A 55,520-nucleotide genomic window follows, 5' to 3' on the forward strand; every position below is an offset into this window, starting at 1 on the left:
GCGTAGGAAGTCTTGAGAAGGGCTGTCCCTAGTACGAGAGGACCGGGACGGACGAACCTCTGGTGTGCCAGTTGTTCTGCCAAGGGCATGGCTGGTTGGCTACGTTCGGGAGGGATAACCGCTGAAAGCATCTAAGCGGGAAGCCTGCTTCGAGATGAGGACTCCCACCTCTATAAGAGGGTAAGGCTCCCAGTAGACGACTGGGTTGATAGGCCGGATCTGGAAGCCAGGTAACTGGTGGAGGTGACCGGTACTAATAGGCCGAGGGCTTGTCCTCAGTTGCTCGCGTCCACTGTGTTGGTTCTGAAACCACGAACAGCCCCACGTTTCACAGAGCGTGGTGCGGCTGAACAGTTTCATAGTGTTTCGGTGGTCATAGCGTGAGGGAAACGCCCGGTTACATTCCGAACCCGGAAGCTAAGCCTCACAGCGCCGATGGTACTGCAGGGGGGACCCTGTGGGAGAGTAGGACGCCGCCGAACAAATATTGGGAAAACCCCCGCATCTTCGATGCGGGGGTTTTCTGCGTTCTGGGTTCGGGAGACCTCAGAAGGTCACGTCCGCCGTGGTGGCCGTGCCGCCCTTTCGGCCCGGAGCCTCCTGCCACTCCCAGTAGAGATTCGTGTGGGAGATGACCTGCTGCGGAGCCGGCGCCCCGTACTGCGTGAGGTCCTCCGTGGTGTGGGCGTCGGAGACCAGCGTCGCGTCGTACCCGCGGACGATCGCGCCGTGCAGAGTGGAGCGGATGCAGGCGTCGGTCTGGGCGCCGGTGACCACCAGGCGGCCCACGCCACGCTCGGCCAGCACGGACTCCAGCTCGGTGGCTTCGAAGGAGTCGCCGTAGCGCTTGTGGACGAGCGGCTCGCCGGCGTCCCGGGTCAGCTCGGGGACGTACTGCCAGGGGGCGCTGTCCGGCTTCAGTTCGTCGCTGGAGTGCTGGACCCAGATCACCGGGACCGCCTCGGAACGGGCCTTGGTGATCAGGGTGTTGATGTTCGTGATCACCTCGTCGCGGTTGTGGGAGCTGTCCACCACCCCGTTCTGCACGTCCACGATCAGCAGGGCGGTGTTCGGTCGGTTCGGCAGAGTCGTCATGGCGTCCACCGTAGAGGGGGGCACTGACAACGAGGGCCGGGTGAGCGGCGTAAAGGGGGTGAGCGGGGTGGGACGCGGGGGCTAACGTGGGCCGCATGAGTGTTATGACCAGCGGTGATTACGTCGTCCGTGCGATACGGGCCGAGGAGTGGCAGGCCGTCAAGCAGCTTCGGCTCGTCGCCCTGCGGGACCCGGTGGCCGACATCGCGTTCCTGGAGAGCCACGAGGACGCGGTGGGCCGGCCGGACTCCTTCTACCAGGACCGGGCCGCCCGGTCGGCGGAGGAGCCCAGTGGCGCGCGGCAGTTCATCGCCGAGACGCCGGACGGGGAGTGGGCCGGAACGCTGACCGTGCTCATCGAGGAGGCCGGGACGACGGACTGGGCCGGGCAGCCGGTCGAGCGACGGCAAGGGCACGTCGTGGGGGTGTTCGTCAGGCCCGAGCACCGGGGGAACGGGCTGATCAAGGCGCTGTTCGACGCCGGTGTGGCCTGGGCGCGGGAACAGGGCGCTGAACGGGTGCGGCTGTTGGTGCACGAGAGGAATCCGCGGGCCCAGAGGGCGTACCGCAAGGCGGGCTTCGTACCGAGCGGGGTGCTCGTGCCGTTCGACAAGGACGACACGGAGTCCGAGCTGGAGCTCGTGCTGGAGTGGCCGTCCTAGACCGGCAGTTCCCGGTGCGGCCAGCGGGAACGGGCCTGTTCGTGGGAGCGGAGCAGGGCGAGGGTCGGCAGGCCCTGGTCCGGACCGGTGGTGAGCAGGTCGGGCAGCTGGGGGAGGGGAGCCACGGCCGCCACGTCGTCCAGGACCAGGGTGAGTGGTGGGTCGAGCCGACCGGAGGATGACCGTTCGGCCATGCGCCGGCCCTGCTCGACCACGCTAGAGACGAGGGCCGTCAGGAGGGGCATCGCGCCGGGGTTGGTCCTGGGGTCCTCGATGGATTCGCCGACCACATAAAGCGTGCCCCCTTCGTCCACGAAGGAATCCAAAGCGAGGGCATCGGATCGGTTGGGATTGCAGGCCTCGCGGATGTTGACCGTGAAGAGGGCGGACAGCGCACGCGCCGTCAGTTCCTGGGCGATGTCCCGGCGTTCCGCGTGTGCGGTGAGCGCGGCCTCCAGCTCGCCCGCGGCGCCGGGGGCCGCCTTCGGGTGGGTGCGGAGGGTCCGTACGGCGTCTTGGACGCCCGTGCCCTGCGCCCAGCGGTGGACATGGCGGATCGTGCGGTTCTCCAGGGCGGCGGCGTGCAGGTAGCTGCGGAGCAGGGTCTCCGCCGTGTCCGTGACCGCCTGGTCGATCTTCGCGGTGGGTTTCACTGGGGTGAGCAGGGCCTGGGCGCGCAGGGCGGCGGTCTGCTTGTCCGCGCAGCCGGTCGTGGGGGACCAGTGGAAGCGGGCGGGGGTGTCGCAGAGGTGGTTCGGGTCGTAGAGGAGGGCCGGGCCGAGTTTGGCTCGGGCGTCCTTGGTCTCGGACCAGACGGCGGGGTTCGAGGTGACGACGAGGGCGGGGCCGGCCGCGTCGCGGATGGCCTGGGTCGCGGTCGTCCGGCGGGTTTCGACGGGGGCGAGGTGGATCTTCGCCCAGCTGCCCACCCGTTCACCGTTGATGGAGGAGTGAGCGTCGAGCCCGGCCGAGGCGGAGGCGGGGGCCGAGAGGCCTCCGACAAGGCCCGGAGTGACCTGCTCGGTGGCGGGCGCGGGGACGGCGGGGCCCAGGGGGACCTGCTCAGTGCCTGTCGCCAGGACGGCCGGGCTCGGGGCCTGGACGGGCGCTCGTGTCGGACTCGGGGCCGCGTCGGGCGTCGTCGCCTGCCCGGCTGTCGCCTGCCCGGCTGTCGTCTGCCCGGCTGCCGTCTGTCCGGCTACCGCCTGTCCGGCTGTCGTCCTCCGGCTTCTTCGGGCCGCGCGCCAGCGGGCCACCGTGCCCATCACGAACACGCCGAGAACGAGCAGGATCATCAGCTGGCCGAGGAACAGGCCCCAGAACAGTCCCCACCCGGACAGCCGGGCCGCCGGGGTGTCCGGCCAGGCGCCCGTCACGTCGTGCGGTTCGCCGATGAGGTGGCGCATCGCCGGCGGGGTGTGGGTGAGGGTGACCGTCGACGGCCAGCTGCCGTGGGCGAACCAGGCGGCCAGTCCCGTCGCCGTCCACACCAGCAGGGTGACCCCGAGCAGGAACCCGAGTATGCCGATCAGCAGGCCGTCGGGAACACCGCCACCGCTGCGGTGTTCCCGCTCCTCCCGAGGGTCCGGTCTCACGAACGGCCTCCCTATGCCACCGTCGACTCGGAGTCGCCGAGGTGCTGCTCCACGAAGGCCGCCGCCCGCTGTTCCGCCTCCAGCTCGGCGGCGCGCAGCGCGTCGTCGGCGTCGGTCAGGTCGCTGGAGGACTCGGTCATCGCGCGGTCGGTGAAGACGAGCGGCCGTTCCGTCTCGGTGACCAGGTGTTTGACTACCTGGACGTTGCCGTTGACGTCCCAGACCGCGATGCCGGGGGTGAGGGTCGGGATGATCTCCACCGCCCAGCGGGGCAGGCCGAGGACCCGGCCCGTCGCCCGTGCCTCGTCCGCTTTCTGGGCGTAGATCGTCCGGGTCGACGCCATCTTCAGGATCGCCGCGGCCTCCTTGGCCGCCGCGCCGTCCACGACGTCGGACAGGTGGTGGACCACCGCGACGAAGGAGAGACCCAGGCGCCGGCCGAACTTCAGCAGGCGCTGGAACAGCTGGGCCACGAACGGACTGTTGATGATGTGCCAGGCCTCTTCGACCAGGAAGATGCGCTTCTTGCGGTCCGGGCGGATCCAGGTGTGCTCCAGCCACACGCCGACGATCGCCATCAGGATCGGCATGGCGATGGAGTTGCGGTCGATGTGGGACAGGTCGAAGACGATGAGAGGGGCGTCGAGGTCGATGCCGACCGTGGTGGGGCCGTCGAACATGCCGCGCAGGTCACCGTCGACCAGGCGGTCCAGGACCAGGGCGACGTCCAGGCCCCATGCCCGTACGTCGTCTATGGCGACGTTCATGGCCTCGGCCGACTCGGGTTCGGGGTGCCGTAGCTGCTCGACGATGTCCGTCAGGACGGGCTGGCGGTCGAGGATGGTCTCGTTGACGTAGGAGTGGGCGACCTTCAGGGCGAAGCCGGAGCGCTCGTCGAGGCCGTGGCCCATCGCCACCTCGATGATGGTGCGCAGCAGCGCGAGCTGGCCCGTCGTGGTGATCGAGGGGTCCAGGGGGTTGAGGCGGATGCCGTGGTTGAGGGCCGCCGTCGGGTCGAGCCGGATGGGGGTTATCCCCAGCTCCTCCGCGATGAGGTTCCACTCGCCGACGCCGTCCTCGCCCTGCGCGTCCAGGACGACGACCTGACGGTCGCGGAAGCGCAGCTGCCGTAGGACGTAGGTCTTCTCCAGGGCCGACTTGCCGTTGCCGGACTCGCCGAGGACCAGCCAGTGCGGGGCGGGCAGTTGCTGGCCGTAGAGCTGGAAGGGGTCGTAGATGTAGCCCTTGCCGGAGTACACCTCCCGGCCGATGATCACGCCCGAGTCGCCCAGGCCGGGGGCGGCCGTGGGGAGGTAGACGGCCTGGGCCTGGCCGGTGGAGGTGCGGACCGGGGAGCGGGTCGTCTCGACCTTCCCGAACAGGAAGGACGTGAAGGCTTCGGTGAGGACGGACAGCGGGTCCCTCATCAGCGCATCAGCCTCTACCTTCGGATTCCGGTGGCGAAGGGCAGTGTGTTCACGAAGGCGCGGTGGTGCTCGCGGTCGCACCACTCCAGTTTCAGGTACGACTTTCCGGCGGACGCCCTGATGGTGCGCTTGTCGCGGTTGAGGGCCTCGGGGGAGCGGGAGGACACCGTGATGTAGCCGACCAGGTTGACGCCGGCGGCGCCGCTGGCCAGGTCCTCGCCGCGCTGGTCGAGGCGGTTGTGGGCGGCGATGTCGCGGGGGTCGACGGTCCGGTTCATCTTGGCGGCGCGGGACGCCTCCGCCTCGTCGTTGGTCTTCTCCGTGAGCATGCGCTCGATGGCGACCTCGGTGGGTTCGAGGTCCATGGTCACGGCGACGGTGCGGATGACGTCCGGGGTGTGGACCAGGAGCGGGGCCAGGAAGTTGACGCCGACCGGGGTCATCGGCCACTCCTTCACCCAGGCGGTGGCGTGGCACCAGGGTTCGCGGGTGGCGGACTCGCGGGTCTTCGCCTGGAGGTACGTGGGCTCCATGGCGTCCAGTTCGGCCGGCCAGGCGTTGCGCTTGGTCATCGCCTGGATGTGGTCGATGGGGTGGTCCGGGTCGTACATGGAGTGGATCAGGGAGGCGAGGCGGCCCTGGCCGAGGGGCTGCCGGACGCGGATGTCCGCCTCCTGGAGGCGGGAGCAGATGTCGGTGAGCTCGCGGGCCATGACGACGGCGAGCCCGGAGTCACGGTCCAGCTTGCGGCCGGCCTGGGGGCGGGCTGCGCGGGCCATCGCGTTGGCCTCGGCGGCCAGTTCGCGGGAGTAGTGCATGCAGGCGACGAGGTAGGCGCGGTGCTGCTCGCTGCTGGTGGAGACCATGGACTGCAGCTGGTCGTACGACTGCGCCAGCCAGCCCGGTGCCCGGTCGTCGCCGCGCTGGGCGACGTCCTTGGCGTGTGCGTCGGGGTCGGCAGGGAGGGTGCGGGCGAGCATCTGGAGGCGGGTGACGAAGCCGTCGCCGTTCGCCACGTGCTTGAGGAGGGTGCCGAAGCGGTCGACGAGGGCTTCCTGGTCCTCGGAGTCGCGCAGGCCGACGCCGGGTCCCTCGATCTCGATGGCCGCGGTGACCGTCTTGCGGTCGGCGTGCAGGAGCACGGCGATCTCGTCGGGGCCGAAGGGGGCGGCGAGCCAGCTGATCCGGCCGATGCCGGGCGGCGGGCCGATCTCGACCTCGCGGCCGTCGATGCGGGTGCCGGCCTCGCTGGCGGTGGAGCGGTAGACGGTGCCGGTGCGCAGGGTGCGCTTGTAACTGCGGTTGATCTCGAACCACTTGTAGAACGTCCGGCGCTTGTACGGCACGTAGACCGCGGCCAGCGCGAGCAGCGGGAAGCCCATGAGCAGCACGATGCGCAGGGAGAGGATCGGGACGAGGAGTCCGCACATCATGCCGAGGAACGCGCCGACGATGATCAGGCCGATCTCGCCGGACTCGCGGTTGCGGCCGACGATCGCGTTCGGCCGGGCGCGGCCGATGAGATACGTACGGCGGGGCGTCATCGGATGGGACAGATGGGACTCGGTCGTCAACGCCCCTCACCTCCCGAGCTGTTGTTGCGGGTGTTGCCTGCGTGCGGGGTGTTCACCGGGCTGGGCGCGCGGGGCGCGGGCGCGGCGGAGGGGACGGCTCCGCCGCCACCGGTCGAGGCGCGGGTGCTGTGGGCGGCGACGCCGCCCGAGGCCGGGTTGGACGGGCGGGCGGCGGAGGAGCCGCCGGACGAGCCGCCGCCGCCGTTGTTGTCGGCGCGCGCGCTGTGGGTGCGGATGCCCTGGGCGACCAGGTTGGCGGGGCTGCTGATGACCGCGGCGGCCTTGCCCTCGGCGCCCTGCATGATGCGGTTGTTGCGGCCGTTCGCGATCTCGTCGCCGAAGCCGGGGACGAAGCGGTAGATCATCGCGCTGGCGAAGATGGCGAGCAGGATGATGGCGAGGCCGGAGACGACGGCGGAGAAGGCGTCGGGGCCGCCGTCGGAGGAGAGCGCGCCGGCGAGGCCCAGCACTATCACGATGACCGGCTTCACCAGGATGACGGCGATCATGATGCCGGCCCAGCGGCGGACGTGGCCCCACAGGTTCTTGTCGACGAGGCCGGCGTAGACGACGGTGCCGAGGAGGGCGCCGACGTAGAGGAGGGCGGCCCTGATGACCAGCTCCAGCCAGAGCACGCCGGCGGCGAGGATGCTGACCAGGGAGACGACGATCAGCATGATGGGGCCGCCGCCGATGTCGTCGCCCTTGTTGAGGGCGTCGGAGAAAGTGCCGAAGAAGGTGTCGGTCTGGTTGCCGGTGGTCTTCGCGAGGACGTCGGTGACGCCGTCGGTGGCCGATACGACGGTGTAGAGGATCAGCGGGGTGAAGGCGGAGGCCAGCACGGTCAGCCAGAGGAAGCCGACGGCTTCCGAGATGGCGGTGGTGAGGGGGACGCCGCGGACCGCCCGCTTGGCGACGGCCAGCAGCCACAGCAGCAGGGTGAGGATCGTCGACGCGGCGAAGACGACGGCGTACTGCTGGAGGAACTTCTCGTTGGTGAAGTCGACGTTGGCGGTCTCCTTGACGGCCCCGCTGAGCTTGTCGACGGTCCAGGAAGCAGCCTTGGCACACCCTTGAGCCAACGAGGCGAGCGGATCAAGGGTGGAGGAGAGCGGATCGGTGGAGGAACCGGAGGACCCGCTGCCGCTGCCGCTCTCGCAGAGCTGCTTGGAAGGGCCACTGATTCCGGCGCAGTAATCGCTGCTGGGGGACGGCGAGGCGGTGGGACTGGCCGACGGCGAGGGTGCTGCCACGGCCTGAGTGGCCAGCAGGACGGCGGTTGTCTGTACGGCGGTCAGCACGCCTGCGAGCTTCAGGGCGCGACGCGGGCTACCGGGCATAAGTGAACCCTCCGTACTGCTCGACGGCCTTGCTGATGGCATCGGAGGTAGAGGCCTGGTCGTCACCGGGAACCGGCGCCGGCCCGTCCGTCTGGGTGTCCTTGCTGACCTTCCAGTCGTTGCTGTCCCAGTGGAGGTCGAAGGTCCAGGTTTTCCAGGTGGTGGTGACGGGGTTCGTCGAGGATGCGCCCGACATGCCAAGAAGTCCCACGTACCAGACGGAGACCTTGGCGTCGCTGTCGCTGTACTGCTCGGCCGTGGTGCCCACCGGGACCGTGCGGGACACGAAGGTGCTGCCCTGCGGGGCGTTGCCGTTGGCGTCGAGGCCGAGCTTGCCGAGGAAGCTCGCCGAGTAGGCCGTGTCCATGGCGTTCTGGAGCTTGCCGGCCGCGGTCGCCGTGTAGAGGCCGTTGACGATTCTGTGCCGGCTGTCCTTGTTGAACATCCCTGTCGAACCCAGCGTCACCGCGTAGTTCGCCGCCGCGCTCTGTGCCCCCTGGCTGGTGTGGGCGAAGCCGGTGGGGATGGTGCCGGATTTTGTTTCCACCGGCTTGGTGCCGCTGGCGGCCGTCGAGGACGTGGCCGGCTGGTCGGCGTTGCCGCTTCCGTTGGTCGTCGTGGACGACGACGAGTCGTTGCTGTCGCCGTCGCCTCTGTTCGCGAAGGCGATCGCCGCGATGAGGAGGACGACGACGCCGACGACCGTGACCAGGCTCCGTGAGGAGGAGCGGCCGCCGCGGCGGGCCGCGCCGCCGTACGGGTCGTCGGGCAGCCGGGTGCGGGTGTGGCCGGACTCCGGGTAGCCGGGCTCGTCTCCGAGGCTCATGCCGCGTACTCCCCCTCCACGTCGTACCGGAACGCGTAGCAGTACGACGGTAGCCGTGCTGGTTCCCGCGCGGGCGCGGTGTGGTGACTCGACATCAGGGAAACGCAACCTCGGAGCGGGGAGGGAAGAGGTCCAGGCGCCTAGACGGCCATGCCGTACACGATGGTGAACAGGGTGCCGAGTGAGCCGATGATGAAGACTCCGGTCAGTCCGGCGATGATGAGGCCCTTGCCCTGTTCGGCACTGAAGGTGTCACGGAGCGCCGTGGCGCCGATGCGCTGTTTGGCGGCACCCCAGACGGCGATGCCGAGGCAGATGAGGATGGCCACGGCCATGACCACCTGGATCATCGTCTTCGCCTCGTTGCCCAGGCTGCCGAAAGGCCCCCAGTCCGGAGCGATTCCGCCGATGATGGTGTTGATGTCTCCCTTGTCGGCCGCGTAGAACATGTAAGTCACCGCCCCTGGTGGGTAGTTCTGGCCGCCCCTGCCCGGTGCAGAGGTCACGCTCTATTCTCGCTGACAACGCCGCCGGAGTATGTCGACTTGACGTCATTGATTGGCGGGTTTCGTACGAAGGGCTCGTACGGTCACTCTGTGTATCACGGCAGGTCACGCCGGGCAATGAGGCCTGAGCGGAACCTGTGGTGTGGTTCCGTCGTTGACCCCTTTCACGCCCTGGCACGCTTTTTGACGGCCAGTCGGGTGAACGCCACCGATCCGATGTTCTCATGACGAACGGGCCGCGGCTGGTTGCCGCGACCCGTGGGGGAGACCGTGCGGGGAGAGGGGCCGGTGTTAGTTGGCGAAGGCGCTGACGCCCTCGGGGGTGCCCCAGCCGGTCGGGCCGTCGTAGCCGGTCTCGGCGGTGCAGAAGTACGCGGTGGAGCAGGAGCCGTTGTAGCCGCTCGTCACGTCGTTGAGGGACGAGGTGCCCGCGTAGTCGTAGGGGTACTGGGCCGGGTAGGTGCCGCTGGCCGGGGTGCCCGCGAGGGCGTAGACGCCGGCGATGATCGGGGCGGAGACGCTGGTGCCGCCGAAGGTGTACCAGCCGGCGGTGACGCCGTAGGAGTCGTAGACGGAGACGCCGGTGGCGGGGTCGGCGACCGCGGAGACGTCGGACTCCATGCGCTTGGTGCAGCCGGTGTCGGTCTGCCAGGAGGGCTTGGCGTCGTAGGAGGAGCAGCCGGAGCCGGTGCCCTCGGAGCTGGAGGTGCGCCAGACGGTCTCGGTCCAGCCGCGGGTGGTGGAGGACGTGGAGAGCTTGGTGCCGCCCACGGCCGTCACGTACTGCGAGGTCGCCGGGTACTCGGCGCCGTAGCCGCTGTCGCCGGCGGAGACGGTGATGGCGACGCCCGCGTGCTTGTAGTACGAGGTGTCGTACGACGTCTGGGAGGAGGACTCGGAGCCGCCGTAGCTGTTGGAGACGAACTTGGCGCCGAGGGCGACGGCCTCGTTCTCCGCGGTGCCGAGGTTGGCGTAGCTGGCGCTGGTGGCCTCGACGAGGGTGATGTTGCACAGCGGGCAGATCGCGGAGGCCATGTCGAGGTCGAGGGAGATCTCCTCGGACCAGCCGGCGTCGGAGGAGGGCAGCGAGGTGGTGGAGCCGGTCTGGGAGACCTTCTTGAAGCAGCCGTTGGCCGTGGTGCAGGCGGACAGGCCGTAGTACGAGCGGTAGGTGGCGAGGTCCGCCTCGGCGTTCGGGTCGTTGTAGGCGTCGACGATCGCGATGGTCTCACCGGAGCCGTTGGAGGCGGCGGCGGAGGTCAGGCCGTAGGCCGACCGCAGGTTGGTGGGGCTGTAGCCGGACGGGGTGGAGGCGTCGGCGGCCTTGGGGGTGATGCCGGTCCGCGCGGCTTGCTGCTTCTGGAAGGCGGTGAGGCCGCCGGTGACGCGGTAGGACTTGCAGGTGAGGTCGCCCGTGTGCTTGGGGGTGGCACAGGGGGTGGCGACGTAGGTCACCTTGCCGGCCGCGGTGGGAGTCGCGTCGGCCTGGACGGCGGTTCCGAGGCCGGCGAACAGCAGCGCGGCGGTGGCCGTCGCGGCGGTGCCCAGTCGGCGCCAGCCGCTGTGCAGCGAGGATCTGTTGGGGGGCGTGGAACGCATGCGTGCAGCCTCCTGATGTTCCTGATGGGGTGGAACAGTTCGAACAGGGGCGGTGCGGGTGCGATCTGGTGAGGCGGTCCGCGAAGAGAATCCTTTGTTGAGTACGCGACAACAAGGGGCTTAGGGAATCCTTACTTCCGCATTGCCGAACGCGGCCTTCGTGTGACCCGGTGATGGCCGCCCGTTGTCCTGCGGGTGACGGGTGCTTGACTCGACTCACAGCTGGTTCACGGGAGTTGCCAAGGCGCGAAAACGGCAGGTCGCGAAAGACGGGCCACGGCCGGATGCCGTGGCCCGTCTCTCTTGCGGTGCCGCCGAGGGGACCCCACGTCCCCCTCACGGTGGCGGCTCCCCGTGACCCGACGGGGAGGTCGGTCTCCGAAGGGCTCAGCCGGTGAAGGCGTCGGTCCCCTCGGGGGTGCCCCAGCCGGTCGGACCGTCGTAGCCCGACTCGGCGGTGCAGAAGTACGCGGTCGAGCAGGAGCCGTTGTTGCCGCTCGTCACGTCGTTCAGGGCCGAGGTGCCGGCCGCGTTGTACGGGTACTGGGCCGGGTAGTCGCTGCTGCCCGGGGTGCCGGCCAGGGCGTACACCGAGGCGATGAGCGGCGAGGAGGCGCTGGTGCCGCCGTAGGTGTTCCAGCCCGTGCCGTCGGCGCCGTAGGAGTCGTAGACGGAGACGCCGGTGGCGGGGTCGGCGACCGCGGAGACGTCCGCGATCATGCGCTTCGAGCAGCCGGTGTCGGTCTGCCAGCTGGGCTTGGCGTCGTAGGAGGAGCAGCCCGAGCCGGTGCCCTCGGTGCTCGACGTCTTCCACACCGACTCGGTCCAGCCGCGGCTGTTGGAGGAGGTGGAGAGCTTGGTGCCGCCGACGGCGGTCACGTACCGGGAGGCGGCCGGGTACTCGGCGCCGTACGCCTCGTCACCGGCGCTCGCGGTGATGGCCACGCCCGCGTGCTTGTAGTACGAGGTGTCGTACGACGTGTCCGACGACGACTCGGAGCCGCCGTAGCTGTTGGAGACGAACTTGGCGCCCAGCTTGACGGCCTCGTTCACCGCGGTGCCCAGGTTGGCGTCGGAGGCCGACTTCGCCTCGACCAGCAGGATGTTGCAGTTGGGGCAGGTCGCGCTGACCACGTCGAGGTCGAGGGACTCCTCGCCGGCCCAGCCGCTGTCGGCGGACGGGAGCGAGGTGGTGGAGCCGGTCTGGGAGACCTTCTTGAAGCAGCCGTTGTCGGTGGTGCAGTCCGAAAGGCCGTAGTACGAGCGGTAGGTGGCGAGGTCCGCCTCGGCGTTCGGGTCGTCGTACGCGTCGACGATCGCGACGGTCTCGCCCGAGCCGTCGGAGGCGGCGGCGGAGGTCAGGCCGTAGGCCGACTGGATGTCCGAGGGGCCGTATCCGGTGGGGGAGTCGGACGCGGCGTTCGGCTTGACGGTCCTCGGCGCGATGCCCTTGAGGGCGGCCTGCTTCTCCATGAAGGCGGTGGTGCCGCCGGTGACCCGGAGGGCGTCGCAGGCGGCGAAGCCCTTCTTCGGGGTGGCACCGCAGCCGGCCTTCTCGTACTGGACGTGGGCCTTCGCCACCTGGGCGGCGACGGTCTTGGCGCTCACCCTGTGGGTGACGTCCGCGGTGGCCGCGGTGGCGTGCGCCGCGGTGCCGAGGCCGGCGGCGGCGAGCGCCGCGGTGGCCGCGAGGGCGGTGCCGATCCGGCGCCGTCTACCGCTGGTGTGGGGGGTCTCGGGGGTGGTCGTACGCAACGTACAGCCTCCTGGAAGAGGGGACAGAGGCCTGCGGGCGGGGGGCCACCGGTGTGGTTGCCGGTGGGGGCGGCGGCCCGCGACGAACCATCGCGTTGTTGGGTACGCGACAACAAGATGGGTTTCGGAATCCTGACTTCCGCGTTACTGAAGCGCGGCAAGGGCTTACTGATCATTGGGGGCCGGATGGCCGGAGGTTGGGGTTCGATTGACCTGGCAGCCCGAAGTGGCCGCTGTGCAATGCGCATTGACGGCACATCAGGGGTCGTGTCGATCGGGTGCCGATGGGGTGCGCTCCGCCGCCGGTGGGGTGTGCCCCGGTGTCGGCGGGGAGTGCCCCGGTGTCAGCGGGGCTTGAGGCCGTGCAGCACGAGGTGGATGTAGCCCTCCAGGCCGACCAGGGCCTCGTCCGGGGGGAGTGCGCCGGCGGCGATCAGGCTGGCGAGGCCGTGCACGCCCGCCGCGGCGGCGAGGGTGAGCTGCTCCGGGTCGCCCTCGATGATCTCGCCGCGCTGCTGCGCCTCCGCGGTCAGCCGCACGAAGGACCCCATGGACATGTCGACGGCGTCGGCCAGTCGCGCGTCGATGTCCGGATCGTGCTTGCGGGCGAACATCAGCGCCAGCAGCTCGGGGTTCTCGGTGGCGAAGGTGAGATAGGCCCGGGCGAGCGAGGTGAGGCGTGGTTCCAAGGGGGCCTCGGGCAGGTCCGCGGCGGCCAGCGCGTCGTTCAGGCGGTCGTATCCGGCGAGCGCGAGCGCGTCCAGGAGGGCCTGCTTGTCCTTGAAGTGGCGGCCGGGGGCGGCGTGGCTCACCCCGATGTCGCGGGCCAGTTCGCGCAGGGACAGGGCGCTGGTGCCCTTCTCGCGCAGGGTGCGCTCGGCGCTGGTGAGCAGGGCGGCGCGCAGGTCTCCGTGGTGGTAGGGGCGGCTTTGCGACATGGGCGCCATCGTAGCCCGATGTAGCCGCCGTCAGCTTTGTGGTCACTGTCAGCTTTGTAAGCGCTGTCATCTTTGTTGGCACCGCCATCTTTGTTGTCGTTGACATCATTGTTGTCGACGCCTACATTGACGCCATGGCTGAGAAGAACGACAAGTGGAACGTGAGCGATCTCCCCGACCTCACCGGCCGTACGGCCGTGGTCACCGGCGCCAACAGCGGACTGGGCCTGGCGGCCACGGACGCGCTGGCGCGGGCGGGCGCCCATGTGGTGCTCGCGGTGCGTGATCCGGAACGCGGCCGGGCCGCCGCGGCGAAGGTGCCCGGCAGTACCGAGGTGCGCCGCCTGGACCTGGCGGACCTGTCCTCGGTACGGGAGTTCGCGGCCGGCTGGGACCGCCCGCTGGATCTGCTGATCAACAACGCGGGCGTGATGATGCTGCCGGAGCTGCGCACCGCCGACGGCTTCGAGATGCAGTTCGGCACCAACCACCTGGGCCACTTCGCGCTGACCAACCTGCTGCTGCCGCACGTCACCGACCGGGTGGTGACCGTCTCCTCCGGCCTGCACCGCGGCGGCGACGGCGTGATCCACTTCGACGACGTCAACCTGCGCGCCAACTACAGCCCCACCCGCGCCTACGCCCAGTCCAAGCTGGCGAACCTGCTCTTCACGCTGGAGCTCCAGCGCCGGCTCACCGAGGCGGGCTCCCCGGTGCGCGCCCTGTCCGCGCACCCCGGCTGGGCGGCGACCAACCTCCAGAGCCACCACGCCAACCCGCTCGCCCGCCTGGGTATGACCGTCGGCAACCGGCTCCTCGCCCAGGACGACCGGGCGGGCGCGCTGCCCACGCTGTACGCGGCGACCCGCGACCTGCCGGGCGCGAGCTACGTCGGTCCGGACGGCCTGGGGGAGATGCGGGGCGCGCCCACGCTGGTCGGCCGCAGCCGGGCGGCGAGCGACCCGGAGGCGGCGCGCCGGCTGTGGACGCTGTCGGAGGAGATGACGGGGGTGAGGTGGGCGCTCGGCGCGCGGACCGTGTGAACGTCCGGCCGGAGTGAACGCCCAGGTGGTGGACGGCGGACGGCCCCGCCGCCGGACCTGGATACGGTGAGCCGACACGTTGTGCACGACGGCTCTCCGGGAGGTGGCGGTATGACCGCCGGCGCCGTGGACTTCACCCTCACCGGACGTACGGCCCTGGTGACCGGGTCCGTCCGGGGGCTGGGGCTGGAGATGGCGCGGGGCCTGGCGGGCGCCGGCGCGCGGGTGGTCCTCAACGGGCGGGACACGGCGGCGCTGGACGCGGCGGCGGCCCGGCTGCGTGACGAGGGCCTGGACGTGACCGGTGCGGCCTTCGACGTGACGGACCGGGCGGCGGCCCAGGACGCGGTGAGCGCCGTCGGCACCCTCGACATCCTGGTCAACAACGTGGGCCACCGGGACCGCAGGGGCGTCCACGAGATGACCCCGGACGAGCTGTCAGCGATGCTCGACACCCATCTGACCTCGGCGTACGCGCTCAGTCAGACGGTCGCCCGGAGCCTGGCGGCCCGTGGCACACCGGGGCGCATCATCAACGTCTCCTCCGTGGTCGGCCAGTTGGGCCGCACCGGTGACGTCGCCTACGCCACGGCGAAGGCGGGCCTCGACGGCCTGACCCGGGCGCTGGCGGCCGACCTCGGCCCGAGCGGCACGACGGTCAACTCGGTGGCACCGGGCACGTTCGCCACGGAGGTCAACGCCGGCCTGGCCGAGGACCCGGAATGGGCCACCTGGCTGCGCACCCGGACGGCGCTGGGCCGCTGGGGACGCCCGCCGGAGATCGCGGGCATCGTCGTCTTCCTGGCGAGCGACGCGGCGTCCTTCATCACGGGCCAGACGATCGCGGTGGACGGCGGGATGACGACCACGTTCTGAGCACACGGCCGCCGGAACCCGCCCGGCGGGACGGCCGCAAGGGCGGTTCACAGCGAAAAATCAGGGAAGTCGGGAACCGTTTCTCACCTTCGTGGGACACAGTGGAGCCTGATGAAGCGCACCTCACGCATCTATGTCACCTCGCGCCGCGTCGCGCTCTGTGCCGTGGTCGTCCTGGCCGCCACCTCGGCCTCCGTCGCGGCGGCCGACGAGGCGGCGGGACCGTTCGGGGTGACCGCCGTGGTGGGGACCACCGCCGACAGCGCCCGGGTCGGTGCGCTGTTCAGCGCCGACAAGGCCGGCAGCCTCTCCGGGAACCACTTCTGCACCGCCTCCGTGGTGCACAGCCCGCGGCGGGACCTCATCGTCACCGCCGCGCACTGCGTCGACGCCGACGACGGCGCGGGGCTGGTGTTCGTGCCCGGGTACCGGGACGGGCTGGCGCCGTACGGGGTGTGGAAGGTCGGCCGGCGGTACCTGCCCGACGGCTGGTCGCACGGGCAGGACGAGGACAGCGACGTCGCCTTCGCCGCCGTGCGGGACCGGGCCGGCAAGCGGGTCGAGGACGTCACCGGCGCCAACCGGTTCGTCACCGGTGTCGCCACCGGAGCGACCCCGGTGACCGTCACCGGGTATCCCGACTCCCGTGAGGTGCCGGTCGACTGCACCAACCGGCCCGTCGCCCACAGCGCCACCCAACAGCGGATCGACTGCCCGGAGTTCACCGGGGGCACCAGCGGGAGCCCCTGGGTGAACGGTGACCACGAGGTGGTCGGCGTGCTGGGCGGGCACGAGCAGGGCGGGTCCACGGCCGACATCTCGTACAGCGTGGTGCTCGGCGGCGAGGCCGCCGAGCTGTTCAGGGACGCCACCGCCCGGTGAGACGGCGTCATGTGCGCCTTCCTGCTGTGAAATAGCGCCACTCTCGGCCGAAATGGCGTTGAACAGCCCTGCCATGGGGGAGGGTTGGGGCGTGCGGAAAGTATGGGTGATCGGTGGCGCGGCGGTCGGCCTCGGGCTGAGCTTCGTCATGCTGCTCGTCGTCGGGGTGTACGTCGTCGCCGGGAACCTCCTCAACGGGGTCGAGGGCGCCACCAAGAACCTGGCGAAGGGCTCGGTGCCGGCCGCCTACTCGGCCCTCGTGCAGAAGTGGGGCAACCTCTGCCCCGCGATCAACCCCGCCCTGCTCGCCGCCCAGCTGTACCAGGAGAGCGGCTTCAACCCGAGGGCGCAGAGCGCGGCGGCCGCGCAGGGGATAGCTCAGTTCATCCCGGGGACCTGGGCCACCCACGGCATCGACGGCAACGGCGACGGAGTGCGGGACGTCTGGGACCCGAATGACGCGATTCCGTCGGCCGCCTCCTACGACTGCCAGCTCGCCTCGTACGTCAAGGACGTCCCCGGCGACATCTCCGACAACATGCTCGCCGCGTACAACGCGGGGGCGTACGCGGTCATCAAGTACAAGGGCGTGCCCCCGTACGCGGAGACCCAGAACTACGTCAAGACGATCACCACGCTGGAGGACAGCTTCGCCGCGCCGGTCAGCCGGCTCTCGCCCACCAAGCAGGCCGCCGGGGCCATCACCTACGCCCAGAACAAACTCGGCACCCCCTACCTCTGGGGCGGCAACGGCACAGCTCAGGACGGTGGCCGCTTCGACTGCTCGGGGCTGACGAAGGCGGCGTACGCGAGCGTCGGGATCACCCTGCCGCGGGTCGCCAACGACCAGTACAACGCCGGTCCGCACCCCTCCCGCAACGAACTGCTCCCGGGCGACCTGGTGTTCTTCTCCACCGACCTCTCCAACTCCCGGGCCATCCACCACGTGGGTATCTACGTCGGAGGCGGGTACATGATCGACGCGCCGTACACCGGAGCCGTCATCCGCTTCGACCCCATCGACTCGGCCGACTACTTCGGGGCCACCCGCGTCACCGAAGATGGCGCGAAAGCGCTCCCCACAACGGTGTGAACCGAGCGTGAAACACACCCCTGAGCTGCGACTTTGTGTCTCTCTTCGATAACGTCTGCGTGATCATTCGGTGGAGGGTGGAACGTAGGGGCGTAGGCCGTGCGTTCCTGTTGACGTAGCCGACCACGGGGGTGGCAGCGAGCGACGCACACCAGGTGCGTCCCGGAACGACGACGAAGGGGCCGCAGCACGATGGCTGTACTCGCCGAATCCGGATCCAACCCCGATGTCGACCTGCTCTACGACATCAACGGCCTGGCCAAGGACGCACCGCGCTGGTTCGACCGCGGCATGGAGTTCGTCGGGGAGTACGGGCTGCTGGTCGCGATGGTGCTGCTGGTGGTGTGGTGCTGGTGGTCGGTACGGCGCCGGGGTGACGAGGACGCGCCGTCCACCCTCGCCGCGCTGGTCTGGGCGCCGCTCGCCGCCGCGATCGCCGTGCTCGTGAACGTTCCCATCCGCGGTTTCGTGGAGCGCCCCCGGCCGTTCCGCACCCACCAGGGTCTCGACGTCCTGATCTCCGGCAAGACCGACTACTCGTTCGTGAGCGACCACGCGACGATCACCATGGCGCTGGGCGTCGGCCTGTTCGTCGCCAACCGGCGCTTCGGGCTGGCCGGCATAGGACTGGCGCTGGCCGAGGGCTTCTGCCGGGTCTACATGGGCGTGCACTACCCGACCGACGTGATCGGCGGCTTCGCCCTGGGCACCGCGGTGGTCCTCCTCCTCTCCCCCCTGGCCACGGCCCTGCTGACCCCGGTGATGAAGTCGATCGAGTCGTCCCCGAGGGCGCGCTGGCTGGTACGGCGCCGATCAACGACGGTGGACCTGGTGCCGGGCACACGCACCCCGCTGGAACCGGGCGAGAGAGACCTGGCGGCGTAGGCGAAGACTGAGGCTTGGGGGGTTCACTCGCCCGCGTTGGCGGGGTGCCGCCGCGCCCACCCGTGCCGCCCTGCGGCACGCCTGCCCGCAGCTATGTAGAAACGCGGCTGGGCAGCGCCCCGTAGGGGCGCTGGGGGTACCCCCGGCCGAAGGCTGGGGGAGGAACTGCGCGACCAGCCCCCACGCACCCGCAGCCGAACCGCGAATACCTACAACCCCTGTGGATAAGAGAAGAACCGGTTCGGGTCGTACTGCTGCTTCACCTTGCCGAGCTTTGTCACCGCGTCCCCGTAGTACGCCTTCTTCCAGCCCGTCAGCGTCGGGTCCGTGTAGTTCTGGTACGCCGCGCCGGAGGCGTACGGCTTCATCGCGGTGTGCGCCGCGTTCAGCCACGACTGGCCCGTGCTGCCGGAGGCCCCCGCACCCCACGACACTATGTACTGCGCCAGCATCCGCGACCGCCGGTGCACGAACGCCGTCGCCGTCGGCGAGACCCGGTTCACCGCCCCGCCGAGCGCCGTGAACGCGATGCTCCCCGCACCGCTCCGCACCGAGCCGATCTGGCGCAGCGCCGTCTGGATGCCGGCCGCCGACAGCGAGCGGTCGAAGAAGTCGGAGCGGGCCGCGTACGTCTCGCGGCCGAGCCTGCCCTGGGGCGAGCGGCCCGGCGTGGAACCGGGCAGGTGGCACTGGGGCTCGGTGGCGAAGGAGGAGCAGCCGGCGTAGATCTCCATCACCTCCTCGTAGGCGTGGCGGCGCAGCGACACCGAGGAGGCGTTGGCCCCCGCCCGGTGAGCGAGGGCGTCGACCGCGTTCTGCAGCTCGCCGTACGTTCCCATCGAGAAGCAGGCCACCGAGACGCGCGGGCCGCTGCCCGAGTTCTCCAGGTGGAGGGAGGACCAGATCTCGTCCGGCTGCGACGGACCCCATTCCTGCCAGGCCTTGAAGACCTGCGCCGCCTTCGGCCACGGCCAGGTCAGGTACGCCGTCACGCCCTGCGGGGTCGGGTGGGTCCTGAACTGCAGCTCCGTGACGACGCCGAAGTTGCCGTTGCCCGCGCCGCGCAGCGCCCAGAAGAGGTCCTTGTTGGTGCTCGCGTCGGCGACCACCTGCGTGCCGTCGGCGGTGATCAGCGTCGCCTGGGTCAGGCTGTCGCAGGTCAGGCCGTACGCCCGGGACGCGACCCCGTGGCCGCCGCCGAGCACCAGGCCGGAGACGCCGACCGTGGGGCAGGAGCCCGCCGGGATGGTGACGCCCTTGGCGGCGAGACCCCGGTAGACGTCGATCAGCTTGGAGCCGGCGCCGACGACCGCCGTACCGCCGCCGACGCGGATGCGGTTGAGCTTGGAGACGTCGAGGATCAGCCGGCCGTCGCCGGAGGAGTAGCCCGCGTAGGAGTGGCCGCCGTTACGGACGGCGATCTTCAGGCCGTGGGCCTGGGCGTAGGAGAGGGTCGTGCGGATGTCGTCGGCGTGCGCGACGTACGCGACCGCCGACGGCTTCAGACCGTCGAAGCGGGTGTTGTAGAGCTGGTGCGCGGTCGTCCAGTTCGCCTCGCCGGGGCGCACCAGGGTGCCGTCCAGGGCGTGTGCGAGGGCGGTCCAGTTGGCCGCCGCCGCTGCGCTGGTGGTCTTCAGGGCCGTACGAGAGGATCGAGACGATGCCGGCGCGAGCGGCGCGGTCGTCCGTGACGCGGCCGCGCCCCCTGAGCTGCACCCTGTCAGTGCGGTCGCCGCGATGGCGGCTGCCCCGCCCGATATGAAGGTACGCCGTTCCATGCCCGTGCCTTTCGTCGGCTGTCCTGGGACGAGACGGCGCCCGTCGCACACGGGTTCCCATGCCTGTGCAACGAACGCTGTGACGTCGTAACGGCTGTGATGACGAACGGCGAAGAAATGTTCGCGTAACCCGTTGGTCGGAACCTGCACGTGCCCTCACCGTGAGCGTTCCGTGACCTAACCAGGCCGATGGCAGGGGTTCACCCTCCGTTCACTTGTGCCCATCGGCGGCTTCACCTGTTCTGCCTACTTTCGGCCGTACGCGATGCGGTGAGCGGTGCTGAACGCCCAGTCGGGAAGGCCCCTCGCCACGTCACCACTACTTCGCACGCCGCCGAAGGTGGCGCCTCTGGAAGGAACTCCCGAAAGTGAAGCTTCAGCGCAAGAACCGGCTGCGCGTTCTGTCTCTCGGTGCTGTCGCCGTCACCGGTGCCCTGACCCTTACGGCGTGCGGCTCGGACGACAACGGCAGCGGCAGCGGTTCGAGCAGCAACCCCTCGACCTCCGCCAACGCCAGCTCCATCAAGTGCGACAACGCCAAGGGTCAGCTGCTCGCCGACGGCTCCTCCGCGCAGAAGAACGCGATCGACGCCTGGGTGAAGAACTTCTCGCAGGCCTGTGGTGTGCAGATCAACTACAAGGGCTCCGGCTCCGGCGCCGGTGTGACCGCCTTCACGCAGGGCCAGGTCGCCTTCGCCGGTTCGGACTCCGCGCTGAAGCCCGAAGAGGTCACCGCCTCCAAGAAGGTCTGCTCGGGCGGCCAGGGCATCGACCTCCCGATGGTCGGCGGCGCGATCGCGATCGGTTACAACGTCCCGGGTGTCGACAACCTGGTTCTGGACGCGCCGACCCTCGCGAAGATCTTCGACAGCAAGATCACCAACTGGAACGACGCGGCGATCAAGAAGCTGAACCCCGACGCGAAGCTCCCGAACCTGAAGATCCAGGCGTTCCACCGCTCGGACGAGTCGGGTACGACGGACAACCTGACCAAGTACCTGATCGCCACCACCCCGGACAACTGGAAGTACTCCGGCGGCAAGGCCTGGCAGGCCAAGGGCGGCCAGTCCGCTCCGCAGTCCGCGGGTGTCGCCCAGCAGGTCAAGCAGACCTCCGGTGCCATCGGCTACTTCGAGCTCTCCTACGTCTCGGACGGCATCAAGGCCGCCAGCATCGACACGGGCGCCAGCAAGCCGGTCGCCCCGTCCACCGCGTCCGCCACCGCCGACATCGCGGCCGCCCAGGTCGTCGGCACCGGCAAGGACCTGTCGCTGAAGCTCGACTACAAGACCAAGGCGGAGGGCGCGTACCCGATCAGCCTGGTCACCTACGAGATCGCCTGCGACAAGGGCAACAAGGCCGACACCCTCGCGGCGACCAAGTCGTTCCTGCGCTACATCGCCTCCGAGGACGGCCAGAAGGTCCTCTCCACGATCGACTACGCCCCGATCCCCGACGAGATCATCGCCAAGGTCCGCACCACCGTCGAGGGCCTGAGCTAAAGATCCGCGAGTGCGGCCGAGTCCCGAGAGGGGCCCGGCCGCACCGTCCGGTGCACCGCCGCCCGGAGTCGTACGCCCTCACCGCCGGGAGTACGGCTCCTCCGAGCCGCCCGCGAGGACGGCTCCGCAGACCGGAGAACCCGATGGACATATCCACGCAGACAACAGACGCACCGCCTCCCATCCCACAGCCGGGCATCGCCGAGCAGAAGCGCAACGCCCGCGGCGCCACCCGCGCCGGCGACCGGGTCTTCCTCGGTCTCTCCCGTGGATCCGGCATCCTGCTCCTGGTGATCATGGCCGCGATCGCGGTCTTCCTCACCTACCGCGCCGCCCTCGCGATCAGCCGCGACCACGGCAACTTCCTCACCACCTTCGAGTGGAACACCAACGTCATCCCGCCGACCTTCGGTGTCGCGGTCCTGGCCTTCGGCACGGTCGTCTCCTCGATCATCGCCATGGCCGTCGCCGTCCCGATCGCCGTCGCGATCGCGCTGTTCATCACGCACTACGCGCCGCGCCGGATGGCCGGCCCGGTCGCCTACGTGATCGACCTGCTCGCCGCCGTGCCGTCCATCGTGTACGGCCTGTGGGGCGCGCTGGTCCTCGTACCGCACATGACCGGCCTGTTCGGCTGGCTCGACGAATTCTTCGGCTGGACCGGGATCTTCTCCTGGGACGGCGGCGCGCCGCGCTCGATGCTCACCGTCGGCATCCTGCTCGCCATCATGATCCTGCCGGTCATCACCAACGTGAGCCGCGAGGTCTTCCGCCAAGTCCCGCAGATGCACGAGGAGGCCGCGCTGGCCCTCGGCGCCACGCGCTGGGAGGTCATCCGCATGGCGGTGCTGCCCTTCGGGCGCTCCGGCGTGATCTCCGCCTCGATGCTCGGCCTCGGCCGCGCGCTCGGCGAGACGATGGCCGTCGCCACCGTGCTCTCCCCGGACTTCGACATCCACGCCAGCCTGCTCAACCCGGGCGGCGGCACCTTCGCCCAGAACATCGCCAGCAAGTTCAGCGAGGCGACCGCCGACGGCCGTGACGCGCTCATCGCCTCCGGTCTGGTCCTGTTCGTCATCACGCTGCTGGTCAACGGCGCGGCCCGGATCATCATCCAGCGCCGTGCGGAGTACTCGGGGGCCAACGCATGAGCACCGCAGCAGTCGCCGACAAGCGCCCCAGCACCCTGCGGGGCGCCAGCCTCCCCAAGTGGTCCCCGTACGCGATCGTCGGCGGGTCCGTCGTCCTGGGCGTGGCCATCGGTCTGGTCGCCGGCCTGGACAGCAAGGTCCAGTGGGGCCTGATCGCCGGCCTCCTCTACGTCTTCGGCACCTACGGCATCGCCGCCCGGGTCGAGGGCAGCCGCCAGGCCAAGGACCGCGTCGCGACCTCCCTGGTCTGGGTCGCCTTCGTCATCGCCGTGGTCCCGCTGGTCTCCCTGATCTGGGTGACCATCTCGCGCGGCGTGAAGGTCCTGGACGTCTACTTCCTCACCCACTCCATGGGCGTCGTCGCCGACTCCCAGCCCGGCGGTGGCGCCTACGCGGCCATCATCGGCTCCCTGGAGCAGGTCGGCCTCGCCACCCTGATCGGCGCGCCGATCGGCATCCTCACCGCGGTCTACCTCGTCGAGTACGGGCGCGGCCGGCTGGCCAAGGCGGTCACCTTCTTCGTGGACGTGATGACGGGCATCCCGTCGATCGTCGCGGGTCTGTTCATCCTCAGCATCATGCTGATCTTCAACATGGAGCCGTTCGGCTTCGCCGGATCGCTCGCCCTGGCCATCCTGATGATGCCGGTGGTCGTGCGCTCCACCGAGGAGATGCTCAAGCTCGTCCCGAACGAGCTGCGCGAGGCGTCCCTGGCGCTCGGCGTGCCCAAGTGGCGCACCATCCTGAAGGTGGTCCTGCCGACCTCCATCGGCGGTATCACGACCGGCGTCATGCTGGCCGTGGCCCGTATCGCGGGCGAGACCGCTCCGGTCCTGCTGCTGGTGTTCGGCAACCCGTTCATCAACAACAACCCCTTCGAGGGTGCGCAGTCGTCGCTGCCGCTGTTCATCTACCAGCAGTACGCGAACAGCGCCGGTGCCAACGCGGCCTACGACCGTGCCTGGGCGGCCTCGCTCACGCTGATCGCCTTCGTGATGATCCTGAACCTGGTGGCCCGCGGCATCGCCCGCTGGAAGGCCCCGAAGACCGGTCGCTGACCGGCCTCACAGCGACCGACCGTCTGGAAGTGAAGAAGTAATGTCCAAGCGAATCGACGTAAGCGGGCTCACCGCCTACTACGGCTCCCACAAGGCCATCGACGACATCTCGATGAACATCGAGCCGCGGACCGTCACGGCGTTCATCGGCCCCTCCGGCTGTGGCAAGTCGACGTTCCTGCGCACGCTGAACCGGATGCACGAGGTCACCCCCGGCGGCCGGGTCGAGGGCAAGGTCCTCCTCGACGACGAGAACCTGTACGGCGCCGGTATCGACCCCGTGTCGGTACGCCGTGAGGTCGGCATGGTGTTCCAGCGTCCGAACCCGTTCCCCACGATGTCGATCTTCGACAACGTGGCCGCGGGGCTGAAGCTGAACGGCAACTTCAAGAAGAGCGAGCTGGGCGACGTCGTCGAGAAGTCGCTCAAGGGCGCGAACCTCTGGAACGAGGTCAAGGACCGCCTGAACAAGCCGGGGTCCGGTCTCTCCGGTGGTCAGCAGCAGCGGCTGTGCATCGCCCGTGCGATCGCGGTCGAGCCGAAGGTGCTGCTCATGGACGAGCCCTGCTCCGCCCTCGACCCGATCTCGACCCTCGCCATCGAGGACCTGATCGGTGAGCTGAAGGAGCGCTTCACGATCGTCATCGTGACGCACAACATGCAGCAGGCGGCGCGGGTCTCCGACCGTACGGCGTTCTTCAACCTCGCGGCCGTGGGCCAGCCCGGCAAGCTGATCGAGATCGACGACACGGAGCGGATCTTCTCCAACCCGTCGGTCCAGGCGACCGAGGACTACATCTCCGGCCGCTTCGGCTAGGCCCTGCCCCGGCAGGCCAAGGCCGACACTGACCCCTCGCGGTGCTGCATGGCGGTGCCACCGCGAGGACGCAAAAGGGCCCGCCCCTGGCTCCCGGGGGCGGGCCCGTATGCGTGGATGCGTCCCCTTGTGTGACCGGGGGGGCTTGCGGCGCCGAAGGGGGCGGGCGGCGCGGTCCGACGGCGACCGCGGGTCCGTCGTGGCCGCTCGCGCAGTTCCCCGCGCCCCTTGCGGGGCGCTTGCCGGGGCCCCTTTCATCAGGGGCTGTTCGTGTTCGGTGGCGGGTGCGGGTTCGTTGTGGCTGGTCGCGCAGTTCCCCGCGCCCCTTGCGGGGCGCTTGTCGCGGGCGGGGGGTCAGAGGGCGGTCAGGCTTACGACGCCGTAGGCCGCCGCTGCTACCAGGGCCGCTGCCGGCATCGTGATGAACCAGCCCAGGACGATGTTCTTGGCCACGCCCCAGCGGACCGCGTTCACGCGCTTCGTCGCGCCGACGCCCATGATGGCCGAGGTGATGACGTGGGTCGTGGAGATCGGCGCCTTGAAGAGGTACGCCGTGGTGAACATGATCGAGGCACCGGTGGCCTCGGCGGCGAACCCCTGCGGCGGGTCGAGTTCGATGATCTTGCGACCCAGTGTGCGCATGATGCGCCAGCCACCGGCGTAGGTGCCGAGGGAGAGCATCAGGGCGCAGACGATCTTCACCCAGGCCGGGATCGGGTCGCCGTACGTCTCGTGGCCGGAGATCACCAGGGCCATGACCACCACACCCATGGTCTTCTGGGCGTCCTGGAGGCCGTGGCCGAGTGCCATGCCCGCCGCGGAGACGGTCTGGGCGATACGGAAGCCCCGCTTGGCCTTGTGCGGGTTGGAGCGGCGGAACAGCCACATGATGGCCGTCATGACCAGGTAACCGAGGATCAGGCCGACCACCGGCGACAGGAACATCGGGATGATGACCTTGTCGACGACGCCGTTCCAGAGCACCTCCGTACCCCCGGCCAGCGCCGCGCCGACGAGACCGCCGAACAGGGCGTGCGAGGAGGAGGACGGCAGGCCGAAGTACCAGGTGACGAGGTTCCAGACGATCGCGCCGACCAGCGCCGCGAACAGGATGGCCATGCCGCCGGAGCCCTGCGGTGTCTCGATCAGGCCCTCGCTGACCGTCTTGGCGACCCCGGAACCGAGGAACGCGCCCGCGAGGTTCATGACGGCGGCCATGGCGAGCGCCGCCCGCGGGGTCAGGGCCCGGGTCGAGACCGACGTGGCGATCGCGTTCGCCGAGTCGTGGAAGCCGTTCGTGTACGTGAAGAAGAGCGCGACCAGGATGGTCACGATGAGCGCGAAGGTGTCCATCGACGGCTCAGGACTCCTTGACGGCGATGGTCTCCACCGTGTTCGCCACGTGTTCGAACGCGTCCGCCGCCTCTTCCAGGACGTCCACGATCTGCTTGAGCTTCAGCACCTCGATCGCGTCGTACTTGCCGTTGAAGAGGTGTGCGAGGAGTTTGCGGTGGATCTGGTCGGCCTGGTTCTCGAGCCGGTTGATCTCGATCCAGTACTCGGTGAGGTTGTTCAGCGTGCGCAGGTTGGGCATCGCCTCCGCCGTCAGGTCGGCGGCCCGCGCCAGCACCTCGATCTGCTGCTCGACGCCCTTCGGCAGTTCCTCGACGTTGTAGAGGACGACCAGGTCGACGGCCTCCTCCATGAAGTCCATGATGTCGTCGAGGGAGGACGCGAGGTTGTAGATGTCCTCACGGTCGAACGGCGTGATGAACGAGGAGTTCAGCTGGTGGAAGATCGCGTGCGTGGCGTCGTCACCTGCGTGTTCCGCGGCCCGCATACGCTCTGCGATCTCGGCCCGGGCAGACGCGTCCGCCCCGAGCAGTTCCATCAGGAGCTTCGAGCCCGTGACGATGTTGTCCGCGGAGGCGGCGAACATGTCGTAGAAGCTCGTCTCCCTGGGGGTCAGACGAAAGCGCACTTGGGGTCCTCGGTATGCATGGGTTTCGGTCAGGCTGATGCTAAGCGCATCATCCGGCCACGGCTAATGGGCCGCCGTCCAGTTTCGCCTATCGGGCATTCTGATCATCACGGGGGCGTCCCCAGGGCCCTATACCCAGCAAAGTTCGTTACCATATACCCACCAGGGGTATGTGTCTCGACGATGCGGAGGACGCGATGACGACCAGCGAGGCCGGCGCCGTGACGCCCTCCGGAAGCGGAGTGCCGGCGGCCACGCACGGCTACCACAAGCAGAAGGACGAGCACCTCAAGCGGCTGCGCCGGATCGAGGGCCAGATCCGGGGCCTGCAGCGCATGGTCGACGAGGACACCTACTGCATCGACATACTCACCCAGGTCTCCGCCTCCACGAAGGCCCTGCAGTCCTTCGCCCTGCAACTCCTGGAGGAGCACCTGCGGCACTGCGTGGCCGACGCGGCCGTCAAGGGCGGGGACGAGATCGACGCGAAGGTGGAGGAGGCCACGAAGGCCATCGGCCGCCTGCTGCGGACCTGATCTGACCTGAGGGCCCTAGTCGGCCTCGCGTTCCTCCGCCACTCTCAGCACCTCGTCGATGCTGGCCAGACTGAGGCGGTCCTCGGCGGCCGACGCCGCGATGATCAGCTCTCCGCACAGCTCGATCTCGGCGAGGGCCACGTGGTCCTGAACTGCCGTACCGCCGGCCGGAGCCACGCGCATCACCTCTTCTCTGCCGTCACCGACTTCCTAGAGTAGGCAGCGGTCTACACACCGCGCATGGCACGGACGGGCTAGTTCACAGGTTGTACGAAGCCGGTCCCGGACTAGTGCGCTGGCTGGTTTTCGGCGATCCGGCCCGCGTAGATGTCCCGGGAACGCGGCAGCTTCACGTCCACGGGCGTGCCGAAGTCGTACAGCAGGGTGGTCGAGGCGACCGCCACCGTGCCCTTGCCGCTGTCGTTGACGAAACTGAACCGCTGCCTGAGCTTCCGGATCCGGCCCTGGTCGTCGAGGTACACGTCGAACGGGACGTCGGCGGTGGCGAACCCCTTCGCCGCGGCGGCGAGGGCCGGCCGGTTCCCGGCGGAGGCGGCCGCGGCCGCCGTGGCCAGGTCGGCGGTGCCCCGGTAGTGCCGGACCTCGGTGCCCGCGACCTCGGTCCGCCCGACATAGGTCGCCGTCCGGGTGCCGCGCAGCAGCTCGGCCGCCGCGAACGGGTCGGTGGCGCCGCCGGTCACCAGGTTGCCGTCCGAGAGGGTCGCGGTCTCCACCCGTACCCACTTGTCGGCGGGCACCCCGGCCCCCCGGTTCTTCATGAACAGCGCGCCCGGCGCGAGGAGTTCGGTGATCGGGCGGTGTTCGGGGGTGCCGGCGGGGTCCTGCGGGAGCACGACCGTGAGCCTGCCGAGCCGGCGGCCGAAGTCGTAGACGCCCCTGCCGCGGATGGTGACCCGGGTGCCGCCGGTCGCCATCTCCATCGACGTCGTCGCCCTGGAGGTACGGGCGTTCAGCAGGCGGTCCGCCGAGTGCTCCAGGACGGTGACCGGGTCGCCGGGCGGGCCGCTCGCGCCTTCGGCCGTGGCACCACCGCAGCCGGTGGCGCACGCGCCGAGCCCGACCATGAGGCCCACGGTGACGGCCGTCCTCCCGGTGCGCCTGTGCTGCCGCCGATCCATCGCTGCCTACCCCCACCGGTACGTCCGTCGCGGGCCGCCTGTCCTTCCGGTTAACGAGAGGTGCGAGGGGCCGTCACGCATACTTGGGCTTTACCGGCCGTGGGTAACGTTGTCGGCGTGGCACAGGAGGACGGTTCCGGACGGGCCCTGGAGCGGGCGGGACACGAGGCGGGCACGGTTGAGCAGGGGCGGTTCTGCTTCGCCCGCTGCACGTGCGGCTGGCGGGGGCCGGCCCGGCGGGCGAGAAGCCTCGCGCGGGCGGACGTGGAAGGACACCTGACCGGCGGGTGACACGGGTCCCTCCGCGCGGTGGGTGACACAGACCACAGGAACTCCTCAGGTGTCGTGGAGAGAAGTGGTCGTGAGGGACTCAGAGAACGAGGTGCGCCGCCGTGTGCGCGAGGGGGACCGCGAGGCGTTCGCCCAGCTGTACGAGGAGTTCGCCCGCGCCGTCTACAACCACGGCCTGCGGCTGACCGGCGACTGGTCGACAGCCGAAGAGGTCATGTCCGAAACCTTCCTGACCGCGTGGCGGACCCGTGACCGGGTGCTGGAGGACGGCGGCTCGCTGCTGCCGTGGCTGCTGGGCATCGCCACCCACAAGGCGGACAACGCCCGCCGCGGGCAGCGCAGACGCCAGCTGTTCCTGGCGCGCCAGCCGCGGCCGCCGGCGGAGGAGGACTTCGCGCCCCGGACGGTCGGGCGCATCGACGACGCGCGGCGCCTGCGGGCCGTGCAGGCCGCCCTGGGCCGGCTGCGGCGCCAGGAACGCGAGGTGCTGGCCCTGTGCGTGTGGTCCGGCCTGGACTACCGGGAGACGGCCGAGGCCCTGGGCATCGCCGTCGGCACCGTGCGGTCCCGTCTTTCGCGGGCCCGCCGGAAACTCGCCCGGCTCGCGGAGGAGAACCCGGAACTGCCCGCCGGTCGCGGAGAGATGACAAGTGCGGCCGCGATCGCGGCCCTGCCCGTACGGGAGGAGCTCACATGAACGACGGCGACCGCGAGGAGATCGCCCGCCTGCTGCCGGCCCCGGCCGACCAGGACCTTCCGCGCGAGCAGCACCTTCGTCACAAGGAACTGCTGATGCATCGCATCGACCAGGACATCGCCCAGGACACCGGCCGGGAGACCGGCCGGGAGCGGGTCAGCGGCAGCCGCCCGGGCCGCCGGCTGCTGCGGCCCGCGCTGCTGGCTCCGGCGACCGCCCTGACCCTGGCGGCCGCGCTCGCGGCGGGGGTCGCCCTGAACGGCGGCGCCCGTGGGCACTCCGGCACCTCCGCGCACCGGGTGGCCACGGACATGCGGCCCGCCGCGGCCCTGCTGGGCCGGATCTCCGACGCCGCCGGGGAACGCAGCACGCCCCGGGTGCGGGACGACCAGTTCGTCTACACCCGGGAGAAGGCCCAGGGGGCCGATCTGACCAGCGGGAAGGCCGTCCTCGACCCGCTGCGGGAACGGGAGTCGTGGTCCGCCCAGGAACCGGGGCCGCTGCGCAGGCTCGGGCTGGTCCGGGAGGACGGCGAGACCCTGCCGGTCAACGCCGAGCTCGGTGACACCCACGGCACCCCGGCCGGCCTCAGCCGGCCCACCTACAGCTGGTTCGGCACGCTGCCCACCGACCCCGACAAGCTGCTGACCTACCTCTACGCGCACACCCCGTTCGCCGAGGGCCGGGGACGGGACCAGGCGGTGTTCGAGCAGATCGGGTCGCTGCTCGGCGGGATGATGCCGCCCGCCACGGCCGCGGCGCTCTACCAGGCCGCCGCGGAGATCCCCGGTGTCACCGCGGCCCCGCAGGCCCACGACGCGATCGGGCGCCGGGGGCTCGGGATCGCCCGTGACGACACGCGTTACGGGGTGCGGACCGAGTGGGTCTTCGACAAGGAGGACTACTCGTTCCTCGGGTCCCGTAGCTATCTGATCAAGGACCGGTCGTACGGGAAGGCGGGGACGCTGCTGTCCAGCGAGGCGGAGCTGGAGATCGCCGTGGTGGACAAGGCGGGGGAGCGGCCGTGAGCAGTGGTGTGGTGGGGCGTTCGGCTGCGGGAGCGTGGGGGCTGGTCGCGCAGTTCCCCGCGCCCCTGACGGGATGCTGTTGCCCGCGCCCCTGACGGGGTGCAGTTCCCCGCGTCCCTGGTCGGGTGCTGGAGTTACTGCGTGTTGTGGAGTGAGGTCAGGAGTTCGTTCACCAGCTCCGCGTCTCTTGGCTGGGTCAGGCGTTCGCGGGCCTGGGACGGGGGCAGCCACAGGATGCGGTCCACCTCGTGGTTCGGGGTGAAGTGGCCCTCGCCCGCCTCGCCGGCCCAGTAACGGACCTCCTTGGGGCGGCCGTTGGCGTAGTAGTGGACGGTGGACAGTTCGCTGCCGAGGGCCGCCGGGTAGCCGGTCTCCTCCGCCACCTCGCGCAACGCGCCGTCCGCCGCGTCCTCGTCGCGCTTGAGCTTGCCCTTCGGGTGGGACCAGTCGTCGTACTTGGGGCGGTGGACGAGGCAGACCTCGAGGTCGCCGTCGACCGGTGAGCGGCGCCACAGGACGCAGCCCGCCGCCAGTACCGGGGTGTCGTTCACACGGCCTCCAACGACTGGTTCTGCCACGCCTGCTGAAAGGCGAAGCGGGCCGCCTCCACCTCGTGCCGCTGGTCGGCGTGGAGGACTCCGAGGGCGTAGGCGGTCGCCGGGGCGATGCGGGGGGTGCGGGCCGCGGCCGCCGCCGCGGCGGCCGCCTCCGAGGCGTCCCGGTGCCGGTTCAGGGCCTGGCCGGCCGTGAGCAGCCGGATGTCCACCGGGGCGCTCTGGCCGCTCAGCACCTCGCGGGCGTAGCGGTGCAGGCGCAGCAGCAGGCGGACCTGGTGCCAGGGGCCGTCCTGGGGGTGCGGCGAGGGGTCCGGGGACAGGCCGTGGACCAGGGCCTCCGCGTTGTACGGGTGGCCCGCGGTGACCAGAGGGAGGGCCGTGATCGCGTCGGTGAGGCGTTCCTCGGCGGCGGCCGCCGGCGGGCGCAGGTCGGTCGTGGGGGCCGCGGCCGTCAGCGGGACCTCGCTGGCCAGCACCGCCACCTTGTCGGCGACCGCGTGGAAGCGGGAGGAGCCGAGCGCCTGGAGGGCCGTGGAGTGGGCCCGGGTGCGGGCGAGGGTCAGCTGGCGGTCCAGCAGGGCGCCCGCCTTGGCCGCGCCCACCGTGAGGTTGCCGCGGTCGGCCGCGCCCTCCGAAGTGGCCTGGCCAGGAAGGCTGGTTGAGCCGGAGAGCCGGTGCAGCGCCAGCAACAGGCGTTCCAGCCGGGCCTCGTAGGCGTGCTCGAGGCCCAGCGTGCCCGACAGCCAGGCCAGTTCGGGGCGGATCTCCTCCGACCAGTCGGCCTCCAGGAGCGGTCGGAAGGTGTGCAGGCTGCCGCTGATGCGCCGGGCCGAGCGGCGCAGCGCGCGGGCCGCGTCGACGGACTCCGCCGCGCTCGCCGCCGTCCCGGTCTCCCGGTGCAGGCGCAGCGCGCGGAGGAACTCCGTGGCCTGGGCGCGCAGGTAGCCCGCGAGGGCGTCCCCGGTGACGGCCCGGGCCGTGGGGTCCGTCGGTTCAAGGTGTTGCTGTGCCACGCCGGCGCCTCCGGGCGTCTATGAGCATCTCCTGGATGTTGCGCAGCGGCTGTCCGTCGGCGTCGGTCGCGTGCCGGGTCCATTCGCCGTCCGGGCCCAGGTGCCAGGAGGAGGTGGAGTCGGACATGCCGGTTTCGAGGAGCCGGTTGAGGGCTGCCCGGTGGGCCGGGTCGGTGACCCGGACCAGGGCCTCTATCCGGCGGTCGAGGTTGCGGTGCATCATGTCGGCGCTGCCTATCCACACCTCGGGTTCGCCGCCGTTGCCGAAGGTGAAGACCCGGGAGTGTTCGAGGAAGCGGCCGAGGACCGAGCGGACCCGGATGTTCTCCGAGAGGCCCGTGACACCGGGGCGGATGGCGCAGATGCCGCGCACCCAGATGTCGACCGGCACGCCCGCCATGGACGCTCGGTAGAGCGCGTCGATGAGCGCTTCGTCGACCATCGAGTTGGCCTTGATGCGGACGAAGGCGGGGCGGCCCGCACGGTGGTGCTGGACCTCCTTGTCGATCCGCGCGATCAGTCCGTCGCGCAGCGACTTCGGTGCCACCAGCAGGCGGCGGTACGTCTCCCGGCGGGAGTAGCCGGAGAGGCGGTTGAACAGGTCGGACAGGTCGGCGCCCACCTGGGGGTCGGCGGTGAGCAGGCCGAGGTCCTCGTACAGGCGCGCAGTCTTCGGGTGGTAGTTGCCGGTGCCGACGTGGCTGTAGCGCCGTAGCGTGTCGCCCTCCTGGCGGACGACCAGGGACAGCTTGCAGTGGGTCTTCAGGCCGACCAGGCCGTACACGACGTGGCAGCCGGCCTCTTCCAGGCGCTTGGCCCACTTGATGTTGGCGTGCTCGTCGAAGCGGGCCTTGATCTCGACCAGGACGAGGACCTGCTTGCCGGCCTCGGCGGCGTCGATGAGCGCGTTGACGATCGGGGAGTCGCCGGAGGTCCGGTACAGGGTCTGCTTGATCGCGAGGACGTCCGGGTCCTCGGCGGCCTGCTCGATGAAGGCCTGCACGGAGGTGGAGAAGCTGTCGTACGGGTGGTGCAGCAGCACGTCCCGCTCGCGCAGCGCCGCGAAGATGTCGGGCGCGGACGCGGACTCGACCTCGGCGAGGTCGCGGTGGGTGCCCGCGATGAACTTGCGGTACTTCAGCTCCGGCCGGTCCAGGCCGGCGATCCGGAACAGGCCGGTCAGGTCGAGCGGGCCGGGCAGCGGGTAGACCTCGGCCTCGCCGATCTTCAGCTCGCGTACCAGCAGGTCGAGGACGTCGCGGTCGATGGACTCCTCGACCTCCAGGCGCACCGGCGGCCCGAAGCGGCGCCGCATGAGCTCCTTCTCCAGGGCCTTGAGGAGGTTCTCGGCGTCGTCCTCCTCGACCTCCAGGTCCTCGTTGCGGGTGAGCCGGAAGGCGTGGTGCTCGACGACCTCCATGCCCGGGAACAGCTCCTCCAGGTGGGCGCCGATGACGTCCTCGATGGGGACGTACCGGCCGGGGGAGCTCTCCAGGAACCGGGCCAGTGACGGCGGCACCTTCACGCGGGCGAAGTGCTTGTGGCCGCTGACCGGGTTGCGCACGACGACGGCCAGGTTCAGGGAGAGGCCGGAGATGTACGGGAACGGGTGCGCCGGGTCGACCGCCAGCGGGGTCAGCACCGGGAAGATCTGGTGCCGGAAGAGCGTGAAGAGCCGGGCCTGTTCCTTCTCCGTCAGCTCGGCCCAGCGGACCAGGTGGATGCCCTCCTCCGCGAGCGCGGGGGCGACGTCCTCGTGGTAGCAGGCGGCGTGCCGGGCCATCAGCTCGCGGGAGCGGGCCCAGATCATCTCCAGCACCTCGCGGGGCTGGAGGCCGGAGGCGGACCGGGTGGCCACGCCGGTGGCGATGCGGCGCTTCAGGCCGGCGACCCGGACCATGAAGAACTCGTCCAGGTTGCTCGCGAAGATCGCCAGGAAGTTCGCGCGCTCCAGCAGCGGGGTGTTCGGGTCCTCCGCGAGTTCGAGGACCCGCTCGTTGAACGCCAGCCAGCTGCGCTCGCGGTCCAGGAAGCGCCCCTGGGGCAGCCGGTCCCCGTCACCCTGTGCCTCCTCGTAGGCGTCGAGGTCGGCGTCGATGTCGGGTTCCAGGTCGGAGACCGCGGCGGCCACCGTGTGCGGGCGGTGCGCGGCTATGGAGCCCACGGAGGGCTGGGCGTGCTGAACCTCGGCTGCCTGGGCGTTCTGCTGACTCATGACCCCATTCTTCCGCGCCCGGGGCGTGACGGGCGCGTCGGAACGTGCGGGTGGGAGGTGGACGACCCCGTTTCCCGCGAACCCCTCGGGGGGCGACGAAGGCTCTGGCACGGCGGGCTTCATTGGCTGAGCGTCGCAAGTCCGTCTGAACCAATGGTTACGAAGACATGGCGTGCGGGATAGCGGGGGGCGGCCCGCGGGCGTCCGTCACCGGCCCGTGGGGGCCTCGGGGATCACGAAAGCGACGATCCCGTACGAGCCTCCCACGGCCCCCGCGCGTCCCTCCGCGCGGATCCCGCGGGCGCTTGCGCCCACGGAGGGACGTCCGGGACCGACGGTCCCTCAGCGGGCCCGGCGGCGCAAGAGTGGGAACGCGCCGACGACGGCCGCCGCGGTGAGCGCGAGCACCACCGCGGCGGCGGTCGCTGTCATGCGGGGGACTGCGTGCGGTGCTTGAGGAGACGGAAGGAGAGCAGGGTGGCGAGGGCGGCCACGGCGAGCACGATCGCGGTCTCGGTGAGGTGCAGGGGCCAGTAGTGGGCGGGCGGGTGGTAGGTGGCGAAGTAGCCGTGGGCGTTCCGGCCCTCGGTCAGCTTCCAGGAGTCCTCCGGGAGACCGACGGGGCGGGCACCGGTGCGCCGGAGGGCGGGCCACAGGTACGGCCGGTAGTACGTCAGTACCGCGTTGAGCAGCCACATCGCCCCGGCCGCGACCCCCAGGGCGGCCAGCGTGCGGCCCAGCAGCAGCGCGGTCAGGGTGCCGACGGCGAGCGCGCACAGGGCGTACGCCGCGGTCAGCGGGCCCCGCGCGGCGAACACGTAGACGGAGTCCCAGTGCTGGGTCCAGAGCAGGTCGGGGTGGGCGGCGAAGGCCCAGCGGAAGACCAGGACGAGGACGGCGGACCCCACCGTGAGCGCCACCGCGGGCAGCGCCAGCTTGGCGGCCAGCCAGCGGACCGGGGTGATCCCCTGGGTCCATGCCAACTGCGCGGTGCCGGACTCCAGCTCACGGCCGATCAGGGCGCCCCCGGCGAACGCGGCGACGCCGACGAAGGCGTAGCCGATCAGGATGCCGGCCCAGTTCATCTGGGTCGGGTAGTCGACCAGGACGTAGAAGCGGTCGCAGGTGCCGACACAGGCCAGGCCCCGCATGTCCGGGTCCTTCGCGGCGACCTCCGTCAGCCACACCAGCCAGCCGCACGTCCCCGCCACGAACAGGGCCCAGGCCAGCAGGGCGGGGCGGTGCAGCCGCAGCACGGTCCGGGGCAGGCCCCGGCCGGCGGCCGGGCTCGCGGCGCTCATCGGGCCGCCGTCCGTCCGGTGAGCCGGCGCAGCACCAGGAAGCAGCCGAGGGTGAGCAGGGCGGTGACGGCGAGGAGGACGGCTGTGGCGGTCAGCTGGAGCGGCCAGTAGTGGGCGTAGGGGTGGTAGGTCACGTGGTGGTGGTCCGCGGTCCCGCCCTGGCTCACCGTCCAGGAGCCGGAGGGTGCCTCGATGTCGCCGCGGCCGCTGCGGCCCAGCGCCGGCCACAGGTGGGGCAGCAGCACCACCAGGACCGTGCCCCAGATCGCGCCCGTCAGCAGCACGCCCAGGCCCAGCGCGGGCAGCGTCCGCCGCACCAGCAGCCCCGCCAGCGCGCCCGCCGCGAGCCCGGCCAGGGACAGGCCGACGAGGACGGGGCCGCCGGTGTGGAAGGTCCCGACGTCGTACCAGTCCTTGGCGCTGTGGATACGGCCCCGGCCCGCGGCCCAGGCCAGGTGGTGCAGCCAGGCCAGCAGCGCCGCCCCCGCCCCGACGACGGCGGCCGGGGTGGCCAGCCGCACGGTGAGCCAGCGGACCGGGGTGCTGGACTGGGTCCAGGACAGCCGGGCGGTGCCGGACTCCAGCTCCTTGCCGAGCAGCGCGCCGCCCGCCCAGGCGCCGGCCAGGAAGGGCACCGCGGCCGCGGCCAGGGTGGCGTAGTTGTACCAGTCCTTGTAGCGCAGGATCGCGCCCTGGTCGTACGCGCACTTCTCGCTGAACCCGCAGCTGTCGTACTGCCGCCAGCCCTCGGCCGCCGCGTCCGCGAACGGGCCCCGGAGCAGGATCAGCAGGACGGCGGTGAGCAGGACGAGGGCCGCCCAGGCGTACAGCGCGGGCCGGTGCAGGCGCAGCAGCCAGCGGGTCAGGTGCGGCGCGGCCGAGGGGGCGGGTGCGGACAGGGCGGTCACGCGACGGTCTCCTCTGTCGAGGTCGAGGTCGAGTTCGGCGCCGGGGCCGGAGTCAGGGCCGGGGCTTCCGGGTTGCGGAGGTGGCCGAGGACCAGCTCCTCCAGGGAGGGGGCGGCGGTGCGCCAGTCGGCGGGCAGCGGTCCCGCCGGGCGGATCAGGGCGCTGAGCTGACGGCCGGTGGTCCGCGACTCGACGACCGTGTGCGGCGTGAGGTCGGCGTCGGCGCCGGCGGCGACCCGGGTGTGGGCGGCCAGCAGGTCGTCGATCTCGCCGGCCAGCCGGACCCGGCCGCCGCCGATCAGCAGCAGGTGGTCGCAGGAGTCCTCCAGTTCGGCGACCACGTGCGAGGACATCGCGATGGTGGTGCCGTGCTGGGCGGCCTGCACCATCAGCACGGCCATCAGCTCGTGCCGGGCCAGCGGGTCGAGGTCGGCCATCGGCTCGTCGAGGAGGAGCAGTTCGGGCCGCTTGCCGAGGGCGAGGGCGAGCGCGACACGGGTGCGCTGGCCGCCGGAGAGGGCGCGGACCCGGGACCCGGGGTTCAGGTCGCCGGCGGTGATGATCCGCTCGGCGGCGGCCGCGTCCCAGCGTCCGGGGTTGAGGTCGGCGCCCATCCGGAGCGTCTCGGCGACCGTGAGCTGCGGGTACAGCGGCTTGTCCTGGGCGACGTAGCCGACCCGGGTGCGGGCCTGGGCCGGGGTGGTGCCGAGGACGGTCAGCTCGCCCTCGGTGGCGCCCAGCAGGCCGGCGGCGAGGGCGAGGAGCGTGGACTTGCCCGCTCCGTTGGGGCCGACGACGGCACAGACGCGCCCGGCGGGCAGCCGGACCGTGCAGTCCCGCAGGGCCCAGCTCCCGCGCCGGCCGAACCGCTTGCCCAGCGCCGAGGCCGCTATCGCGGTGTCGGTCATCAGTTGTCTCCCTGAAAGTGCTTTTCCAGTACGGCGGTGAAGAGTGCGGCCACGTCGTCCCGGTCCAGGCCGGCCTCGCGGGCCCGGGCGGCCCAGTCGGCCAGCTCCCCGTGCAGGGGGGACTCGGCGGCCGGGGCGGTGCCGAGAGCGCGTTTCACGAACGTGCCGAGGCCGCGCCGGGCCTCGACCAGCCCCTCGCGCTCCAGCTCCCGGTAGGCCTTGAGCACGGTGTTGGGGTTGATGGCGGTGGCCTCGACCACCTCGCGGGCGGTGGGCAGCTTGTCTCCCGGCCGCAGCTGCCCCAGGCGCAGGGCCTGCTTGGTCTGCTGGACGATCTGGACGTAGGTGGCGACGCCGGAGCGCCGGTCGATGCGGTACTCGACCACCCGTACAACCACCCTTTCACTAATTGAGTAGTGAAAGGGTGGTGGAAGGCGGCCCGCGAAGTCAAGCCCGGAAAACTCGCGGCGGAATCCGTGAACCGGCCGGCAGGGCTCGTGCGATGAGGAGACGTGAGCGGAACGAGAAGCGACGGGGAGCTGCTGCGGGCGATCGCGGCCGACGCCGACCGGCGCGCCTTCGAGGAGCTGTACCGGCGGTACGCGCCGTGGCTGACCGCGCGGCTGCGCGGCCGGTGCGCGGATCCGTCGGTCGTCGACGACGTCGTGCAGGAGACGTTCCTCGCGGTGTGGCGGGGGTCCGCCCGCTACCGCGAGGAGGGTGACGCGGCCGGATGGCTGTGGCGGATCGGGTCGCGGCGGCTGGTCGACGCGCTGCGCGGCGACGGGGCCAGGGGCCGGCTGCGGCAGGCGCTGGCCCGGCTGCGCCACCGGGACGAGGCCTCGGCGGAGGAACGCGTGCTCGCGGGGGTGGAGCACGGGGACCTCGCCGGGGCCCTGGTCCGGCTCTCGCCCGAACTGCGGGCGGTCCTCCAGGCGACGGTGATCGACGGGCTGACCACCCGGGAGGCGGCGGTCCTGCTCGGCATACCGCCGGGCACGGTCAAGACACGGGCGATGCGGGCGCGCAAGCAGCTGCGGGAGGAGTTGGCATGACGGACACCGAAGCTCCGGAGAGCGGCTGGCACGTCACGGAGGAGGATCTGCGGGCCTACGCGCTCGGCGAGCTGGCGCCGCCGCTGCTGTGGTCGGCCGACACCCACGTCGGCTCCTGCGCGCGGTGCCGTGCGGTGCTCGCCGCGGTGTCCGACCGGACCGCGCTGGACGCCGGCTGGGACCGCCTGGACGCCGAACTGGACGCGCCCCGGCCCCGGCTCGGGGAGCGGCTGCTGATCCGCGCCGGCGTCGCCGAGCACACCGCGCGGCTGCTCACCGCGACCCCGGTACTGCGCCGCTCCTGGCTGGCGTCGGTGGCCTGCGTGCTGGCGGCGACGGTCCTGGTGGTGCACGCGGTGGACGCCCCGGCCCTGTTCCTGGCGCTCGCCCCGCTCCTCCCGCTCGCCGCGGTGGCACTGTCGTACGGGCCCGCGCTCGACCCCACCCACGAGATCGCCGCGGTCGCCCCGACCCACGGGTTCCGGCTGCTGATGATCCGCACGGTCGCCGCGCTGACCGCCTCCCTGGGTCTCAACACCCTTGCCGCGCTGGCCCTTCCGGGCTACGGCCTGCTGGCCTTCGGCTGGCTGCTGCCCGCCCTCGCGCTCACCGCGGCCGGGCTCGCGCTCGCCGCCCGGCTGGGCCCGCTGCTCGGCCCCGGCCTGGTCGGCGGCGCCTGGACGCTGCTGATGGCGGTGGCCGCCATGCACCCCGCCGGCACCCCCGCGGCCTTCACGGCGGCCGGGCAGTCGGTGGCGGCGGCACTGGCCGCGCTGGCGACCTTCCTGCTGCACCAGGCCCGCGACCGCTTCGACACCGAGCCCCGCTGACCCTCACCGACCTTTCCTGGAGATCGAGTTGACCACCACTGTCGATGCCACCGGTCTGACCGTGCGCCACGGCTCCACCCGGGCCCTGGACGGGGTCGCCCTGCGGCTGACGGACGGCGTGACCGGCCTGCTCGGCCCGAACGGCGCCGGGAAGACCACCCTGTTGAAGGTCCTGGCCACGGCTGTGCCCCCCGACTCCGGCGGCTTCACGGTGCACGGCAAGGACCCCTCGGCCCCCGCCGGCCGCCTGGCCCTGCGGCGCACCCTCGGCTACCTCCCGCAGACCCCCGGCTTCCACCCGGACTTCACGGCCTTCGAGTTCGTCGACTACGTGGCCGTCCTCAAGGAGCTGACCGGCCGGGCCGAGCGGCACCGCGAGGTACGGCGCGTGCTGGACCAGGTCGGTCTCGCGGACGTCCGCGGCCGGCGCCTCAAGCGGCTGTCCGGCGGGATGCGCCAGCGGGTCGCCCTCGCGGCGGCCCTGGTCGGCGACCCCGCCTTCCTGGTCCTGGACGAGCCGACCGTCCACCTCGACCCCGAACAGCGGATGCGGTTCCGCGAGTTGATCGCGCAGGCGGGGGAGAGCCGGACGGTCCTGCTCTCCACCCACCAGACCGAGGACGTGGCGATGCTCTGCCACCACGTGATCGTGCTGGCGGGCGGCCGGGTCCGTTTCGACGGCACGCCGGCCGAGCTGACCGCGCGGGCCGCGGGCCGGGTGTGGAGCAGCACGGAACGCGCCCCGGGCGCCCGCGCGGGCTGGCGCACCGGCACCGGCGCCTTCCGCAACGTCGGCGCCCCGCCGCCCGGCGCCGACCTGCTCGAACCGACCCTGGAGGACGGCTACCTGCTGGTCCTCGACGAGGAGACCGCGGAGGAGGCGGCATGACGACGGCACTCGTGACGCCGGAGACACCGGTGACACCCGGCCCCGGCCGCCGTACCGCGTCCGTGCTGGCCCTCGCGGTCTTCGAGGCGCGCCAACTGGCGTTGCAGATACCGATGGTGGTGCTCAGCCTGCTCTATCTCGCCTATGTCGGCTACCAGCTGGCCGGACCGGACGAGGGCATGGACGCCTACCCGGTCCTGCACGACACCGACCGAACCACCCAGGGCGGTCCGATGCTGCTCTGCGTCGCCCTGCTGGTGTGCGTGCACCGGGCCGCCCTGCTGAACCGGCGGCGCGGCGTCGAGGAGCAGTTCTCGGTGCTGGTCATGTCGGCGCCGCGGCGCACTCTGGCGCACGCCCTGTCGGTGGTGCCGTTCGCCGTCGGTGTGGCCCTGGTGGTGGGCGTCCAGTTCGGCTGGGCGGCGTCGCGGCCGGGCGCGGCCGGGCACGGGTCGCTCGCCGAACTCGCGGTCGCCCCGCTGACGGTCCTGCTCTCCGGGGCGGTCGGCGTCCTGCTGGCCCGGGTCCTGCCGCACGCGGCGACGCCGGTGCTCTTCGTGATCGCCGTGGCCGTCCTCGTCACCCTCCTCGGCGGTGTCACCGGCGGTGCGCACGGTGTCCAGTGGCTCTGGCCGACGGTGCAGGAGAACGGCGGCACCCCCGTCCCTGGCGACCTGCTGGGCCGCCCGGCGGCCTGGCACGCGCTGTACCTGACCGGGCTGACCGTGCTGGTGACGGGCGTCGCGGTGCTGGTGGCGGGCGGCCGGACCCGTGCGCTGAAGGCGGTGACGGCCGTGGCGCTGGCCGCGACGGTGGCCGGGGTGGCCGGTCAGACACCGGGCCCGTCGGCCGCGCTCCAGGCCGCGCGGAAGGCGGAGGCGGACCACCCGCAGCGGTTCCAGACCTGCGTGGACCGGGACGGTTCCCGCTACTGCGCGTACCCCGACTGGACGGGCTGGACGGCCGACTGGGCGCGAGTGGTGCGCCGGGTGCGCGCCGGGGCGGGCGGCGAGGCGGCCACCGCCCGGCTGACCGTCCGCCAGCGCATCGAGGCGGTCACCGACCTCACCACGGACGCCACCCTCCCCACCAGTCCCGTCCACGGCACCGTCACCGTCGGCACCCAGTGGGGCGGCAACCGGGTCCCCGAGCTCGCGGTCGGCGTCGCCAGGGTCCTGGTAGCGGGCAGCGAGCGCACCGCGGAGAACATGTGCGACGCCCGGACGATCACGACGCTCTGGCTGGCCCTGGCCACCGACCCGGCCCCCGAGAACACCTTCCGCCATCTGCGCGTCGACGACAGTCTCAGCGGCGGCGCCGCCGTCCTCACCCCGGACGGCGGCAGCATGGGCGTCACGGCCCAGCAGACCCAGGTCGTACGCGAACTCCTGCGCGCGCCGCGTGCCGCGGTCACGTCCCGGGTCAAGGCCGACTGGGCGGACCTCACGTCGGCCGGCACCACGACGGCCGAGGCGGCACGGCTCCTCGGGGTGAAGGTGCCGAAGGGCGCGGACGACTGCGCGAGCGGGTGACGGCCGCGCCGGAGACCTGAAGGCGGCCGTGCCCCCGCCCTCAGGTCTCCGTGCGGTACATCAGGTCCGTCTCGTGGGTCGTGAAGCCCAGGCGTTCGTAGACCGCCACCGCCGACTTGTTGTCCGCGTCGACGTACAGCATCGCCGTCGGCAGCCCCCGGTCCGCCAGGTGCCGCAGGCCCACGGTGGTCAGGGACTTGCCGAGGCCGCCGCCCTGGGCGGCCGGGGCGACACCGAGGACGTACACCTCGCCGAGGCGCTCCTCCTCGTGGACCTTCGTCCAGTGGAAGCCGAGCAGTTCGTCCCCGCGCTCCGCCAGGAAGAAGCCGGCCGGGTCGAACCAGGGCTGCGCCTTGCGGTCGTCGAGGTCGCGCTGGGTGAGCGAGCCCTGTTCGGGGTGGTGGGCGAAGGCGGCCGCGTTCAGCGCGAGCCAGGCCGCGTCGTCCTTGCCGGGCACGAAGGCGCGGACCGTCACGCCCTCCGGGAGCTTCGGGTCGGGCAGGTCCAGGTCCGTCAACGGGCGGCGCAGCTGGCGCAGTTCGCGGAACAGGGTGAGGCCGAGGACCTGCGCGAGGTGACGGGCCGCCGAGTGCCCGCCGTGCGCCCACACCCGCAGCCGCTTGCCGGTCGCGGCCAGCAGCGCGCTGCCCAGGGCGCGGCCGTGACCGTGACCCCGGTAGGAGGGGTGGACGACCAGTTCGGCGGCCGGCGCCTCCACCGGGTCGGTGTCCTCCAGCTGGGCGTAGCCCACGAGTTCGCCGCCGGCGGTGAGGAGCAGGTGGGAGACGCCGTCCCGGGCGCCCCCGCCGATCTGGAGGCGGCCCTGCTCGGACACCGGCTGCTGGCCGTCCGCGCGGGCGGCGTCCGCGAGCAGTCCCAGTACGGCCTCGGCCTGGTCCGGGGCGAGCGCGGAGTAGGTGTCGATGGAGCGGGAGTACATGGGCGGCCGTGCGGTGTCGTCGCTGGTCATGCGTACGAGGGTACGGGGCCGGACGGACAAAGTGGGGGCACGGGCGAAGGTAAAGGGCAGGGCAAAAGGCAACCAGGATGTAACCATGAACCCCCTGTTGCGCTACGCGCGTTGACCCTAGGCTGCGCCGGACCGGGCCACTTCTCAGCAGACCCACAGGGGGGTTTCATGCCGGCCACGTCCCGCCCGTCCGGGCGCCGTACCTTCGCACTGCTCGCGTCCGCCGCCGGACTCGCCACCGCCGCCGCGCTCGCGAGCGCGCTGCCCGCCGACGCGCACTCCGGCAGCGGGCACGGGCACCAGCACCCGAGCCGCTACCAGGACGTCCAGCTGCTCTCCTTCAACGACCTGCACGGCAACCTCGAACCGCCGTCGGGCTCCTCCGGCCGGGTCACCGAGACCGAGGCCGACGGGACGACGAAGACGATCGACGCGGGCGGTGTCGAGTACCTCGCCACGCATCTGCGCGAGGCCCGCGAAGGCCACCCGTACTCCGTCACGGCGGCCGGCGGTGACATGGTCGGCGCCTCCCCGCTGATCTCCGGGCTCTTCCACGACGAACCCACCGTCGAGGCGCTGAACAAGCTCGGCCTGGACGTGACGACGGTCGGCAACCACGAGTTCGACGAGGGCGCGAAGGAACTCGCACGCCTGCAGAACGGCGGCTGCCACCCCACCGACGGCTGCTACACGGACAAGAGGTTCAAGGGCGCCGACTTCCCCTACCTCGCCGCGAACGTCCTCGACGAGAAGACGCGGGAGCCGATCCTGAAGCCGTACTGGGTCTGGCAGAAGAAGGACGTGCGGATCGGGTTCATCGGCGTCACCCTGGAGGGCACGCCGGGCATCGTCTCCGCCGACGGCGTCAAGGGCCTCACCTTCAAGGACGAGGTCGAGACGATCAACAAGTACGCCAAGGTGCTCCAGCGCCAGGGCGTCCAGTCGATCGTCGCGCTGGTCCACGAGGGCGGCTTCCCGAGCTCGTCGTCGTACAACTACGACTGCGACTCCCCGGGCGCCGGTGACGGCATCTCCGGGCCGATCGTCGACATCGCGAAGAACGTGACCCCGGCGGTGGACGCCCTCGTCACCGGCCACACCCACGCCGCGTACGTCTGCACGGTCGACGACCCGGCCGGCAACCCGCGCATGGTCACCTCGGCCGCCTCCTTCGGCCGCCTGTACACGGACACCACGCTGACCTACGACCGCCGAACCGGCGACATCGCGCGTACGGCCGTGAAGTCCGCGAACCACGTGGTCACCCGGGACGTCGCCAAGGCGCCCGACATGACCCAGCTGATCAGCAAGTGGAACACCCTCGCCGCCCCGATCGGCAACCGTCCCATCGGCTGGATCTCCGCCGACGTCAGCAGCACCGGCACCGAGTCCCCGATGGGCGACCTGATCGCCGACGCCCAGTTCGCCTACGGCAAGGAGCTGGACCCGGAGACCGACCTGGCGCTGATGAACCCGGGCGGTGTCCGGGCAGGGCTGACCTACGCGGCCAAGGCCGGTGAGGGCGACGGGGTCGTCACCTACGCGGAGGGCTTCACCGTCCAGCCGTTCGCCAACACGGTCAACCTCCAGAACTTCACCGGCGCCCAGCTGATCCAGGTGCTCAAGGAGCAGGTGAGCGGCAGCAACGCGGCGGCCCCGAAGATCCTCCAGCCGTCGGCGAACCTGACGTACACCCTGGACCTGACGAAGACGGGCGCGGACCGGGTCGTCAGCGACTCGATCCGCCTGGACGGCAAGGCCGTCGACCCGGCCGCCGTCTACCGCGTCGCCACCAACTCCTTCCTCGCGGGCGGCGGCGACGGCTTCACCACCCTCGGCCTCGGCACGGACGACCTGGTCGGCACCGACGACCTCGCGGCCCTGGCCCAGTACCTGACGGCCCACTCCTCGGCGGCGAGCCCGCTCACCCCGCCGGCCGCCAACCGGATCACGATCGTTCAGTGACCCCTCTCGCGGGCCCGGTGCGCGTAACCACGCGCACCGGGCCCGTTCTGTTTCATAAAACCTGTGTGAAGGGGCCTGTGGTTCCCAGTTGCTCCTGAAAATATGTCTCAGCTGTAATTCATCGATGTCTTAGCGGAAATGGCTTTTCTCGGCTCGCGGATCACGTAGTGTTTTCCATGTCGAAAGCGAACGGCGCGGACGACAGAACGAACGAATCGAAGGAGAGACCATGAGCTTCCGTAAGATTGCCCCGGTCAAGAAGCAGCACAAGCCCGCTCCGGCCCCGAAGAAGCCGGTCGCGAAGAAGCCGGCCCCGAAGCGTCGCCCCGTCGGCGACGAGCGCTGACAAAGAATTCACAGAAGTAATTCAAATCAATTCACAGGTCATTGCAGCAGAACGGTAGAAAAGCTGTTGCAGGATCACGACAGACCCCACGACAGAGAGGTACGTCACCATGAGCTTCCGCAAGATCGCCCCCGTCAAGAAGCACCACAAGCCCGCTCCGGCCCCGAAGAAGCCGGTCGCGAAGAAGCCGGCCCCGAAGCGCCGCCCCGTCGACAACGGCTGACGCACACAGCGAGGCGGGGTCACCGGTTAAGCGTGGTCGCGACCGGTGGCCCCGCCTCGGCCATGTCCGCCCCCTGTCAGCCCTGTCAACCCTGTCAGCCCTGTCGGCCCTTTACGCCCCACCGATACCTCTGAAGGGAGTTGTCGACCATGAGAGAAGCCCGTGCGGCCTTCCGCCGCTTCTGGCCGCTGACCCGCGGCGACCGCAAGTGGCTGTGGGTGATCATCGCGTGCGTGGTGGTGTCCGCGCTCGCCGAGACCGCCGCGATCCTGCTCTTCGCGAACCTCACCGACAACGCCCTGGAGGCCGGTTCGCTGTCCGCCTTCTGGGGCCCCGCCGGCGCCTGGCTGCTGGTCGCCGCGGTCGGCGCGTTCGTCGGCTACCTCGGCAACTCACTGGCCACCTGGACCGCCGAGAGATTCGTACTGCGCCTGCGCGCCAAGGTCTTCCGGCACGTCCAGGACCTGCCCCCGCACTTCTTCCAGCGGCACCGCCAGGGCGACCTGGTGGAACGCCTCACCGGTGACGTCGAGGCCATCGAGCAGATGGTCGTCTCCGGTGTCGTCGGCACCGTCGCCGCCGCCTTCTCCGCCGTCTTCTACGCGGCCGCCGCCTGCTGGCTGCGCTGGGACCTGGCGCTGGCCACCTTCGTCCTCGCGCCCCTGTTCCTGGTCGCCGCCCGCCGCTTCTCCGGCCGGATCCGGACCGCCTCCCAGGACGAGCGGGTCGCCGACGGCGCGATCACCTCCGTGGTCGAGGAGTCCCTCGGCAACGTCGTCCTCACCCAGGCCTACAACCGCCGCCGGGACGAGGAGAAGCGCCTCGACGCCGAGGCCCGCGCCTGGATGCGGGCGAGTGTGCGCGGCGCCCGCCTCAGCGAGATGTACGCCCAGTTCGTCGAGGTCGTCGAGACCCTCTGCGTCCTCGCCGTCATCGGCCTGGGCGTCTGGGAGATCTCCGCCGGCCGGATGACCCTCGGTCAGCTGCTCGCCTTCGCCGCCTTCCTCGGCTACCTCTACCCGCCGGTCCGCAACCTCGGCCAGCTCGGCCTCACCCTCACCGCGGCCACCGCCGGCGCCGAGCGCATCGGCGAGATCCTGGACGCCGAGCCCGCCGTCACCGACCCCGCCCGGCCCGTCGGCCCCTGGCCGGTCCGCGGCTGGGTCAGCTTCCACAACGTCTCCTTCCGCTACCCGGAGTCCCCCCGGGCCTCCCTCCGCGACGTCGACTTCGCCGCGGGCCCCGGCGAACTGGTCCTGGTCACCGGCAAGAGCGGCGCCGGCAAGTCCACCCTCTCCAAGCTCCTCACCCGCTTCTACGACCCCTCGGCCGGCGTGATCTGCCTGGACGGCGTCCCGCTCACCGACGTACCCCTGGAGTTCCTCCGGGAGAACGTCGCGCTGCTCCCGCAGCAGACGCTGATCCTCAACGGCACGGTCCGCGAGAACATCGGGTGCGGACGCCCCGGCGCGACGGACACCGAGATCGAGCAGGCGGCACGGGACGCGGCGGCCCACGACTTCATCACCGCCCTGCCCCAGGGGTACGACACCCACATCGCCCCCGGCACGGCCGCGCTCTCCGGCGGTCAGCTGCAACGCGTCGCCATCGCCCGCGCGATGCTCCGCGCCGCCCCGGTCCTCGTCCTCGACGAGCCCACGGCGGGCCTGGACGCGATCGCCGCCCGCCAGGTGGTGGCCCCGCTGCGCAGGCTCATGGCGGGCCGTACGACCATCATGATCACGCATGACCTCACCCTCGCCCCCGACGCCGACCGCATCCTCGTCGTCGACCGCGGCCGCCTGGTGGAGGCGGGTACCCACGCCGAACTCCTCGCCCGCGACGGCGCGTACGCGGACCTCGCCCACCCCCTCCCGGAGACGGTCGCGGCGGACTCGGCGGCACCGGCCCCGGACGAGACGATGATTCTCAGGTGGTAGCACCGCTCCTGAGCACGTACCCCATCCCGCGCACGGTGTGGATGAGCCGCGGTTCGCCGCGGCTCTCCAGTTTCCGCCGCAGGTACATGATGTAGACGTCCAGCGTGTTGGACGCGGGCTCGAACTCGAACCCCCACACGTCCCGCAGGATCCGCTGCCGGCCGAGCACCCGCCCCGGGTTCCGCAGCAGGAACTCCAGCAGCGCGTACTCGGTCTTGGTCAGGTCCAGAGGCCGGCCCCCGCGGTGCACGGCCCGGGTCCGCGGGTCCATCGTGACGTCACCGAAGACGAGACACCGCTCCCCGGCGTGCTCCGCCGCCGGCTCGGGCCGCGGGCTGCGCCGCAGCAACGCCCGCACCCGCGCGAGGAGTTCCTCGGCGGCGAAGGGCTTGGCCAGGTACCCGTCGGCGCCGTTGTCGAGGGCGACGATGCGGTCCCCCACGGCATTCCGTCCGGTGATCATGAGAATCGGCACGGTGGACCCGGACGCCCGGATCCGCCGGGTGGCCGCCAGGCCGTCGAGCCCCGGCATCTCGACGTCCATCAGCACCAGGTCCGGCTCGCTCTCCGGAGCCCCGACGAGATCGAGGGCCACTCTGCCGTCCCCGGCGAGCAGCGTCTCGTACCCCTCGAACCTGAGCAGCCGGCCGATCCCGTCCCGCACGGCCGCGTCGTCGTCGGCCAGCAAAATCCTCCGTGCCATCTGACTCGCCATCCGACAAAACTGTGACGAGGGCCTGTGAGAGGGCTGGGGCGGAGATGTGCGTGGGCTACGGCTGCCGGGCCAGGGAGCGCGGCGGCCGGACGCCCCAGTACCACTGGAGTACGGCGGCCAGGACGACGCCCGCGGCCGGCGGCACGCACACGATCAGCAGGAACGGGTGGTCCGCCCGCTCCGCGATCACCAGCGCGACGGCGACCACGATCATCACGACGAGCGTCGCCACGGCGCCGTGCACCCCCCACAGCCACGCCTTGCGGCGCACGGCGCCCCGCCGGATCCGTTCCTCCACGTCCGGGCGTCGCTCCCAGGTGAGGCTGCGGTGCGGGGCGGCGGCCAGACACAGCTCCGCGACCTCGGCGTACGGGTCGTCCAACTGCCAGTCGTTGAGGTGGGGGAGCAGGAAGCGGCGGCCCCGGTCGTCGTACAGGTAGGTGAGCCACTGGGGTGCCGCCCGGCCGGAACCGCGCGGGGCCTGCTCGACCCGGATGTCGTACACGTCCGACCAGGCCCAGGTACGGGTCCGCAGCGGCCCCCGCGCGGTGATCCCGGCGGACGTGACCCTCGTGTACGCCCGGTACTGCTCCAGGGCGACCCGCACCAGCGTCACGAGCATCAGCACGGCGAAGACCGGCGCTCCCCACCGGGGGCCGGCCCCGTCGCCGGGACGCTCACCGGAGAACCGGACGATCTGGACGAAGGCGTTCCCCAACACCAGCCCCAGCAGCCCGAGATACGCCCGCGGCACCCGCCGCCGCTTCCGGTACACCCGCTCCACGCCGTCGTCGCCCACGCCCCACGCCCTCCCCCAGACGCACCGAACTGGTGCGCGACTGAGGAGAGCGTAGTCCCGCGTCCCCTACGGCACCGGGTTCACTGGCCGTCCGGGGGAGGGGTGGAGGCTCCCGGGAGGCGGACCGTCGCCACGGTGCCGCCGCCGGGTGCGCGGGTCAGGGTGACCTCGCCGCCCGCCTGCTGGACCGTGCGGGCCACGATGGAGAGGCCGAGTCCGGAGCCGGGGAGGGCGCGGGCCGACGGGGAGCGCCAGAAGCGGTCGAAGACGTGCGGGAGTTCGTCCTCCGGGATGCCGGGACCGTGGTCACGGACCGTGAGGACGCCGTGGTCCAGGGCCACGTCGATCGTGCCGCCCTCGGGGCTGAACTTCACCGCGTTGTCGAGGATGTTGACGATCGCCCGCTCCAGCGCGGAGGGCTCCGCGCGGACGAACCACGGCCGGACGTCCGCCGTGATCTTCAGCTCCGGGCCGCGCAGCCGGGCGCGGCCCAGCGCCGCCTCGACCGTGTCCTGGAGCGCCACCACCTGGACCCGCTCACCGCGCTGGCCCTCCGACCGGGACAGCTCCTGGAGATCGCCGATCAGCGTCGCCAGCTCCGTCATCTGCGCCTTCACCGAGGTGAGCAGCGCCTTGCGGTCGGCGGCGGGGATGGGGCGGCCGGTCTCCTCGCTGCGGGTGAGGAGTTCGACGTTCGTACGGAGCGAGGTGAGGGGGGTGCGCAGTTCGTGGCCGGCGTCCGCGATCAGCTGCTGCTGGAGCTCACGGGAGCTGGCCAGGGAGGTGGTCATGCTGTTGAAGGAGCGGGACAGCCGCGCGATCTCGTCGTCGGACGCCTCCTCCACCGGGATCCGCACACTCAGGTCCTCGGTACGGGCGACGTGCTCGACGGCCTCGGTGAGCTTGTCGACAGGCCGCAACCCGGCCCGCGCCACAGCAAGCCCGGCGGCCCCGGCCCCGAGAACTCCGACACCGGAGACGAGCAGGAGGATCAGGGCGAGGTCTTTGAGGGTGTCCTGGGTGTTCTTCAGGGGGACGGCGGTCACCAGCCCGACGTGGGAGCCGGTGTCGGTGGGGAACACCTGGGTCATCACGCGGAGCGCGTTGCCGTCCTTGTCGGTGCCGTTGCGGAAGTAGAGGGTGTCGGTGTCCCCGGCCTTGATGTTGTTCCTGTCGTCCTGGGTGACCTTGACCTCGCCCGTGGAGCCGGGCAGCAGGCAGATCCTGTTGTCCAGGGTGACGGCCTGGCCGTAGTTGGTCCGGTAGCTGTTGGCGTCCCGTGGCGTCTCGGAGCAGTCGGCGATGGCGCCGCTGATGATCCCGTAGATCGCCGGACCGCGCTGTTCCCGCTGCAAGTCGTTCCGCAGCTGGTCGTACAGCTTGCCCTGGACGATGAACCAGCAGGTCACCGAGACCGCTGCCACCGCGAACGCGACCGCTGCCGCGACCAGCATCGACAGGCGGGCGCGGATCGGGAGGGTGCGGAAGCGGCGGACGAGCCTGGTCACTCGGCGCCGCCCTGGCGCAGGACGTACCCGACGCCACGCACGGTGTGGACGAGACGCGGTTCGCTGCCCGCCTCGGTCTTGCGGCGGAGGTACATCACGTAGACGTCCAGCGAGTTCGACGACGGCTCGAAGTCGAAGCCCCAGACGGCCTTGAGGATCTGCTCACGGGTGAGGACCTGGCGCGGGTGTGCCATGAACATCTCCAGGAGGGTGAACTCGGTCCGGGTCAGCTCCACCTGGCGCCCGCCCCGCGTCACCTCCCGGGTGGCGAGGTCCATGCGCAGGTCACCGAAGGTGAGCGCCTCGTCCTCGTCGGCCCCGTCCACCACGGACGCCGCGTAGGAGCTGCGGCGCAGGAGCGCTCGGATGCGGGCGAAGAGTTCGTCGAGTTCGAACGGCTTGACCAGGTAGTCGTCGGCCCCCGCGTCGAGCCCGGTGACCCGGTCGCCGACCGTGTCGCGGGCCGTCAGCATCAGGATCGGGGTGGTGTCGCCCGCCCCGCGGATCCGGCGGGCCGCGGTCATGCCGTCCATCCGCGGCATCTGGATGTCGAGGACGATCAGGTCCGGCTTGTAGGCCGTGGCCTTCTCCAGCGCGTCCGCGCCGTCGACCGCGACCTCGGTCTCGTACCCCTCGAAGGCGAGGCTGCGCTGGAGCGCTTCGCGTACGGCCGGCTCGTCGTCGACGATCAGGATGCGCTGGGGGTCACGGTCGCCTTCGGCGGGGCTCATCGCTCGCGTTTCCTCGGGGTGTGATGGTCGGGATGCGGTGGTTCGCGGTGGGACGCCTCTCAGCCTCGCATGTTTCCGGGCTGTCGGGTATGCGCGCCGGTGCGCGGCAGCTCAGCCGCGGACCAGGGTCATGCGGCTCAGCGGCACCTTGCGCTGGTGCGGCCGGGCGGCGGAGGTGCGCAGCCCCATCAGCTGGGGGGCCGGTACGAGCTCCGGGGCGCGCGGGGCCGGGGCAGCGGTCGCCTCGGTCGGGGCGTGGAGTTCGTACGCCACCGCGAGGGCCAGACCGATACCGGCCGGGTCGTTGCCGCCGGTCACCTGGTGCGAAACCTGCTTGATCATGACGTACTCCCTACGTGCTGGTGCTGGTGCTGGCGGTTCAGCTGGTGGAACCGGCCCGCAGCTTGGCCAGGTCGGACTTCACGGTGTTGATCGGGATGGCGAAGCCGAGGCCGACGCTGCCCGCGTCCGACGAGGACGAGGAGGAGCCCGAACTGGCCGAGTACATCGCCGAGTTGATGCCGATGATGTTCCCGCCGGCGTCGATCAGCGCGCCGCCGGAGTTGCCCGGGTTGAGGGACGCGTCGGTCTGGATCGCCTTGTAGGTCGTGGTGGACGAACCGGTGTCGCCGTTGAACTGGCGGCCGCCGAAGGAGAACGGCCACTGGCCGTCGCCGCCGCCCTGGCTCTGCTGGTCCTGGCCCTCGTCGGTGGAGACGGTGACGTCCCGGTCGAGCGCGGAGACGATACCGCTGGTGACCGTGCCGCTGAGGCCCTCGGGGGAGCCGATCGCGACCACCGTGTCACCGACCTGGACGCCGGCGGAGTTGCCGAGGGTGGCGGGGCTGAGGCCGGAAGCGCCCTGCACCTTGATGAGGGCGAGGTCCTTGGCGCTGTCGGTGCCGACCACCTTCGCGGTGTACGACTTGCCGGTGCTGGTCGTCACCTTGATGGACTGGGCGCCGGAGATCACGTGGTTGTTGGTGACGATCTCACCGCCGCTGGTGATGATCACACCGGAGCCGGTGGAGGTGCCGTTGCTGAGGGTCGCGGTGATCTCCACGACGCTCGGGCTGACGGCGGCGGCGATCGCGGCGACGTCGCCCTTCTTGCTGGAGGGGACCACGTTGGTGGTGGTGCTGCTGGAGACGACCTCGTTCTTGCCGGTCAGCTCCTGGAAACCGTACGCCGTGGCGCCGCCGACCGCCGCCGCGACGATCGCGACCGCGGCGAGCAGGGCCATCGGGCCCCGGGCGCGCTTCTTCTTGGCGTGGGCCGAGTGCTCGCCGCCGTCCGGCTGCGCCGGGAACGCCGCGGTGACCGGCTCCGCGGTGACCGGCTCCGCGGTGACCGGCTCCGCGGGCTGGGCCGGCTGGTGAGCGGGCGGGGGCGGCCACTCCGGGTTCACGGGGGTGGGAGCGGAGGCGTGCTGCTGCTGGGGGTACGCGCCCTGGTAGGCGTCACCCTGGGGACCCTGCGGGTTCTCGTACTCGCCGCTGCGGCGGAAGCTCTCGGTCATGACAAGAAGCTTGTCCCGCGACCATGAGAGCCGCCTGAGTGCCCGCTGAGAACGCCGCGAGAAGCTCGTTTGCCCGATATAAGGAACCTTCTCGCAGGTCGAGGGGGGGTTCTCAGAAACGGTTCATGAAGGTTTCGGTTTCGCTGTGAGTGCGGCCCGTGGGGGCCGTTCGCGCAGTTCCCCGCGCCCCTGAAAGCAGGGCGTCGGTGCGAGCGCCCCTTCAGGGGCGCGGGGAACTGCGCGACAAGCCCCCACTCACCCGCGGCCGAACTGCTACCCGCAGCCGCAGGAGCCGCGTATCACCAGTCGGGAGGGGAACGTCTTCAGGCGCTCCCGCCGGGAGCCGGCCACCCGCAGCCCGTCGTCCAGCACCAGGTCCACCGCGGCCCGCGCCATCGCCGGCCGGTCCGACGCGATCGTCGTCAGCGGCGGATCCGCCAGCGCCGCCTCCTTGATGTCGTCGAAGCCGGCCACCGCCAGCTCCCCCGGCACGTCGAGCCGCAGCTCCCGCGCCGCCCGCAGCACACCGATCGCCTGGTCGTCGGTGGAGCAGAAGACCGCCGGCGGCCGGTCGGGCCCGGCCAGCACCTCCAGCGCCACCTTGTACGCGTCGTACCGGTTGTACGGCGCCTCGAACAGCCGCCCCTCCGTGGGCAGCCCCGCCTCCGCCATCGCCCGCTTCCAGCCCTCGACGTGGTCGGAGACCGGGTCGCCGACGGCCGGGGTGTCGGCCGTACCGCCCATACAGGCCACGTACTCGTAGCCGTGCTCCAGCAGGTGGCGCACCGCGAGCTGGGCGCCGCCCAGGTCGTCCGTCACCACGGCCACGTCGTCGATCGCCTCCGGCCGCTCGTGCAGCAGCACCACCCGGGCGTCCCAGGCGTCGATCTCGGCGGCGGCCAGGTCGTTGAGCGCGTGGGAGACGAGGATGAGACCCGAGACCCGCATCCCGAGGAACGCGCGCAGATAGTGGACCTCGCGCTCGGCGACGTAGTCGGTGTTGCCGACCAGCACCATTTTTCCGCGCTCGGAGGCGGCCTGCTCGACCGCGTGCGCCATCTCGCCGAAGAACGGCTGGCGGGCGTCCGGGATGATCAGGCCTATGAGGTCGGTGCGCCGGGAGGCCATCGCCTGGGCGACCCGGTCGGGCCGGTACCCCAGTTCCTTGATCGCGGCGAGAACACGCTCGCGCGTTGCCGGGGCGACCGGCCGGGGTCCGTTGTTGATGACATAGCTGACCACGGCGGTGGAAGTTCCCGCCAGCCGCGCCACATCATCCCGAGTCACCTTGGCCACGCGCGGAGTCTACGCGGATGGACCCGCGCTGGGCAGGGCGAATCGGTGCTTCGCTTGCGGGAGCAATGCCCCGTCCGGGCGACGGCCACGCCTCGCCCGGACGACGGACTACGCCTCCGCGGACACCTCGACCTCGCTCACAGCGGCCGATGCGTCCGCATCCGCCGCCTTTGCGCGGTCGGCCCGCGCCTCCCGCGCCTTGGCCTCGTCACCGGCACGCTCGCCCTTCTCGGGCGTAACGAATCGATAACCGACGTTCCGGACGGTGCCGATCAGGGACTCGTGCTCGACGCCGAGCTTGGCGCGCAGCCGTCGTACGTGCACGTCGACGGTCCGGGTGCCCCCGAAGTAGTCGTACCCCCAGACCTCCTGGAGCAGCTGTGCGCGAGTGAACACCCGGCCGGGGTGCTGGGCCAGGTATTTCAGCAGCTCGAACTCCTTGAAGGTGAGGTCGAGGACCCGGCCCTTGAGCTTCGCGCTGTACGTCGCCTCGTCGACCGAGAGGTCGCCGTTGCGGATCTCCATGGGGGAGTCGTCGGCGACGATCTGCTGGCGGCCCATGGCGAGCCGCAGCCGCGCCTCGACCTCGGCGGGGCCCGCCGTGTCGAGGAGTACGTCGTCGATGCCCCAGTCGGCGGTGACGGCGGCGAGACCGCCCTCGGTGACGACCAGGACCAGCGGACAGCCGGGGCCGGTGGACCGCAGCAGCTGGCACAGGCTGCGCACCTGCGGCAGATCGCGGCGGCCGTCGATGAGGATGACGTCGGCGCCCGGGGTGTCGACGAGGGCGGGGCCCTCGGCCGGGGCCACCCGCACGTTGTGCAGGAGCAGGCCGAGGGCCGGCAGCACCTCCGTCGACGGCTGGAGGGCGTTGGTCAGGAGCAGCAGAGAACTCATTTGTCTGGTTCCTCCTCGGTCCCTGCGAGGACTGTGTGCAATGACACTGCGCTGCGCTCCCGAGTCCCCGTACGTCCACGGTCACCTGAGGTTTCCCGTTTCGTATACAGCTCTTCCGAAAGCACAAAAGGACCCGGTGGCGGCGTCGCCCGAGTCCTCTGCCCAGCAGAATAGCCCACATGAGCAACGGTCCGGCAGGTCATGTGGGCAGTTCCGCCGTTCGTCCGAACTGTGAGACAAGCAGAAGCACCCCTATCAGGACGTTTCTGCGCACCGCCGACGGTGTTTCCGTCGATTCCGTATACGATCCCGCCTCCGTCGTATACGACAGCTCGCCGCCACCCTCTCGTGACCTGGTGTTCGTCATGGCCCACGGTTTCACGGGAGACGTGGACCGGCCACACGTACGACGGGTGGTGGCCGCGCTCGCGGGTTACGGCCCGGTGGTCAGCTTCTCCTTCCGGGGCCACGGCCGCTCCGGGGGCCGCACCACCGTCGGCGACCGCGAGGTGCTCGACCTGGACGCGGCGGTGACCTGGGCGCGCGGCTTCGGGCACACCCGCGTGGTGACCGTCGGCTTCTCGATGGGCGGTTCGGTGGTGCTGCGGCACGCGGCGCTGCACGGCGGGGTGGACGCCGTCGTCTCGGTCTCGTCCCCGGCCCGCTGGTACTACCGGGGCACCGCCCCCATGCGCCGCCTGCACTGGATGGTCACCCGGCCCGAGGGCCGGCTGGTCGGCCGCTACGGCTTCCGCACCCGCATCCACCACCGCGACTGGGACCCGGTGCCGCTGTCCCCGGTGGAGGCGGTGCCGCGGATCGCCCCCACCCCGCTGCTGGTCGTGCACGGCGACAGCGACGGCTACTTCCCCGTCGACCACCCGCAGACGCTGGCCGCGGCGGCGGGCGGCGCCGCCGAGCTCTGGCTGGAGCCGGGCATGGGCCACGCCGAACACGCGGCGGACGACCGGCTGCTGGCCAGGATCGGCGACTGGGCGGTCGCGCGGGCGGGCTAGCCTGACCCTGTACACAGCCGAACCCGAAGGAAATCCGATGCCCAAGGTCACGGTGCGCTACTGGGCCGCCGCGAAGGCCGCCGCCGGTGTCGCCGAGGAGCCGTACGAAGCGGACACCCTCGCCGCGGCGCTGACCGCCGTGCGCACGCGACACCCCGGTGAACTGGCGCGGGTCCTGCGGCGTTGCTCCTTCCTCATCGACGGTGACCCCGTGGGCAGGCGCGAGCATGAGACGGTACGGCTGGCCGAGGGCGGCACGGTCGAGGTGCTCCCGCCGTTCGCAGGAGGGTGAGCGAGAGCGATGAGCAACCAG

54 protein-coding genes and 2 rRNA genes (1 of these 56 running past the window's edge) are annotated in these 55,520 nt (G+C 71.1%); 25 read left to right on the top strand and 31 right to left on the bottom strand.

The window, feature by feature from the left end; genetic code table 11:
• Positions 1-277, top strand: a 23S ribosomal RNA gene (locus MB828_RS41985); the annotation flags it as partial.
• A gap of 88 nt (positions 278-365) precedes the next feature.
• Positions 366-482, top strand: a 5S ribosomal RNA gene (gene rrf, locus MB828_RS41990).
• Positions 483-546: 64 nt separating this feature from the next.
• Here the strand turns inward: rrf and MB828_RS41995 are convergent.
• The gene (locus MB828_RS41995; protein WP_133026822.1) at positions 547-1,095 is read right to left on the bottom strand and encodes an isochorismatase family protein; all 549 of its coding nucleotides are present in this window, start codon (positions 1,093-1,095) and stop codon (positions 547-549) included.
• 95 nt (positions 1,096-1,190) lie between these two features.
• On the opposite strand from MB828_RS41995, the gene MB828_RS42000 reads away from it, so the two are divergent.
• Positions 1,191-1,757, top strand: a complete 567-nt coding sequence (locus MB828_RS42000; protein ID WP_430381508.1) for a GNAT family N-acetyltransferase — start codon at positions 1,191-1,193, stop codon at positions 1,755-1,757.
• Here MB828_RS42000 and MB828_RS42005 read toward each other — a convergent pair.
• The 9 genes from MB828_RS42005 to MB828_RS42045 all read right to left on the bottom strand — a co-directional run bounded on the left by MB828_RS42005 (position 1,754) and on the right by MB828_RS42045 (position 13,326).
• Positions 1,754-3,352, bottom strand: a complete 1,599-nt coding sequence (locus MB828_RS42005; RefSeq protein WP_301652761.1) for a type VI secretion protein — start codon at positions 3,350-3,352, stop codon at positions 1,754-1,756. The genes MB828_RS42000 and MB828_RS42005 overlap by 4 nt on opposite strands.
• Positions 3,353-3,363: 11 nt before the next feature.
• Positions 3,364-4,779 carry an ATP-binding protein gene (locus tag MB828_RS42010; RefSeq protein ID WP_133026819.1) on the bottom strand — a complete coding sequence of 472 codons (1,416 nt, stop codon included), beginning with the start codon at positions 4,777-4,779 and terminating at the stop codon, positions 3,364-3,366.
• A gap of 14 nt (positions 4,780-4,793) precedes the next feature.
• Entirely contained in the window at positions 4,794-6,353 is a 1,560-nt protein-coding gene (locus MB828_RS42015) for an SCO6880 family protein (protein ID WP_301652762.1), read from the bottom strand.
• Positions 6,350-7,693, bottom strand: a complete 1,344-nt coding sequence (locus MB828_RS42020; RefSeq protein WP_301652763.1) for a hypothetical protein — start codon at positions 7,691-7,693, stop codon at positions 6,350-6,352. Before MB828_RS42020 ends, MB828_RS42015 begins: the two co-directional genes overlap by 4 nt.
• Complete coding sequence (locus MB828_RS42025) at positions 7,683-8,519, bottom strand: hypothetical protein (RefSeq protein ID WP_301652764.1); 837 nt, start codon at positions 8,517-8,519, stop codon at positions 7,683-7,685. Before MB828_RS42025 ends, MB828_RS42020 begins: the two co-directional genes overlap by 11 nt.
• Before the next feature lie 140 nt (positions 8,520-8,659).
• Positions 8,660-8,968: a hypothetical protein gene (locus tag MB828_RS42030; RefSeq protein WP_046732870.1), complete on the bottom strand. Its 309-nt coding sequence runs from the start codon at positions 8,966-8,968 to the stop codon at positions 8,660-8,662.
• Positions 8,969-9,316: 348 nt separating this feature from the next.
• Positions 9,317-10,624 carry a S53 family peptidase gene (locus MB828_RS42035; RefSeq protein WP_301652765.1) on the bottom strand — a complete coding sequence of 436 codons (1,308 nt, stop codon included), beginning with the start codon at positions 10,622-10,624 and terminating at the stop codon, positions 9,317-9,319.
• 387 nt (positions 10,625-11,011) lie between these two features.
• Positions 11,012-12,379: a S53 family peptidase gene (locus tag MB828_RS42040; RefSeq protein ID WP_133026815.1), complete on the bottom strand. Its 1,368-nt coding sequence runs from the start codon at positions 12,377-12,379 to the stop codon at positions 11,012-11,014.
• Positions 12,380-12,723: 344 nt separating this feature from the next.
• On the bottom strand, positions 12,724-13,326 hold the full coding sequence (locus tag MB828_RS42045; RefSeq protein WP_301652766.1) for a TetR/AcrR family transcriptional regulator: 603 nt from the start codon (positions 13,324-13,326) through the stop codon (positions 12,724-12,726).
• Between the two features lie 125 nt (positions 13,327-13,451).
• Here MB828_RS42045 and MB828_RS42050 point away from each other — a divergent pair, with 125 nt between their 5' ends.
• From MB828_RS42050 to MB828_RS42070, 5 genes are all read left to right on the top strand, one after another.
• Positions 13,452-14,360 carry an oxidoreductase gene (locus MB828_RS42050; RefSeq protein ID WP_301652767.1) on the top strand — a complete coding sequence of 303 codons (909 nt, stop codon included), beginning with the start codon at positions 13,452-13,454 and terminating at the stop codon, positions 14,358-14,360.
• 111 nt (positions 14,361-14,471) lie between these two features.
• Positions 14,472-15,236, top strand: a complete 765-nt coding sequence (locus MB828_RS42055; protein ID WP_301652768.1) for an SDR family oxidoreductase — start codon at positions 14,472-14,474, stop codon at positions 15,234-15,236.
• A gap of 111 nt (positions 15,237-15,347) precedes the next feature.
• A complete protein-coding gene (locus MB828_RS42060) occupies positions 15,348-16,118 on the top strand; it encodes a trypsin-like serine peptidase (protein WP_301652769.1) in 771 nt (256 codons plus the stop codon).
• A 73-nt stretch (positions 16,119-16,191) separates the two neighbouring features.
• Positions 16,192-17,211, top strand: coding sequence for an NlpC/P60 family protein (locus tag MB828_RS42065; RefSeq protein WP_046732863.1), 1,020 nt, complete (start codon positions 16,192-16,194; stop codon positions 17,209-17,211).
• A gap of 192 nt (positions 17,212-17,403) precedes the next feature.
• A complete protein-coding gene (locus MB828_RS42070; RefSeq protein ID WP_301652770.1) occupies positions 17,404-18,096 on the top strand; it encodes a phosphatase PAP2 family protein in 693 nt (230 codons plus the stop codon).
• Positions 18,097-18,305: 209 nt separating this feature from the next.
• Here the strand turns inward: MB828_RS42070 and MB828_RS42075 are convergent, their stop codons facing one another.
• A complete protein-coding gene (locus MB828_RS42075) occupies positions 18,306-19,874 on the bottom strand; it encodes an FAD-binding oxidoreductase (RefSeq protein WP_301652771.1) in 1,569 nt (522 codons plus the stop codon).
• Positions 19,875-20,242: 368 nt separating this feature from the next.
• Between MB828_RS42075 and pstS the strand changes: the two genes are divergently transcribed.
• The 4 genes from pstS (at position 20,243) to pstB (ending at position 24,402) form a co-directional block, all read left to right on the top strand.
• Complete coding sequence (gene pstS, locus MB828_RS42080; RefSeq protein ID WP_301652772.1) at positions 20,243-21,376, top strand: phosphate ABC transporter substrate-binding protein PstS; 1,134 nt, start codon at positions 20,243-20,245, stop codon at positions 21,374-21,376.
• Between the two features lie 143 nt (positions 21,377-21,519).
• The gene (gene pstC / locus MB828_RS42085) at positions 21,520-22,527 is read left to right on the top strand and encodes a phosphate ABC transporter permease subunit PstC (protein ID WP_301652773.1); all 1,008 of its coding nucleotides are present in this window, start codon (positions 21,520-21,522) and stop codon (positions 22,525-22,527) included.
• A complete protein-coding gene (gene pstA, locus MB828_RS42090; RefSeq protein WP_301652774.1) occupies positions 22,524-23,585 on the top strand; it encodes a phosphate ABC transporter permease PstA in 1,062 nt (353 codons plus the stop codon). The genes pstC and pstA overlap by 4 nt, the downstream gene beginning before the upstream one ends.
• Before the next feature lie 40 nt (positions 23,586-23,625).
• On the top strand, positions 23,626-24,402 hold the full coding sequence (gene pstB / locus MB828_RS42095) for a phosphate ABC transporter ATP-binding protein PstB (protein WP_046732857.1): 777 nt from the start codon (positions 23,626-23,628) through the stop codon (positions 24,400-24,402).
• Between the two features lie 354 nt (positions 24,403-24,756).
• Here pstB and MB828_RS42100 read toward each other — a convergent pair whose 3' ends face one another.
• Together MB828_RS42100 and MB828_RS42105 are read right to left on the bottom strand one after the other, a co-directional pair.
• Positions 24,757-25,755, bottom strand: coding sequence for an inorganic phosphate transporter (locus MB828_RS42100; protein WP_133026805.1), 999 nt, complete (start codon positions 25,753-25,755; stop codon positions 24,757-24,759).
• Positions 25,756-25,762: 7 nt separating this feature from the next.
• Positions 25,763-26,383 carry a DUF47 domain-containing protein gene (locus MB828_RS42105; protein WP_301652775.1) on the bottom strand — a complete coding sequence of 207 codons (621 nt, stop codon included), beginning with the start codon at positions 26,381-26,383 and terminating at the stop codon, positions 25,763-25,765.
• A 197-nt stretch (positions 26,384-26,580) separates the two neighbouring features.
• On the opposite strand from MB828_RS42105, the gene MB828_RS42110 reads away from it, so the two are divergent.
• Positions 26,581-26,919, top strand: coding sequence for a metal-sensitive transcriptional regulator (locus MB828_RS42110; RefSeq protein WP_133026803.1), 339 nt, complete (start codon positions 26,581-26,583; stop codon positions 26,917-26,919).
• A 15-nt stretch (positions 26,920-26,934) separates the two neighbouring features.
• Here MB828_RS42110 and MB828_RS42115 read toward each other — a convergent pair whose 3' ends face one another.
• Positions 26,935-27,102, bottom strand: coding sequence for a hypothetical protein (locus tag MB828_RS42115; protein ID WP_165941626.1), 168 nt, complete (start codon positions 27,100-27,102; stop codon positions 26,935-26,937).
• Between the two features lie 104 nt (positions 27,103-27,206).
• Entirely contained in the window at positions 27,207-28,058 is an 852-nt protein-coding gene (locus MB828_RS42120) for a hypothetical protein (protein ID WP_133026802.1), read from the bottom strand.
• A 117-nt stretch (positions 28,059-28,175) separates the two neighbouring features.
• Between MB828_RS42120 and MB828_RS42125 the strand changes: the two genes are divergently transcribed.
• The 3 genes from MB828_RS42125 to MB828_RS42135 all read left to right on the top strand — a co-directional run bounded on the left by MB828_RS42125 (position 28,176) and on the right by MB828_RS42135 (position 30,074).
• Positions 28,176-28,349 (top strand): hypothetical protein, encoded by a 174-nt coding sequence (locus MB828_RS42125; protein WP_301652776.1) that lies wholly within the window; start codon positions 28,176-28,178, stop codon positions 28,347-28,349.
• Positions 28,350-28,440: 91 nt separating this feature from the next.
• A complete protein-coding gene (locus tag MB828_RS42130) occupies positions 28,441-29,046 on the top strand; it encodes an RNA polymerase sigma factor (protein WP_430381517.1) in 606 nt (201 codons plus the stop codon).
• On the top strand, positions 29,043-30,074 hold the full coding sequence (locus MB828_RS42135; RefSeq protein ID WP_301652778.1) for a CU044_5270 family protein: 1,032 nt from the start codon (positions 29,043-29,045) through the stop codon (positions 30,072-30,074). The genes MB828_RS42130 and MB828_RS42135 overlap by 4 nt, the downstream gene beginning before the upstream one ends.
• 134 nt (positions 30,075-30,208) lie before the next feature.
• On the opposite strand, the gene MB828_RS42140 is transcribed toward MB828_RS42135, so the two are convergent.
• From MB828_RS42140 to MB828_RS42170, 7 genes are all read right to left on the bottom strand, one after another.
• Positions 30,209-30,625 (bottom strand): NUDIX hydrolase, encoded by a 417-nt coding sequence (locus tag MB828_RS42140; RefSeq protein WP_301652779.1) that lies wholly within the window; start codon positions 30,623-30,625, stop codon positions 30,209-30,211.
• Positions 30,622-31,644, bottom strand: coding sequence for a CHAD domain-containing protein (locus MB828_RS42145; protein ID WP_301652780.1), 1,023 nt, complete (start codon positions 31,642-31,644; stop codon positions 30,622-30,624). Before MB828_RS42145 ends, MB828_RS42140 begins: the two co-directional genes overlap by 4 nt.
• Positions 31,625-33,982: an RNA degradosome polyphosphate kinase gene (locus tag MB828_RS42150; RefSeq protein WP_133026798.1), complete on the bottom strand. Its 2,358-nt coding sequence runs from the start codon at positions 33,980-33,982 to the stop codon at positions 31,625-31,627. The genes MB828_RS42145 and MB828_RS42150 overlap by 20 nt, the downstream gene beginning before the upstream one ends.
• A gap of 305 nt (positions 33,983-34,287) precedes the next feature.
• Positions 34,288-35,160, bottom strand: a complete 873-nt coding sequence (locus tag MB828_RS42155; protein WP_301652781.1) for a hypothetical protein — start codon at positions 35,158-35,160, stop codon at positions 34,288-34,290.
• Complete coding sequence (locus tag MB828_RS42160; RefSeq protein WP_301652782.1) at positions 35,157-36,068, bottom strand: ABC transporter permease; 912 nt, start codon at positions 36,066-36,068, stop codon at positions 35,157-35,159. The genes MB828_RS42155 and MB828_RS42160 overlap by 4 nt, the downstream gene beginning before the upstream one ends.
• Positions 36,065-36,976 carry an ABC transporter ATP-binding protein gene (locus MB828_RS42165; protein WP_301652783.1) on the bottom strand — a complete coding sequence of 304 codons (912 nt, stop codon included), beginning with the start codon at positions 36,974-36,976 and terminating at the stop codon, positions 36,065-36,067. The genes MB828_RS42160 and MB828_RS42165 overlap by 4 nt, the downstream gene beginning before the upstream one ends.
• On the bottom strand, positions 36,976-37,362 hold the full coding sequence (locus tag MB828_RS42170; RefSeq protein ID WP_046732845.1) for a GntR family transcriptional regulator: 387 nt from the start codon (positions 37,360-37,362) through the stop codon (positions 36,976-36,978). Before MB828_RS42170 ends, MB828_RS42165 begins: the two co-directional genes overlap by 1 nt.
• 126 nt (positions 37,363-37,488) lie before the next feature.
• On the opposite strand from MB828_RS42170, the gene MB828_RS42175 reads away from it, so the two are divergent.
• The 4 genes from MB828_RS42175 to MB828_RS42190 are packed head-to-tail and all read left to right on the top strand — an operon-like array spanning position 37,489 to position 41,282.
• A complete protein-coding gene (locus tag MB828_RS42175; protein ID WP_301652784.1) occupies positions 37,489-38,031 on the top strand; it encodes an RNA polymerase sigma factor in 543 nt (180 codons plus the stop codon).
• Positions 38,028-38,861, top strand: coding sequence for a zf-HC2 domain-containing protein (locus MB828_RS42180; protein ID WP_301652785.1), 834 nt, complete (start codon positions 38,028-38,030; stop codon positions 38,859-38,861). Before MB828_RS42175 ends, MB828_RS42180 begins: the two co-directional genes overlap by 4 nt.
• Positions 38,862-38,889: 28 nt before the next feature.
• Entirely contained in the window at positions 38,890-39,750 is an 861-nt protein-coding gene (locus MB828_RS42185) for an ABC transporter ATP-binding protein (protein WP_301652786.1), read from the top strand.
• Positions 39,747-41,282, top strand: coding sequence for an ABC transporter permease (locus MB828_RS42190; protein WP_301652787.1), 1,536 nt, complete (start codon positions 39,747-39,749; stop codon positions 41,280-41,282). Before MB828_RS42185 ends, MB828_RS42190 begins: the two co-directional genes overlap by 4 nt.
• Before the next feature lie 40 nt (positions 41,283-41,322).
• On the opposite strand, the gene mshD is transcribed toward MB828_RS42190, so the two are convergent.
• The gene (mshD, locus tag MB828_RS42195; protein ID WP_301652788.1) at positions 41,323-42,252 is read right to left on the bottom strand and encodes a mycothiol synthase; all 930 of its coding nucleotides are present in this window, start codon (positions 42,250-42,252) and stop codon (positions 41,323-41,325) included.
• A 168-nt stretch (positions 42,253-42,420) separates the two neighbouring features.
• On the opposite strand from mshD, the gene MB828_RS42200 reads away from it, so the two are divergent.
• Complete coding sequence (locus MB828_RS42200) at positions 42,421-44,217, top strand: bifunctional metallophosphatase/5'-nucleotidase (RefSeq protein ID WP_301652789.1); 1,797 nt, start codon at positions 42,421-42,423, stop codon at positions 44,215-44,217.
• Between the two features lie 718 nt (positions 44,218-44,935).
• Positions 44,936-46,726: an ABC transporter ATP-binding protein gene (locus MB828_RS42205; RefSeq protein WP_301652790.1), complete on the top strand. Its 1,791-nt coding sequence runs from the start codon at positions 44,936-44,938 to the stop codon at positions 46,724-46,726.
• On the opposite strand, the gene MB828_RS42210 is transcribed toward MB828_RS42205, so the two are convergent.
• The 8 genes from MB828_RS42210 to MB828_RS42245 all read right to left on the bottom strand — a co-directional run bounded on the left by MB828_RS42210 (position 46,716) and on the right by MB828_RS42245 (position 54,191).
• Positions 46,716-47,429, bottom strand: a complete 714-nt coding sequence (locus tag MB828_RS42210; protein ID WP_301652791.1) for a response regulator transcription factor — start codon at positions 47,427-47,429, stop codon at positions 46,716-46,718. The genes MB828_RS42205 and MB828_RS42210 overlap by 11 nt on opposite strands.
• Before the next feature lie 67 nt (positions 47,430-47,496).
• Entirely contained in the window at positions 47,497-48,240 is a 744-nt protein-coding gene (locus tag MB828_RS42215) for a PH domain-containing protein (protein WP_301652792.1), read from the bottom strand.
• An 80-nt stretch (positions 48,241-48,320) separates the two neighbouring features.
• A complete protein-coding gene (locus MB828_RS42220; protein WP_301652793.1) occupies positions 48,321-49,748 on the bottom strand; it encodes a sensor histidine kinase in 1,428 nt (475 codons plus the stop codon).
• Complete coding sequence (locus MB828_RS42225) at positions 49,745-50,479, bottom strand: response regulator transcription factor (protein WP_133026787.1); 735 nt, start codon at positions 50,477-50,479, stop codon at positions 49,745-49,747. Before MB828_RS42225 ends, MB828_RS42220 begins: the two co-directional genes overlap by 4 nt.
• A gap of 111 nt (positions 50,480-50,590) precedes the next feature.
• Entirely contained in the window at positions 50,591-50,821 is a 231-nt protein-coding gene (locus MB828_RS42230; RefSeq protein WP_046732834.1) for a hypothetical protein, read from the bottom strand.
• A gap of 37 nt (positions 50,822-50,858) precedes the next feature.
• On the bottom strand, positions 50,859-51,998 hold the full coding sequence (locus tag MB828_RS42235; protein WP_301652794.1) for a S1C family serine protease: 1,140 nt from the start codon (positions 51,996-51,998) through the stop codon (positions 50,859-50,861).
• 273 nt (positions 51,999-52,271) lie between these two features.
• Positions 52,272-53,294 carry a LacI family DNA-binding transcriptional regulator gene (locus MB828_RS42240; protein WP_301652795.1) on the bottom strand — a complete coding sequence of 341 codons (1,023 nt, stop codon included), beginning with the start codon at positions 53,292-53,294 and terminating at the stop codon, positions 52,272-52,274.
• A gap of 108 nt (positions 53,295-53,402) precedes the next feature.
• Entirely contained in the window at positions 53,403-54,191 is a 789-nt protein-coding gene (locus MB828_RS42245) for a response regulator transcription factor (protein WP_301652796.1), read from the bottom strand.
• A 179-nt stretch (positions 54,192-54,370) separates the two neighbouring features.
• Between MB828_RS42245 and MB828_RS42250 the strand changes: the two genes are divergently transcribed.
• The 3 genes in view from MB828_RS42250 to MB828_RS42260 are tightly spaced (at most 37 nt apart) and all read left to right on the top strand, a layout consistent with a single transcriptional unit that may run on beyond the window.
• Positions 54,371-55,207 (top strand): alpha/beta hydrolase, encoded by an 837-nt coding sequence (locus tag MB828_RS42250; RefSeq protein WP_301652797.1) that lies wholly within the window; start codon positions 54,371-54,373, stop codon positions 55,205-55,207.
• 37 nt (positions 55,208-55,244) lie between these two features.
• Entirely contained in the window at positions 55,245-55,499 is a 255-nt protein-coding gene (locus MB828_RS42255) for a MoaD/ThiS family protein (RefSeq protein WP_046732515.1), read from the top strand.
• Between the two features lie 9 nt (positions 55,500-55,508).
• A protein-coding gene (locus MB828_RS42260) for a hypothetical protein (protein ID WP_301652798.1) crosses the window boundary here: on the top strand, positions 55,509-55,520 show its beginning. 1,077 nt of this gene lie beyond the right edge of the window; the window shows 12 of its 1,089 coding nt (coding positions 1-12); its start codon is at positions 55,509-55,511; its stop codon lies beyond the right edge, outside the window.

This window comes from Streptomyces arenae, assembly GCF_022343545.1.
GTDB lineage: Bacteria > Actinomycetota > Actinomycetes > Streptomycetales > Streptomycetaceae > Streptomyces > Streptomyces humi.

What these genes read in the sequence shown, in the direction of transcription:
- MB828_RS41995 (WP_133026822.1), bottom strand. Translation starts at nt 1,095, where the DNA reads ATGACGACTCTGCCGAACCGACCGAACACCGCCCTGCTGATCGTGGAC.
- MB828_RS42000 (WP_430381508.1), top strand. Translation starts at nt 1,191, where the DNA reads ATGAGTGTTATGACCAGCGGTGATTACGTCGTCCGTGCGATACGGGCC.
- MB828_RS42010 (WP_133026819.1), bottom strand. Translation starts at nt 4,779, where the DNA reads ATGAGGGACCCGCTGTCCGTCCTCACCGAAGCCTTCACGTCCTTCCTG.
- MB828_RS42020 (WP_301652763.1), bottom strand. Translation starts at nt 7,693, where the DNA reads ATGCCCGGTAGCCCGCGTCGCGCCCTGAAGCTCGCAGGCGTGCTGACC.
- MB828_RS42025 (WP_301652764.1), bottom strand. Translation starts at nt 8,519, where the DNA reads ATGAGCCTCGGAGACGAGCCCGGCTACCCGGAGTCCGGCCACACCCGC.
- MB828_RS42030 (WP_046732870.1), bottom strand. Translation starts at nt 8,968, where the DNA reads ATGTTCTACGCGGCCGACAAGGGAGACATCAACACCATCATCGGCGGA.
- MB828_RS42035 (WP_301652765.1), bottom strand. Translation starts at nt 10,624, where the DNA reads ATGCGTTCCACGCCCCCCAACAGATCCTCGCTGCACAGCGGCTGGCGC.
- MB828_RS42045 (WP_301652766.1), bottom strand. Translation starts at nt 13,326, where the DNA reads ATGGCGCCCATGTCGCAAAGCCGCCCCTACCACCACGGAGACCTGCGC.
- MB828_RS42050 (WP_301652767.1), top strand. Translation starts at nt 13,452, where the DNA reads ATGGCTGAGAAGAACGACAAGTGGAACGTGAGCGATCTCCCCGACCTC.
- MB828_RS42055 (WP_301652768.1), top strand. Translation starts at nt 14,472, where the DNA reads ATGACCGCCGGCGCCGTGGACTTCACCCTCACCGGACGTACGGCCCTG.
- MB828_RS42060 (WP_301652769.1), top strand. Translation starts at nt 15,348, where the DNA reads ATGAAGCGCACCTCACGCATCTATGTCACCTCGCGCCGCGTCGCGCTC.
- MB828_RS42065 (WP_046732863.1), top strand. Translation starts at nt 16,192, where the DNA reads ATGGGGGAGGGTTGGGGCGTGCGGAAAGTATGGGTGATCGGTGGCGCG.
- MB828_RS42070 (WP_301652770.1), top strand. Translation starts at nt 17,404, where the DNA reads ATGGCTGTACTCGCCGAATCCGGATCCAACCCCGATGTCGACCTGCTC.
- MB828_RS42075 (WP_301652771.1), bottom strand. Translation starts at nt 19,874, where the DNA reads ATGGAACGGCGTACCTTCATATCGGGCGGGGCAGCCGCCATCGCGGCG.
- pstC (WP_301652773.1), top strand. Translation starts at nt 21,520, where the DNA reads ATGGACATATCCACGCAGACAACAGACGCACCGCCTCCCATCCCACAG.
- pstA (WP_301652774.1), top strand. Translation starts at nt 22,524, where the DNA reads ATGAGCACCGCAGCAGTCGCCGACAAGCGCCCCAGCACCCTGCGGGGC.
- pstB (WP_046732857.1), top strand. Translation starts at nt 23,626, where the DNA reads ATGTCCAAGCGAATCGACGTAAGCGGGCTCACCGCCTACTACGGCTCC.
- MB828_RS42100 (WP_133026805.1), bottom strand. Translation starts at nt 25,755, where the DNA reads ATGGACACCTTCGCGCTCATCGTGACCATCCTGGTCGCGCTCTTCTTC.
- MB828_RS42110 (WP_133026803.1), top strand. Translation starts at nt 26,581, where the DNA reads ATGACGACCAGCGAGGCCGGCGCCGTGACGCCCTCCGGAAGCGGAGTG.
- MB828_RS42115 (WP_165941626.1), bottom strand. Translation starts at nt 27,102, where the DNA reads ATGCGCGTGGCTCCGGCCGGCGGTACGGCAGTTCAGGACCACGTGGCC.
- MB828_RS42120 (WP_133026802.1), bottom strand. Translation starts at nt 28,058, where the DNA reads ATGGATCGGCGGCAGCACAGGCGCACCGGGAGGACGGCCGTCACCGTG.
- MB828_RS42135 (WP_301652778.1), top strand. Translation starts at nt 29,043, where the DNA reads ATGAACGACGGCGACCGCGAGGAGATCGCCCGCCTGCTGCCGGCCCCG.
- MB828_RS42150 (WP_133026798.1), bottom strand. Translation starts at nt 33,982, where the DNA reads ATGAAGCCCGCCGTGCCAGAGCCTTCGTCGCCCCCCGAGGGGTTCGCG.
- MB828_RS42155 (WP_301652781.1), bottom strand. Translation starts at nt 35,160, where the DNA reads ATGAGCGCCGCGAGCCCGGCCGCCGGCCGGGGCCTGCCCCGGACCGTG.
- MB828_RS42165 (WP_301652783.1), bottom strand. Translation starts at nt 36,976, where the DNA reads ATGACCGACACCGCGATAGCGGCCTCGGCGCTGGGCAAGCGGTTCGGC.
- MB828_RS42180 (WP_301652785.1), top strand. Translation starts at nt 38,028, where the DNA reads ATGACGGACACCGAAGCTCCGGAGAGCGGCTGGCACGTCACGGAGGAG.
- MB828_RS42190 (WP_301652787.1), top strand. Translation starts at nt 39,747, where the DNA reads ATGACGACGGCACTCGTGACGCCGGAGACACCGGTGACACCCGGCCCC.
- mshD (WP_301652788.1), bottom strand. Translation starts at nt 42,252, where the DNA reads ATGACCAGCGACGACACCGCACGGCCGCCCATGTACTCCCGCTCCATC.
- MB828_RS42200 (WP_301652789.1), top strand. Translation starts at nt 42,421, where the DNA reads ATGCCGGCCACGTCCCGCCCGTCCGGGCGCCGTACCTTCGCACTGCTC.
- MB828_RS42205 (WP_301652790.1), top strand. Translation starts at nt 44,936, where the DNA reads ATGAGAGAAGCCCGTGCGGCCTTCCGCCGCTTCTGGCCGCTGACCCGC.
- MB828_RS42210 (WP_301652791.1), bottom strand. Translation starts at nt 47,429, where the DNA reads ATGGCACGGAGGATTTTGCTGGCCGACGACGACGCGGCCGTGCGGGAC.
- MB828_RS42225 (WP_133026787.1), bottom strand. Translation starts at nt 50,479, where the DNA reads ATGAGCCCCGCCGAAGGCGACCGTGACCCCCAGCGCATCCTGATCGTC.
- MB828_RS42230 (WP_046732834.1), bottom strand. Translation starts at nt 50,821, where the DNA reads ATGATCAAGCAGGTTTCGCACCAGGTGACCGGCGGCAACGACCCGGCC.
- MB828_RS42235 (WP_301652794.1), bottom strand. Translation starts at nt 51,998, where the DNA reads ATGACCGAGAGCTTCCGCCGCAGCGGCGAGTACGAGAACCCGCAGGGT.
- MB828_RS42245 (WP_301652796.1), bottom strand. Translation starts at nt 54,191, where the DNA reads ATGAGTTCTCTGCTGCTCCTGACCAACGCCCTCCAGCCGTCGACGGAG.
- MB828_RS42250 (WP_301652797.1), top strand. Translation starts at nt 54,371, where the DNA reads ATGAGCAACGGTCCGGCAGGTCATGTGGGCAGTTCCGCCGTTCGTCCG.
- MB828_RS42255 (WP_046732515.1), top strand. Translation starts at nt 55,245, where the DNA reads ATGCCCAAGGTCACGGTGCGCTACTGGGCCGCCGCGAAGGCCGCCGCC.